The organism is Tychonema sp. LEGE 07196 (assembly GCF_963890365.1).
Lineage (GTDB): Bacteria > Cyanobacteriota > Cyanobacteriia > Cyanobacteriales > Microcoleaceae > Microcoleus.
In genome coordinates this window covers 1-57,671 of the sequence record NZ_CAWPRX010000142.1, presented here as the reverse complement: position 1 = coordinate 57,671, position 57,671 = coordinate 1, and the positions used below count along the sequence as shown (strand labels likewise).

The 57,671-nt window shown below is 45.6% G+C and carries 50 protein-coding genes (1 of these 50 running past the window's edge); 27 read left to right on the top strand and 23 right to left on the bottom strand.

From position 1 onward, the window contains the following. A protein-coding gene (locus tag AACV78_RS16250) for a CHAT domain-containing protein (protein ID WP_194012308.1) crosses the window boundary here: on the bottom strand, positions 1 to 83 show its start. It extends 3,532 nt beyond the left edge of the window; 83 of the gene's 3,615 nt are visible here — the first part of the coding sequence; it begins with the start codon at positions 81 to 83; the stop codon falls past the left edge of the window. Positions 84 to 569: 486 nt separating this feature from the next. Next, positions 570 to 1,841, bottom strand: a complete 1,272-nt coding sequence (locus tag AACV78_RS16245; protein WP_194012306.1) for an acetylornithine/succinylornithine family transaminase — start codon at positions 1,839 to 1,841, stop codon at positions 570 to 572. A 220-nt stretch (positions 1,842 to 2,061) separates the two neighbouring features. Here AACV78_RS16245 and AACV78_RS16240 point away from each other — a divergent pair, with 220 nt between their 5' ends. Beyond that, positions 2,062 to 3,330 carry a RuBisCO small subunit-like domain-containing protein gene (locus AACV78_RS16240; RefSeq protein ID WP_194012307.1) on the top strand — a complete coding sequence of 423 codons (1,269 nt, stop codon included), beginning with the start codon at positions 2,062 to 2,064 and terminating at the stop codon, positions 3,328 to 3,330. 415 nt (positions 3,331 to 3,745) lie between these two features. Here the strand turns inward: AACV78_RS16240 and AACV78_RS16235 are convergent, their stop codons facing one another. From AACV78_RS16235 to AACV78_RS16220, 4 genes are all read right to left on the bottom strand, one after another. Continuing rightward, positions 3,746 to 4,333, bottom strand: a complete 588-nt coding sequence (locus AACV78_RS16235; RefSeq protein ID WP_194013035.1) for a hypothetical protein — start codon at positions 4,331 to 4,333, stop codon at positions 3,746 to 3,748. 226 nt (positions 4,334 to 4,559) lie between these two features. After that, a complete protein-coding gene (locus tag AACV78_RS16230) occupies positions 4,560 to 4,862 on the bottom strand; it encodes a zinc ribbon domain-containing protein (RefSeq protein WP_339383678.1) in 303 nt (100 codons plus the stop codon). 9 nt (positions 4,863 to 4,871) lie between these two features. Then, on the bottom strand, positions 4,872 to 5,741 hold the full coding sequence (locus AACV78_RS16225) for an RNA-guided endonuclease InsQ/TnpB family protein (RefSeq protein WP_339383677.1): 870 nt from the start codon (positions 5,739 to 5,741) through the stop codon (positions 4,872 to 4,874). A gap of 137 nt (positions 5,742 to 5,878) precedes the next feature. Continuing rightward, the gene (locus tag AACV78_RS16220) at positions 5,879 to 6,268 is read right to left on the bottom strand and encodes a DUF1830 domain-containing protein (RefSeq protein WP_194013036.1); all 390 of its coding nucleotides are present in this window, start codon (positions 6,266 to 6,268) and stop codon (positions 5,879 to 5,881) included. A 464-nt stretch (positions 6,269 to 6,732) separates the two neighbouring features. On the opposite strand from AACV78_RS16220, the gene AACV78_RS16215 reads away from it, so the two are divergent. Both AACV78_RS16215 and AACV78_RS16210 read left to right on the top strand, forming a co-directional pair. Then, positions 6,733 to 8,304, top strand: a complete 1,572-nt coding sequence (locus AACV78_RS16215) for a photosystem II high light acclimation radical SAM protein (protein ID WP_194013037.1) — start codon at positions 6,733 to 6,735, stop codon at positions 8,302 to 8,304. Positions 8,305 to 8,929: 625 nt separating this feature from the next. Further along, positions 8,930 to 9,379: a hypothetical protein gene (locus tag AACV78_RS16210; RefSeq protein ID WP_194013139.1), complete on the top strand. Its 450-nt coding sequence runs from the start codon at positions 8,930 to 8,932 to the stop codon at positions 9,377 to 9,379. A gap of 129 nt (positions 9,380 to 9,508) precedes the next feature. Here AACV78_RS16210 and AACV78_RS16205 read toward each other — a convergent pair whose 3' ends face one another. The 3 genes from AACV78_RS16205 to ntcA all read right to left on the bottom strand — a co-directional run bounded on the left by AACV78_RS16205 (position 9,509) and on the right by ntcA (position 13,391). Further along, positions 9,509 to 9,904 (bottom strand): pre-16S rRNA-processing nuclease YqgF, encoded by a 396-nt coding sequence (locus AACV78_RS16205; protein ID WP_194013138.1) that lies wholly within the window; start codon positions 9,902 to 9,904, stop codon positions 9,509 to 9,511. A 1,034-nt stretch (positions 9,905 to 10,938) separates the two neighbouring features. Beyond that, positions 10,939 to 12,648, bottom strand: coding sequence for a DUF3084 domain-containing protein (locus AACV78_RS16200; RefSeq protein WP_194010495.1), 1,710 nt, complete (start codon positions 12,646 to 12,648; stop codon positions 10,939 to 10,941). A gap of 77 nt (positions 12,649 to 12,725) precedes the next feature. After that, entirely contained in the window at positions 12,726 to 13,391 is a 666-nt protein-coding gene (gene ntcA / locus AACV78_RS16195) for a global nitrogen regulator NtcA (protein ID WP_194010494.1), read from the bottom strand. Between the two features lie 318 nt (positions 13,392 to 13,709). Here ntcA and fabI point away from each other — a divergent pair, with 318 nt between their 5' ends. Continuing rightward, positions 13,710 to 14,486, top strand: coding sequence for an enoyl-ACP reductase FabI (gene fabI / locus AACV78_RS16190; protein ID WP_194010493.1), 777 nt, complete (start codon positions 13,710 to 13,712; stop codon positions 14,484 to 14,486). A 368-nt stretch (positions 14,487 to 14,854) separates the two neighbouring features. Next, on the top strand, positions 14,855 to 15,493 hold the full coding sequence (gene hisB, locus AACV78_RS16185; RefSeq protein WP_194010497.1) for an imidazoleglycerol-phosphate dehydratase HisB: 639 nt from the start codon (positions 14,855 to 14,857) through the stop codon (positions 15,491 to 15,493). A gap of 45 nt (positions 15,494 to 15,538) precedes the next feature. Here the strand turns inward: hisB and AACV78_RS16180 are convergent, their stop codons facing one another. The 3 genes from AACV78_RS16180 to AACV78_RS16170 all read right to left on the bottom strand — a co-directional run bounded on the left by AACV78_RS16180 (position 15,539) and on the right by AACV78_RS16170 (position 20,901). Next, positions 15,539 to 16,489, bottom strand: coding sequence for a PmeII family type II restriction endonuclease (locus tag AACV78_RS16180; protein WP_194010492.1), 951 nt, complete (start codon positions 16,487 to 16,489; stop codon positions 15,539 to 15,541). A gap of 204 nt (positions 16,490 to 16,693) precedes the next feature. Next, a complete protein-coding gene (locus AACV78_RS16175) occupies positions 16,694 to 17,533 on the bottom strand; it encodes a TdeIII family type II restriction endonuclease (protein WP_194010491.1) in 840 nt (279 codons plus the stop codon). Positions 17,534 to 17,691: 158 nt separating this feature from the next. Continuing rightward, positions 17,692 to 20,901, bottom strand: coding sequence for a glycoside hydrolase family 15 protein (locus tag AACV78_RS16170; protein ID WP_194010490.1), 3,210 nt, complete (start codon positions 20,899 to 20,901; stop codon positions 17,692 to 17,694). A 114-nt stretch (positions 20,902 to 21,015) separates the two neighbouring features. On the opposite strand from AACV78_RS16170, the gene AACV78_RS16165 reads away from it, so the two are divergent. Both AACV78_RS16165 and AACV78_RS16160 read left to right on the top strand, forming a co-directional pair. Beyond that, positions 21,016 to 21,156: a hypothetical protein gene (locus tag AACV78_RS16165; RefSeq protein WP_194010489.1), complete on the top strand. Its 141-nt coding sequence runs from the start codon at positions 21,016 to 21,018 to the stop codon at positions 21,154 to 21,156. A 201-nt stretch (positions 21,157 to 21,357) separates the two neighbouring features. Then, the gene (locus AACV78_RS16160; protein WP_194010488.1) at positions 21,358 to 22,089 is read left to right on the top strand and encodes a WecB/TagA/CpsF family glycosyltransferase; all 732 of its coding nucleotides are present in this window, start codon (positions 21,358 to 21,360) and stop codon (positions 22,087 to 22,089) included. 389 nt (positions 22,090 to 22,478) lie between these two features. Here AACV78_RS16160 and AACV78_RS16155 read toward each other — a convergent pair whose 3' ends face one another. The 3 genes from AACV78_RS16155 to AACV78_RS16145 form a co-directional block, all read right to left on the bottom strand. Next, the gene (locus AACV78_RS16155; protein WP_194010487.1) at positions 22,479 to 24,806 is read right to left on the bottom strand and encodes a S8 family serine peptidase; all 2,328 of its coding nucleotides are present in this window, start codon (positions 24,804 to 24,806) and stop codon (positions 22,479 to 22,481) included. Between the two features lie 125 nt (positions 24,807 to 24,931). Next, entirely contained in the window at positions 24,932 to 25,330 is a 399-nt protein-coding gene (locus AACV78_RS16150; protein ID WP_194010486.1) for a helix-turn-helix domain-containing protein, read from the bottom strand. Between the two features lie 155 nt (positions 25,331 to 25,485). Further along, entirely contained in the window at positions 25,486 to 25,803 is a 318-nt protein-coding gene (locus AACV78_RS16145) for a type II toxin-antitoxin system HigB family toxin (protein ID WP_194010485.1), read from the bottom strand. A 213-nt stretch (positions 25,804 to 26,016) separates the two neighbouring features. On the opposite strand from AACV78_RS16145, the gene AACV78_RS16140 reads away from it, so the two are divergent. From AACV78_RS16140 to grxD, 3 genes are all read left to right on the top strand, one after another. Next, positions 26,017 to 26,640, top strand: a complete 624-nt coding sequence (locus tag AACV78_RS16140) for a hypothetical protein (protein WP_194010484.1) — start codon at positions 26,017 to 26,019, stop codon at positions 26,638 to 26,640. A 42-nt stretch (positions 26,641 to 26,682) separates the two neighbouring features. Then, on the top strand, positions 26,683 to 26,943 hold the full coding sequence (locus tag AACV78_RS16135) for a BolA family protein (protein WP_194010483.1): 261 nt from the start codon (positions 26,683 to 26,685) through the stop codon (positions 26,941 to 26,943). 199 nt (positions 26,944 to 27,142) lie between these two features. After that, positions 27,143 to 27,463, top strand: a complete 321-nt coding sequence (gene grxD, locus AACV78_RS16130; protein WP_194010482.1) for a Grx4 family monothiol glutaredoxin — start codon at positions 27,143 to 27,145, stop codon at positions 27,461 to 27,463. Positions 27,464 to 27,904: 441 nt separating this feature from the next. On the opposite strand, the gene AACV78_RS16125 is transcribed toward grxD, so the two are convergent. Together AACV78_RS16125 and AACV78_RS16120 are read right to left on the bottom strand one after the other, a co-directional pair. After that, positions 27,905 to 28,159 (bottom strand): DUF6761 family protein, encoded by a 255-nt coding sequence (locus tag AACV78_RS16125; protein ID WP_194010481.1) that lies wholly within the window; start codon positions 28,157 to 28,159, stop codon positions 27,905 to 27,907. Positions 28,160 to 28,303: 144 nt separating this feature from the next. Beyond that, complete coding sequence (locus AACV78_RS16120; RefSeq protein ID WP_228042289.1) at positions 28,304 to 28,528, bottom strand: hypothetical protein; 225 nt, start codon at positions 28,526 to 28,528, stop codon at positions 28,304 to 28,306. Positions 28,529 to 28,755: 227 nt separating this feature from the next. Between AACV78_RS16120 and AACV78_RS16115 the strand changes: the two genes are divergently transcribed. Beyond that, positions 28,756 to 29,505 (top strand): winged helix-turn-helix domain-containing protein, encoded by a 750-nt coding sequence (locus AACV78_RS16115; protein ID WP_194010480.1) that lies wholly within the window; start codon positions 28,756 to 28,758, stop codon positions 29,503 to 29,505. Between the two features lie 8 nt (positions 29,506 to 29,513). On the opposite strand, the gene AACV78_RS16110 is transcribed toward AACV78_RS16115, so the two are convergent. Then, positions 29,514 to 29,864: a 4a-hydroxytetrahydrobiopterin dehydratase gene (locus AACV78_RS16110; RefSeq protein ID WP_194010479.1), complete on the bottom strand. Its 351-nt coding sequence runs from the start codon at positions 29,862 to 29,864 to the stop codon at positions 29,514 to 29,516. A 165-nt stretch (positions 29,865 to 30,029) separates the two neighbouring features. Beyond that, complete coding sequence (locus AACV78_RS16105; RefSeq protein WP_194010478.1) at positions 30,030 to 31,397, bottom strand: aldehyde dehydrogenase; 1,368 nt, start codon at positions 31,395 to 31,397, stop codon at positions 30,030 to 30,032. Positions 31,398 to 31,439: 42 nt separating this feature from the next. Between AACV78_RS16105 and AACV78_RS16100 the strand changes: the two genes are divergently transcribed. The 3 genes from AACV78_RS16100 (at position 31,440) to AACV78_RS16090 (ending at position 33,056) form a co-directional block, all read left to right on the top strand. After that, positions 31,440 to 32,360, top strand: coding sequence for a glycine betaine ABC transporter substrate-binding protein (locus AACV78_RS16100; protein ID WP_194010477.1), 921 nt, complete (start codon positions 31,440 to 31,442; stop codon positions 32,358 to 32,360). Between the two features lie 91 nt (positions 32,361 to 32,451). Next, positions 32,452 to 32,706 carry a hypothetical protein gene (locus tag AACV78_RS16095; protein ID WP_190657718.1) on the top strand — a complete coding sequence of 85 codons (255 nt, stop codon included), beginning with the start codon at positions 32,452 to 32,454 and terminating at the stop codon, positions 32,704 to 32,706. Next, positions 32,700 to 33,056, top strand: coding sequence for a type II toxin-antitoxin system PemK/MazF family toxin (locus AACV78_RS16090; protein WP_194010476.1), 357 nt, complete (start codon positions 32,700 to 32,702; stop codon positions 33,054 to 33,056). The genes AACV78_RS16095 and AACV78_RS16090 overlap by 7 nt, the downstream gene beginning before the upstream one ends. A gap of 98 nt (positions 33,057 to 33,154) precedes the next feature. Here AACV78_RS16090 and AACV78_RS16085 read toward each other — a convergent pair whose 3' ends face one another. Continuing rightward, positions 33,155 to 35,428, bottom strand: a complete 2,274-nt coding sequence (locus AACV78_RS16085; protein WP_194010475.1) for a RelA/SpoT family protein — start codon at positions 35,426 to 35,428, stop codon at positions 33,155 to 33,157. A 346-nt stretch (positions 35,429 to 35,774) separates the two neighbouring features. Between AACV78_RS16085 and AACV78_RS16080 the strand changes: the two genes are divergently transcribed. The 7 genes from AACV78_RS16080 (at position 35,775) to AACV78_RS16050 (ending at position 41,813) form a co-directional block, all read left to right on the top strand. Then, positions 35,775 to 35,975, top strand: a complete 201-nt coding sequence (locus AACV78_RS16080; RefSeq protein WP_194010474.1) for a hypothetical protein — start codon at positions 35,775 to 35,777, stop codon at positions 35,973 to 35,975. 45 nt (positions 35,976 to 36,020) lie between these two features. Next, on the top strand, positions 36,021 to 36,431 hold the full coding sequence (patD, locus tag AACV78_RS16075) for a heterocyst frequency control protein PatD (protein ID WP_194010473.1): 411 nt from the start codon (positions 36,021 to 36,023) through the stop codon (positions 36,429 to 36,431). Positions 36,432 to 36,465: 34 nt separating this feature from the next. Then, positions 36,466 to 37,050, top strand: a complete 585-nt coding sequence (locus tag AACV78_RS16070) for a TFIIB-type zinc ribbon-containing protein (protein WP_194010472.1) — start codon at positions 36,466 to 36,468, stop codon at positions 37,048 to 37,050. A gap of 460 nt (positions 37,051 to 37,510) precedes the next feature. Next, on the top strand, positions 37,511 to 39,211 hold the full coding sequence (locus tag AACV78_RS16065) for a dipeptide ABC transporter ATP-binding protein (protein WP_194010471.1): 1,701 nt from the start codon (positions 37,511 to 37,513) through the stop codon (positions 39,209 to 39,211). 126 nt (positions 39,212 to 39,337) lie between these two features. Further along, the gene (locus tag AACV78_RS16060) at positions 39,338 to 40,411 is read left to right on the top strand and encodes an RNA polymerase sigma factor, RpoD/SigA family (RefSeq protein ID WP_194010470.1); all 1,074 of its coding nucleotides are present in this window, start codon (positions 39,338 to 39,340) and stop codon (positions 40,409 to 40,411) included. Positions 40,412 to 40,847: 436 nt separating this feature from the next. Further along, entirely contained in the window at positions 40,848 to 41,333 is a 486-nt protein-coding gene (locus tag AACV78_RS16055; protein ID WP_194010469.1) for a GNAT family N-acetyltransferase, read from the top strand. Between the two features lie 273 nt (positions 41,334 to 41,606). Next, the gene (locus AACV78_RS16050) at positions 41,607 to 41,813 is read left to right on the top strand and encodes a glycogen debranching protein (protein WP_194010468.1); all 207 of its coding nucleotides are present in this window, start codon (positions 41,607 to 41,609) and stop codon (positions 41,811 to 41,813) included. Positions 41,814 to 42,193: 380 nt separating this feature from the next. On the opposite strand, the gene AACV78_RS16045 is transcribed toward AACV78_RS16050, so the two are convergent. From AACV78_RS16045 to AACV78_RS16035, 3 genes are all read right to left on the bottom strand, one after another. Next, positions 42,194 to 42,862, bottom strand: a complete 669-nt coding sequence (locus AACV78_RS16045; protein WP_194010467.1) for a 2OG-Fe dioxygenase family protein — start codon at positions 42,860 to 42,862, stop codon at positions 42,194 to 42,196. A gap of 205 nt (positions 42,863 to 43,067) precedes the next feature. Then, positions 43,068 to 43,832, bottom strand: coding sequence for an HpcH/HpaI aldolase family protein (locus AACV78_RS16040; protein ID WP_194010466.1), 765 nt, complete (start codon positions 43,830 to 43,832; stop codon positions 43,068 to 43,070). A gap of 92 nt (positions 43,833 to 43,924) precedes the next feature. After that, positions 43,925 to 44,437 (bottom strand): hypothetical protein, encoded by a 513-nt coding sequence (locus AACV78_RS16035; protein ID WP_194010465.1) that lies wholly within the window; start codon positions 44,435 to 44,437, stop codon positions 43,925 to 43,927. Positions 44,438 to 44,583: 146 nt separating this feature from the next. Between AACV78_RS16035 and AACV78_RS16030 the strand changes: the two genes are divergently transcribed. The 6 genes from AACV78_RS16030 (at position 44,584) to AACV78_RS16005 (ending at position 57,518) form a co-directional block, all read left to right on the top strand. Then, on the top strand, positions 44,584 to 44,760 hold the full coding sequence (locus AACV78_RS16030) for a hypothetical protein (RefSeq protein ID WP_194010464.1): 177 nt from the start codon (positions 44,584 to 44,586) through the stop codon (positions 44,758 to 44,760). A 673-nt stretch (positions 44,761 to 45,433) separates the two neighbouring features. Then, positions 45,434 to 47,536 carry an FAD-dependent oxidoreductase gene (locus tag AACV78_RS16025; protein WP_194074312.1) on the top strand — a complete coding sequence of 701 codons (2,103 nt, stop codon included), beginning with the start codon at positions 45,434 to 45,436 and terminating at the stop codon, positions 47,534 to 47,536. A 315-nt stretch (positions 47,537 to 47,851) separates the two neighbouring features. Further along, positions 47,852 to 53,668, top strand: a complete 5,817-nt coding sequence (locus tag AACV78_RS16020) for a HAMP domain-containing protein (protein WP_194011493.1) — start codon at positions 47,852 to 47,854, stop codon at positions 53,666 to 53,668. Positions 53,669 to 53,913: 245 nt separating this feature from the next. Further along, on the top strand, positions 53,914 to 54,741 hold the full coding sequence (locus tag AACV78_RS16015; RefSeq protein WP_194011494.1) for a CheR family methyltransferase: 828 nt from the start codon (positions 53,914 to 53,916) through the stop codon (positions 54,739 to 54,741). Then, on the top strand, positions 54,713 to 55,420 hold the full coding sequence (locus AACV78_RS16010) for a chemotaxis protein CheB (RefSeq protein ID WP_333092276.1): 708 nt from the start codon (positions 54,713 to 54,715) through the stop codon (positions 55,418 to 55,420). The genes AACV78_RS16015 and AACV78_RS16010 overlap by 29 nt, the downstream gene beginning before the upstream one ends. A gap of 7 nt (positions 55,421 to 55,427) precedes the next feature. Continuing rightward, entirely contained in the window at positions 55,428 to 57,518 is a 2,091-nt protein-coding gene (locus AACV78_RS16005) for a hybrid sensor histidine kinase/response regulator (RefSeq protein WP_194011496.1), read from the top strand. Positions 57,519 to 57,671 lie beyond the last annotated feature (153 nt).

The following is a 57,671-nucleotide window of genomic DNA, read 5'->3' as shown; positions in this document are numbered from 1 at the left end:
TTTTCCAGCAGCGCTTGGAGCATATTCACATCAGTTTTGCGACGCTGTTCGTCCATCGTGCATTCCGCCGAACTATTAACCATACGATCGCTGCTTCTGTGCAGCAATTAAATCAGTTCCCGGTTTAAAGTTCAATTCCCAATCGGAGGTAGGAGTCGCCGAGGGGAATTAAAGAAACCTGGTTTTTCCACCATACACATCGCTACAACCTATTCGCCCAAAAAAACAGGTTTTCGGCCAAGTTTTAAACTTGATAAACCCGCCCCCACAGACTTGCAGTGGGGCGGGTTTATTTTTAACCATGATAAATTTTAGACTTAAAAACCTGATTGCTTGGAAGCTATAACAATCCTCAAAGATTTGTGGGACTACTCGTTACCAGTTCGAGCGAAAGCAGGGCAGATCCGGAAGCGAGCATCTGAGTTTTGCATTTATTCGTTTACTCGTTACCTGGCTCTGCGAAAGTAACGCAGATAGGCGAGGCTCTACCTCCTTTTTTCGCAGCCGAGGCACTTCCTATGGACATCGGTTCCCAGCCTCTGTCTGGGAACCAGTTAAACTGAGTCGATTTAGTGTACCGCTTGAGAGTGCAGCGCCGTCTCCACCGCCTGCAAAGCCCGATCGACTTCTGCAGCAGAGACAATCAGAGGCGGCACAAACCTCAACACTTTCGGGCCAGCGGGAACCAACAGCACACCAGCAGTGATCGCCGATTTAACAATATCAGCCGATGTAAGTTCGATGTCAGCCTGCAATTCCAGCCCCACAATCAAACCCCAGCCGCGCACCTCAGCAATCAGATGCGGATATGCCGCCGCCAACTTGTTGAGGCCAGCTTTCAACTGTTCCCCGCGCTGCTGCACGTTTTCCAGAATGTTTTCCCGTTCTAAAGTTTCGCACACGCACAAAGCGACAGCGCAAACAAAAGGATTGCCACCAAAAGTGCTGGCGTGACTTCCCGGTTCAAATACATCGCAGAAAGATTTGCACAGCATAGCGCCGATCGGGATACCGCCGCCCAACCCCTTCGCCGACGTAAAGATATCCGGTTCAATCCCTAGGTTTTCGTAGCCCCAATATTTGCCGCTGCGCCCCATCCCGACTTGCACTTCATCGAGAATCAGCAAAATACCTTTTTCGTCGCAAATTTCGCGAATCCGCTGGAAGTAGGCGATATCTCCGGGGCGAACCCCCCCTTCACCTTGCAGCGCTTCCAGCATAATTGCTGCTACTTGACGTTCGTCTTTGTCGAGTTCTGCGATCGCCAGTTCGATCGCACTAATATCGTTATAATGCACATAGTGAAATCCCGGAACCAACGGACTAAAACCCTTCTGATATTTAGGCTGTCCCGTCGCCGTAATTGTCGCCAAAGTCCGCCCGTGGAAACTAGCAACGGCGGTAATTATCGTCGGATTCGAGATATTTAATTTTTCGTGGCCGTACTTGCGCGCCAGTTTAATAGCCGCTTCATTAGCTTCAGCGCCGGAGTTGCAAAAGAAAGCTCTGTCCGCGCAAGAATGGTCTACAAGCCACTTCGCCAGCTCGCCCTGTACGGGGATGTAATAAAGGTTAGAAACGTGGTGTAAGGTCTGTATTTGCTTTGTTACCGCTGCAATCATCGCCGGATGGGCGTGTCCCAGAGTGCAGGTAGCAATACCCGCCACAAAATCGAGATATTCGCGGCCCTCGGTATCCCAAACGCGACAGCCCTGGCCCCGTTCTAGGGCGATCGCAAAACGCCCGTAAGTAGTCATTACATAGCTGTCGAAGCTTTCAGAACTGAACAAACTCGCTTCGGCTTGGACGCTTGGTTCTTTTAGTAAGGTTTCAGGACTCACGAACGGCTCCTTAACAGATAATATCTAGACCTCGATTGTACGGCAAAAATCCAGCTTCGCGGTGCAGCCTGTTACTTTTGTCATAAAATCATAACAGTAAGTAACCGCGCCCAATTAATTACAAAAAGACTCTTGACGCTGTAAGGCTTTCAGGCTGTATGCAATTGTGATTAATTTTGCCGGATTATTTAACAGCAATCAATCCCTCACAAATCTACTGATGAGTTATTATATTTCTCCTAGCTTTCTCGATCGAGTTGCAGTACACATCACTAAAAACTTTTTAAATTTGCCGGGGATAAGAGTTCCCTTAATTTTGGGAATTCACGGCCGCAAAGGAGAAGGCAAAACTTTTCAAACCGAACTGGTTTTTCGGCGGATGGGCTTTGAACCCGTGATGATATCTGGTGGAGAATTAGAAAGTCCAGATGCGGGAGATCCGGCGCGTTTAATTCGCTTGCGTTACCGGGAAGCTGCGGAGCAAATTCGGGTGCGGGGCCAGATGTGCGCCATTTTTATTAACGATTTGGATGCCGGTGCTGGCAGGTTCGATACTACTACTCAATATACCGTCAATACTCAGATGGTCAATGCCACTCTGATGAATATTGCCGACAATCCAACTAACGTGCAGTTACCGGGAAGTTATGACAGCACGCCGCTGCACCGAGTACCGATTATTGTCACCGGAAATGACTTTTCAACGCTGTACGCCCCGCTGATTCGCGACGGACGGATGGAAAAGTTTTATTGGGAACCCAGCCACGATGATAAAATTGGGATTGTCGGCGGAATTTTTGATTCGGACAAATTGTCAAAGGCCGAAATTGTCACTTTGGTCGATAATTTTCCCGATCAGTCGATCGACTTTTTTAGCGCTTTGCGATCGCGCATTTACGACGAACAAGTCCGCAAATTCATTCACCAAATAGGAATCGAGCGCGTCTCCAAACGTTTGGTAAATACTACAGAAGCACCGCCCGATTTCCACAACCCAGATTTCAGCCTCGCTCGTTTATTAGAAATGGGCGGTTTGATGGTGGGTCAACAAAAGCGGATTCAGGAAATGCGCTTAGTGGATGAATACAACCAATCGCGACTTTTCAACGTTCAAGGAACTGCCAATGTTCCGGCAGCCGCACCAACGCAAAATCAATTGGACGACCCTAATTCCAAATATTATAAAGCTTACGTAGAGCCAACTTCTGCAGTGAGTAACGGTCAAGGGCGGCTGAGTTCCGAGGTGTTGGCACAAGTGCAACAATTGTTAGCACAGGGCAGCAAAATCGGCATGGAATATGCAGACACTCGCCGATTTAAGACTGGTTCTTGGCATAGTTGCACGATCGTTCAAAACGGCAAAGAAAAAGATGTAATTGCATCTTTAGAAACTTGTTTGGCGGAACACGGCGGCGAATACGTGCGGCTGATTGGTATCGATCCAAAAGTCAAGCGGCGGGTAGTTGAAACAATTATTCAACGGCCATAATAGGGCGCACAATACCCATTGCGAAAATTACAATAACGATCGCCTTTGGGTAGTGCCGCACCAGTAATATCAAATCCTGTCTTCATCGGAATAGTAAATTCAGGCGTTGACTGTTGACTGTTGACTGTTGACTGTTAACTGTTGACTGTTGACTGTTGACTGTTAACAGTTATCCCTCGTTACCAGGCTCTGCCTGGTAATGTAGATTCGGAGGCTCTACCTCCTTCTATCTCGCAACTTACAGGAGAGAGGACTTTAGGAAGTGCTTAAGTTATTAAGTTTTCGATCCTAATACCAATTTCATAAAGTATCGCTAGATATTACCCCCCCAACCCCCCCGATGCTTTGGGGGGGCTAAGACTTGATCCATAGCACATCTTTAGAAAAATGGTATAAACAGACAACACAGATAATATTACAAATTGCCTTGGAGCCCGATCGCAGTTACAATCGTCCACGCATCCACCAACAGCAGCAGCAGCGTGCATCCCAGCAAAATCAGATACATCCAAGGCTGCGACAAAGGGCGAACATCCCTAGTATCAATACCGGTTTTTGCTTCCACCAAACCGACTAATTTATTAAATCCAGCCACCCGCATCGGTAGCAGATAACCTTCACCCGCATGACTCAGAAAATAGTAAACCAAACCTCCTTGACCGGTCGATCGAGGTTTGAGAGCCTTCACCTCAGTCCAAGGTAGCGACCAACCCCTGCGAAACACGCGCGGAAACCACTTCGGATAGGTAACTTCAATCCCCTCCTCGCTGAGAATTACCCGTTCGCTGAGCACGCCGTACAGGCCTGCTGCGCCGACAATAATTGCCGCCCAGAGTGCGATCGGAGGAATTGGTGCTTTCGTGACTTCCGACAAAAACGGTAAGGGAATTGTGAGGGCTGCGTATAAGCTCAACAGGGTGATTCTAATCAGGGGAGAAAGTCGGAATACTGCTGGCTCAAATACTGGGGCGGAAGATGGAGAAAGTGCGGATTCTGCTGACATAACTGAAATGAAAGAAGCTATTTAATGCTATTGTTGCACAGTTGTTAATCCCGCGAACCAAACTCAAGAAAATCTCAAAAGCCAGACAATATTCGCTGTTTTGAGTTGCGATTTAAAATTTATTTCAGAAACTTTGATTCTTAAGTGTTGAGTTTTTATTTACCGCTTTGCAGAAGTTGGAATCTTGAGTGCGGAGTTATCAATTAACTGACAATTTTTGACATACTCACCGCCCTAAAAGTGCGGTAATTCTTGACGCTTCACTGACTGATGCTACCGAAATAGTCTTACTCTGTCTCTGCGCCCGTTTATAGTCGTGGCAATGCCCTATCCCGACTTTGTTTATATTTTTTGCAGCGTTTTCATCGCGCTCGTGTTCAGTCCCACAATTCAAACACTGAACCGCTCTGATTTTTAAATCCAGTCTTCCCCACTTAAAGCCGCAATCTGAGCAAATTTGACTGGTAGGCTCCCAGCGACTAATTACTCTAAAGTCTCGACCAAACTTCTCAGACTTTGCCTCGCACAAAGTTCGGAATTATCTCCATCCCTGAAGACTAATAGCTCTAGCAATTTTGCGGTTTTTGACCATTCCAGACACATTTAAGTCTTCCAAAACGATAGTTTGGTTTTCACTAACAATTTTGGTTGACAGCTTGTGCAAGAAATCTTTACGGGTGTCTGCAATTTGATTGTGCAGTTTGGCTATCTGAATCCGAGTTCTATTTCTGCGTTTCGACTCTTTAGATTGCCGAGCTAGCTTTTTTTGAAGTTTACGAATTTTTCGATCTAACACTTTATAGTCTGGACTTTTAGCTTTTTCCCCATTACTCATCACAGCAAAAGTTTTAATCCCTAAATCAATTCCGACACTTGGATTTTTAGCATCAATTTGAACGGGCTTAACTTCTACTACAAAGCTTAAAAAATAGCGATTAGCACAGTCCTTTAGTACAGTTACAGAGCTAGGCTCTGATGGTAACTCCCTAGACCAAATAGGGCTAACATTTCCAATTCTTGCCAGATACACGGACTCACCTTTGATAGAGAAACCTGTTTTAGCAAAAGTTGCAGACTGACTGTTAGTCTTTTTTTTGAATTTGGGTTGACCCACTTTCTTGCCTTTTTTCTTCCCTTTTAGGAAATCAAAATAGTTTTTGTAAGCAACCTCTAACTGTTTGAGGGATTGTTGCAACGGCACGGACGAAACATCGTTCAACCATGCCCTTTCTTCTGTCTTTTTAGATATAGTTAGAGACTTGGATAGAGTGTTGTACCCAGGATATTTGCCACATCTACTAACAGCCAAGGCATCGTTCCAAACAACTCTTACACAACCAAACAACTGAGCCAAACTATGGCGTTGTCTATCGGTTGGATAGAATCTGTATTGGAACCTTGCTTTCATTTTTTTTAGCTGTTTTACTACTTTAGTATGCCATACTATTTTAACACAGTCAGGAAAATTCAGAAGGAATTAAAGCCGTCCTAGAACGACGGGGTTTTAAACCCATTTCTTTGATAACTCAAAACTCACAACTTCCCTTAATCGACGGCGGTTAGCGCGGGTACTGTCAAAGGTTCTGAAATTTCTCTGGCCTTTGGGCGGCCGGGGGTTGCTGCGCGATCGCCCTGAACTTCCCCTCGCGATCTGCTAGGATTGACGTTTGAATAGGGACCTTCGTTAATCTGCAAGCGATCGCAAGGAATGGTGTCCGATAAAATTGCACTCGCCATCATCCCGGTGTGAATTTCCAATGCTGCGGCGGACATCGCTTCAAACACCAAACGCTGTCCGGGAAAAACCACTCGTTCAAAATACCAGTTAGGAATGTTGGAGATGCGAGCAATCTGAATCAGACTGGTGGCGTTGACGTAGCAGCACAGAATCTTGCTGTCGGTGTCTGAGGGTAGTGGGTCAAGAATTTGAGCCATAACTGCTGAGGGAGCCTTACCTAAAAGTTTTAGTTATCTTCTCAGGCTAACACTAGGCGATCCCGCCTACTGTAAAGCCGACTACCAACTCCAAGGATTTTAGATTTTAGATTGGGGAATGACTTACTGAATCTGGATTGGGAGCTTGCCTACAGTTGCATTTTTTGTCTTAAAGCGTGTCAATAACATACCAGAGACCGATCGCCCTAAAATTTCTATTTACCCAGAAAAATACCTAATTGTTGACTCTCATCGGCAATTTTCCGTCAAAATCCGCTGTATTTGCTTACATATTCGCTTTTTTCGGCTGCTGTCACCGACCGAAACTCGCAAACTCAGCCTTAAACCGCTCGGCCAAATTTTCAAATATTTAATATTAAATTGCCAAAATTAGAGAGATTGTAAAGTTATATTAAAAGAATATAAACATAGATCGAAAAGTCGCAGTTTAGGATATAGCAATCATGGAAAACCGAGTTCTGTACGTTCGCCTCCCTTGTAATCCGATTTTCCCGATCGGAGTAGTGTACCTTTCCGATAGCGTACACAAGATGTTTCCCGATGTCCAACAGCGCATTTTTGACCTAGGCGCAGTACCGCCCCTCGACTACGCTAAAGGTTTGGATGCGATCGTCGATGAGTTTCAACCAACGCTGTTAGTTTTCTCTTGGCGGGACATTCAAATTTACGCCCCCGTCGGCGGTAGGGGCGGGAATCCCTTACAAAATGCCTTCGAGTTTTACTACGCCAAAAATCCGCTGACAAAATTCCGGGGAGCACTGGGAGGACTGCGTTTGGCCGCGTCTTACTACACCGAACTGTGGCGCAATCTGGGACTAATTAAGCGCGGATTGAAGCGGGCCCGGAAATACCGCCCGGAAGCCCGCGCAGTGGTCGGTGGCGGTGCTGTGAGCGTGTTTTACGAGCAGTTGGGACACAGCTTGCCGGCGGGGACTGTGGTTTCGGTGGGCGAAGGCGAAGCTTTGCTGGAGAAGTTGATTAAAGGCGAAGATTTGGCCCAGGAAAGGTGTTATGTAGTAGGAGAAACTGTGCCGCGCGATCGGCTAATTCACGAAAAGCCAGCCAACATCGAGAAAACTGCTTGCAACTATAACTACATCGAGACCATTTGGCCGGAATTTTCCTATTATCTACAGGATATGGACTTCTACCTCGGAGTCCAAACCAAGCGCGGCTGTCCTCACAATTGCTGTTACTGCATTTATACGGTGATTGAAGGTAAACAAGTGCGGATCAATCCGGCGGATGAGGTGGTGGCGGAGATGCAGCAATTGTACGATCGAGGTATCCGCAATTTCTGGTTTACCGACGCTCAATTTATCCCGGCGCGCAAATTCATCGATGATGCGATCGAATTATTGCAAAAAATCATCCTCTCCGGTATGACAGACATCCACTGGGCTGCTTACATCCGTGCGGACAATCTCACACCCGAATTGTGCGATTTGATGGTAAAAACGGGCATGAACTACTTTGAAATCGGCATCACCAGCGGTTCCCAGGAACTGGTTAGGAAAATGCGAATGGGCTACAACTTGCGAGTAGTTTTGGAAAATTGCCGCGATTTAAAAGCAGCCGGTTACAACGATGTAGTTTCTGTCAATTACTCATTTAACGTCATAGACGAAACCTTTGAAACCATCCGACAAACAATTGCCTATCACCGAGAATTAGAGCGGATTTTTGGAGTCGATAAAGTAGAACCAGCGATTTTCTTTATCGGATTGCAGCCCCACACAATTTTAGAAGAATACGCCTTTAAAAAGGATATTCTCAAACCTGGTTACGATCCCATGAGTTTGATGCCTTGGAATGCCCGCAAGTTGCTGTGGAATCCCGAACCTTTGGGCTCATTTTTCGGGCAAGTTTGTTTAGAAGCTTGGCAGCGAAATTCCAATGATTTCGGCCGTGAAGTAATGGCAATTCTGGAGGAAAAACTCGGCTGTGCGGAGTTGGAAGAAGCTTTGACTGCGCCAGTGGAAGTCAAAGACAAACAGTTAGCAGCAGTTAACTAACTACCAGGTTCGCAGTCAGGAAAACCGTCCTTAAAAAAAGGGGAAATGGGAGGAAAGATGTATCTTCTGTTTCCCTTTTTATTATTCAATAAATAGGTAAGTATCGAAAACTTAATAACTTAAACACCTCCTACAGTCTTCTCTCCTGTAAGTTGTTAGAAAGAAGGAGGCAGAGCCTCCGCACCTGCATTACCAGGCTCTGCCTGGTAACGAGCAAGTCTTAGCCCCCCCTTAATAAGGGGGGGTTGGGGGGGGTAATATCTAGCGCTACTTTATGAAATTAGTGTAACAGAGTCAGTTCGCGATCGCATGGAGGCGAGAAACCCGGTTTCTACGAAAATAAAAGGTTTAGTAACGAGAAATATATAAAGAAACCGGGTTTCTGAGATTTGCGCGCACAAGTCATAAGATCGTAAAACTGTCATAAATGCCAGCGCTTGTTTCCCTTCGATCGCATTGACATACTTTATGTATTTTCACCGATCTAGGGTTCGCAGTGTACACCTTACTTAAACCTAGGGTATACCGTGTTTTCTGCAAACTCCACCTCTAACATTAAATATTATTAATATCAAACAAGTATCGCTTAAGATGTAATTATATAGTTAAAACTAGGAGTGACAAGATGTTTTATCAAGATAGAGTTAAGGGCATTAAAGAAGTAGGTCTAGTTATAGCTAGCCTTAGCGCGATTCCCTTCGGGATAGCTTCGCTTCACGGCATTTTGACTCCCCCAGCAGAAGCAACAGCACTAAATCAACCCGCATCTTCCAGTTTACCGCATTCTCGATCGTTCCAAATTGCTCAAGTTGAGGGATGTCCCAAGGCCGAAATGGTGGAATCTTTCGCAACAGCCAACTTTTCGGTATACATTTGCAAAACCCAGGAAGGCGCTATTTTTTACCGAGGGCTCAGCAAAATAAATGGTAGCCAAATTAATGTGATGCAAGTAACAACAAGTGACGACGGAACTTATGAAGCGACTAACGGCAATATTATCTATTCGATCAATCCCGAGCGCCTGCAAGTGCGGCAGAATGGTAAGCTAATCTTGACCGAAGCTGTCATCAAGTAACACGGACTGTTATTCAACGATCGGATAAATTTAGGGTGTATTTGATTCACTTAAAAAAATCAAGACACGCAAAAACATATTGATTCCTTAATAATCAAAGAGAATCAGTGGTAACAGTTATACAATTGACTAATTTTTGTTCAAATATCTCTCAATTAGGACGATCGCCACTATATCATCTACAGGCCGCGGCGGAGTCCGCATTCCCTGCGGAATCAAGCGAGAAAGTCCCGTAGGAGGGTACATTTCCCAGTAACGATCCTTCGCTTCTAAACTGCTGAATCTCTCGTCAACCCGAACAATTTCAATCTCCGCCGACAAACTCTGCGTCAGTTTTTGTTTCCAACTCTTAGAAGTCGTTTGATCTCCCATGACTAATAACTCAACGGGAAACTGTTCGCACAAAGATTGAATAGTAGAGATGGCTGATTCTGACGGTACTACTTGATGGTAGCAGACGTTTCTATCTCTACCCATGACGGCGATGCCGCACTTGTCTTTACCCGGATCGAAACCTAAAATCATATTTATTAGTTCTGTATTAATAAGTTGGTAGTTGCGCTGTTGCAGTCGAGGAAACCCAATCGCCAACCTATATCTAATCTGACACTTGCATTTTTGAATGTCTCAAAATCTTTTTGGGCGATCGCACTTATTTTGCTTGACTTTTTTGCAGGATTGACATATTATATCATCATGGGAATCCGTGCGGCCATATAATGTCTAAAATCAAAAGCCGGGTTTTGCCACAAGATTTACTTCCCCGTTTTGATTTATCGAAAAAACCCGGTTTCTTTCACCCCCGCGCACAAATCAGAAACCGGGTTTTTGCCACAATATTTCCTTCCCCGTTTTGATTTATCGAAAAAACCCGGTTTCTTTCACCCCCGCGCACAAATCAGAAACCGGGTTTTTGCCACAATATTTGCTTCCCCGTTTTAATTTATCGAAAAAACCCGGTTTCTTTGACTCCCCGCGCACAAATCAGAAACCGGGTTTTTGCCACAATATTTGCTTCCCCGTTTTGATTTATCGAAAAAACCCGGTTTCTTTCACCCCCGCGCACAAATCAGAAACCGGGTTTTTGCCGCAATATTTGCTTCTCCGTTTTAATTTATCGAAAAAACCCGGTTTCTTTCACCCCCGCGCACAAATCAGAAACCGGGTTTTTGCCACAATATTTCCTTCCCCGTTTTAATTTATCGAAAAAACCCGGTTTCTTTGACTCCCCGCGCACAAATCAGAAACCGGGTTTTTGCCGCAATATTTGCTTCCCCGTTTTAATTTATCGAAAAAACCCGGTTTCTTTGACTCCCCGCGCACAAATCCGTTTCTGATATTAATTGCTTTATTTGCTCTCTTAACGAGGCGGTGTGTCGCTGTGAAATTGTTGGTGGTGCTTCGAGATGTTTGGTGGCGACGCACCCTAGGAGTGCTATATATATGGCGGCACGGATTCCCATGATTTAATGATATGTCAAGGGCGCGAAAATGTCAAGCAAAATTGTAATTTTATTGCCCAAAATTTTTGCTCAAATTCGATAGATCGATCGCACTTATTACTTAACTTTCACATCTGGGGCGGCCGGTGGTTGTTGTCCGGTGCGGAAAACAACGGCTCCGTTTTCCAAAGCAACTAAATCTATTTTAAGCGGGCCGGCGATGTAGGTGACATCTGTGGCGATCGCCCGAACCTCCAGCGATTTCTCGTACTGCTGCAATCGATCGATAAAACCACCTAAAGTTTCAATTCGATTGTCCGCAACTTGCACTCTGCCGCCGACAACTCCGATCAAGCGAGCGCGAAATTGACAAGCTTCGATCAATTGCAGCAACTGCACCCGCACCTGTTCGTTTGTCAAAGTCACCGGATCGACAGCAACCGCTGCAATCACATCTCCGGCGCGGAATACAACTCGATTGATTTCGGCTTCGGCAAATACCTTAATTACCTTTTCTTGTCGCAGGTAATTAGCGCCGGCGACTATTCGCACCACGTAGTCTTTACCGTCTTTAATCTGACTGATTAATTGATCGATTTCTGCTGTAGTAATTTGAATAATCTGTTTGCGAACCTTAGCATTTTCCGGCTGCATCAGTTCGACGGTGGTTTTATTTGCTTCTTGCAACAGTCGATCGATCGCCCGACTCGCCTTATCCGGTTCCAAGATGCGAACAACGCCAGCAGCTAAAATTTGACCGCGCCTGATCGCAACTGTACCCTCGCGGATGGCCTGAAAATCCCGTTCCAAAACTTGCACTTGCTGCTGCAATAAAGTTTGTTGCTGTTCGAGTTTAGTTTGTTGCTGTGCGAGGGTTTCTAAAAGAGCTTCCCTCTCGGCAATTACTTTGTCCCTCTCCACAATTATGCGATCGCGATCGGCGAGATTTTGCACCCGCTGGGCAATTTCCTTGTCCCGCTGGGAAATTAGTTCGTTGCGATTGACAATTTCTGCATCTCGCTTGGCAACTTCTTCCTGCCGCTGGGCAATTTCTGCGTCTCGCTTGGCAATTTCTCGATCGCGCTGGGCAATTTGAACTTTCACCTGCTCTCGCTGCTCAATTAACTGTTGGCGTTCCCCTTGCAGTTGGGCGATTTCCGATCTCAAAGCTGTTTTTTGATCGGAAACTGTTTTCAATTGGTTCTCAGTGCGATCGAGCTGAGCTCTTGTGGTCGATCGGGCAGTTTCAACCAGTTTCAACTGTGCTTCGGTGCGAGATTTAGCAGCTTCCACGCTAGCAAGCTGTTCTTCCGTGTCCGATTTAGCTGCTTCTACCTGACTTAACTGCTCTTGGGTTTTAGACTTCGCTGCTTGCACGCTGTTGAGCTGGGCCCGCAGCGAGTTTAATTTTTTTTCTGTCCGGGCTTGCTCGGCATTAGCAGTTTGGAGCGATTGATTAATTTGCTCTAAATTGGCTTTAGCTTGCGCTTGAGCGGTTTTGGCTCCATTTAATTCAGTTTCAACTCGATTTTTTTCTTGAGTGGTTTCTTTGAGTTCTCTGCGGGCTTGGTTGAGCCTTTTTTGAATCTCGTCTATTTGAAAAACCCCGGTTCGCAGAGGCTTGCTGGTAGCAAACAAAATGGCCAAAGTAATTGCTGACAGAATGCTGCCGGCCATCACTGTCACCACAACAGCAGTGTCGCGGGGGCGAAGTTTGAACAAACTCAACCTTGCCTTGCCGACTTTCGTCCCAAGACGATCGCTGACAGTCGCGATCGTACCCCCCAACACTAAAATTACAAATACCAAGATGTATCCAGCAGTCATTCCGATTTTAAATTTAGGATGGTGGATTTTGGATTGAATCTAAAATCCAAAATCCAAAATCCTATACTTTCTCGGCATCAAGTGAATTGCTGGCTTAAGGCCACCGGGTTGTGGACAGTGATCTTTTTCTTGTGGATCGAGATCATAGTTTCTTGTCTGAGATCCCCCAGCAAACGAGTCACAGTTACCCGCGTCGAGCCGATCGCTTCGGCGATCGCCTGGTGGGACAGCTTCAAATCAATCGTAATCCCATCCGTACCGGGCACGCCAAAATCCCGGCACAGAATCAGCAAAAAGCTGACGAGTCTCGAACCCATATCTCGGTGTGCGAGGGTTTCGATCATCATCTCCGTTTGCAAAATCCGAGAAGAAAGTCCCCGCAGCAAAACCATAGGCAATTCTGCGTCTTCCTTGAGAGCTTTCTCGACTTGTTCGATCGGCAGCGAGATCAATTCTACCGGCGTAAACGCTACCGCGTGGTAAAATCTGTCCGAGCGGTGTCCCGTAATCAGAGACAGCACGCCGAACACGCTGTTTTCCCGCAGGAGCGCCACAGTAATTTCTTCGCCTGCTTCATAAACCCTAGAGAGCTTCACAGCACCTCTAAGCAGAACGTAGACGCGCTCAGCCGGGTCTCCAGGGAAAAAAATTGTCTTGCCCCGTTCAAAGTTTTCCACAATGGGTGGAAACGCCCCGCCGCTGATTTGGCGGAACACGGCTGCTAGCGGTCTATCATGTGTCACGACTAGATCCTTTGTAGTAATCAATAGTTTGTAACTTGCCGATTAAGCTTATTGAGTAAATATACTGACCAACCTCCAATGTCCAGGGATTCTGTTACAGCCATCTAATGTTAAGTTAAACACACGCTGTATGATATTAAATCTAGCCATTCTCTTAACTTTTTCAATTCCGCCCATTTAGATCCACAACCAAATTAATCTCAATTGTGTCTCAATTGTCTGTCAATCAGTTAAATCTGAATCAGTTGTGTCTAAACTGGCGGAGTTGTCGGATATAGCCCACGAGAACGGTGCAAGTTGCTTCGAGAAGAAATACAGATGATAGATTTGACCGGAAAAAATGCTCTTGTTACGGGCATTGCCAACAATCGCTCGATCGCCTGGGGCATAGCTCAGCAGCTCCACAAAGCAGGGGCCAACCTCGGCATCACTTTTTTGAAGGATGAAAAAGGCAAGCACGAGCGCAAAGTCGCCGAACTTGTCGAACCGCTCAATCCCAGCCTGTATTTGCCCTGCAATGTCCAAAACGAGATCGAAATCGAGTCTACTTTTCAAACCATCGCCGACAAGTGGGGCAAGTTAGATATCCTGGTTCATTGTTTGGCCTTTGCCGGCAAGGACGAACTTTCAGGAGATTTCACCAACACCTCCCGCCAAGGCTTCTCCAATGCTTTGGATATTAGCGCTTACTCGCTGGTGCGGCTTTGTGCTGCGGCTAAACCGCTGATGGCGGAGGGCGGCAGCATTATCACGCTGAGTTATTTGGGCGGCGTGCGGGTAGTTCCTAATTATAATGTGATGGGCATTGCTAAGGCAGCTCTGGAGATGAATGTTCGCTATCTGGCGGCGGAACTCGGCCCGTTAAATATTCGGGTAAATGCGATTTCTTCGGGCCCGATTCGCACTCTGGCTTCGTCAGCAGTCGGCGGCATTCTGGACATGATCCACCACGTTGAGGAAGTGGCCCCGCTGCGGCGGACTGTGACTCAGCAGGAAGTGGGAAATGCTGCGGCTTTTCTGTGCAGCAATCTCTCTAGCGGGATTACGGGTCAAGTTTTATATGTCGATGCTGGTTACGAAATCATGGGAATGTAGCTAAAAGTTGACAGTTGACAGTTGACAGTTGACAGTTGACAGTTGACAGTTGACAGTTAACAGTTGTCAGTTAACAGTTAACAGTTGACAGTTGACAGTTAACAGTTGTCAGTTAACAGTTAACAGTTGTCAGTTAACAGTTGTCAGTTAACAGTTAACAGTTGACAGTTGACAGTTAACAGTTGTCAGTTAACAGTTAACAGTTGTCAGTTAACAGTTGTCAGTTAACAGTTAACAGTTGTCAGTTAACAGTTGACAGCAAGATTTGCCAACAGTCAACTGTCAATAACTGTCCGTTGTCCGCTACAAAAGTGCTAATCCCAAATTACTAATTATCAACAATAACTATGAATGACAAATTGGGAATTATGGAAATAATCGATCGCCCTCCAGTACCTCCTGCAAATTCGGTTCAACCAGCTAGGGCCGCGTTGGTGAAACGCACGACACTGGAAACGGATGTCACCGCCAGCCTCAATCTCGACGGTGTGGGAACTTGCAAAGCGTCTACGGGGATTCCGTTTTTAGACCATATGTTGCATCAAATTGCTTCTCACGGATTGATCGATTTGGACGTACAGGCGATCGGGGATTTGGAGATTGACGACCACCACACGAACGAAGATGTGGGAATTACGTTAGGCCAAGCGCTGGCAAAAGCTGTCGGGGATCGATCGGGCATTTCTCGCTTCGGCCACTTCATCGCCCCGTTAGATGAAGCATTAATTGAAGTAGTCTTAGACTTTTCGGGACGGCCTCACCTAAGTTACAGCTTAGAAATTCCCAACCAGCGGATCGGCACCTACGACACCGAGTTAGTCAGAGAGTTTTTTTCAGCGGTAGTGAACCACACTCAAATGACACTGCACATTCGACAGTTGCAGGGCGGCAATTCTCATCACATTGTAGAAGCCGCGTTCAAAGCCTTTGCGCGAGCTCTGCGGATGGCGGTGGAAATCGACCCCCGGCGCGCCAGTGGGATTCCGAGTTCTAAAGGAGTTTTGTAGTTTGGGGTTTGCAGTAGCGCTTCTGGGCTACTGCAAACTTGTAAATCAAAATATATCTGCTATGTAGTTAAAAACACCTTGACTTCCCTCGCCGTACTTGCCGATAAATCGATCGATTAGTCGATCGCTACACCTTTCTATAGCATCAGCAATAGAACTTTGTGCTAAAACTTGACTGGCAGATTGACGCAAAACTTCAAACAAATTTACAGTAAAATCAGTATCTTCACTGACAAAATCCCACAGTTCTCGACCGATCAAAGTGCTCATTTCAGAATTCGGCAGAAGTTGCTTCAGCAGACCAAAAGTTACAGTCTTATTAGTTCTCTTGCCGTAAGCTATACCAATATAAGCGCGATCGCCTGCATTAATTTTTTCCTGAATTTTGTCAGCCCAATATACTATCTGGTCTTTATCCATATCATTCGGGCCGCTTTTGACCTGTATCCAACAGCGATCGCCATCACTGGTAGTTTTAATTGCATCCCATCCTGACTTACCGGGCGGACTTTCTGCACTTTCAGAGCAAGATATCAATAGTTTTTCAATAAAAAACCCCATAGAAGTAACAATAAACCTAGTAGCCGCCATATAAACATTAAGTCTGACAACTTCTGCTGGAGTATCAAGATTTAACGCCCTAATTAAAAATGGATTGGGATGAATTTTTTCTAAAGTTAGATTGTCAACCATAGCTAACTGTCGCCTTGTGAAGTCCCGACAGATACTAGCTATAAAATTTTCGGCTATAGTAAGTTGCAGCGAAAGCTTATCTGAAGATGTCAATGCTAAAATGCGTTCAATCTCATCGGAAGTAAATCTGAGCAGTCTTTTGCCAGAGATGCTGCTGATGCCGTTTCTGAGTATTTCTGCTTGTAAGTTTAAAAATTCTTCTAACTCCGCAAAGTGACTGGCGAAAGAGCGAGACTTGCTGGCAGGGAGTCCTACTTCTTTTTCTAAAACAAATGCTAATAATTCATGAAGTTGCTCTGACACTTTTATTTCTCCTAAACCAATACTTCGGACAGTTTTTGATTGCCAACCGTAGAATAAGGGTTTTAAGGCAATTCGGCAAGTTCGCTACCAACGGAAAATCGATGGTTTCAGCCTAGGAACTCAAAACAGTCTGGACTATTGCTCAACTAGGCTTTACATATTACTTAAATGAAAAGAGAAGCTTGAGAAGAAATTTGTGCTTTACTAAAATCCAAAAGCAAGAGCATCAAGCATATACTTACCCTTCTCCCGTCCGACTTCTTGATATATATCCAAAAGTTCTTCATAGGCAGTCTCTCCTCCTATGATATTCCAAAACTCCTGTCCCATAATTATAGCTTGATCGAAAGGCGTGTACTTCCTTGCCACTGACCATTTATAATCAGAACGATTTGGGCCGTAAGGATTGTAAGCCATAGCATAGTAAGATTGAGCATCAGGGCGATACTCTCCACACAGTAAATGAAACCTCAGCAGTCGTTGAATTACCTCCAAGCATTGTCCTTTGTTGGGTTTTGACCCTTTAATTTCAAAGAAAAATTTTCTCCCGTCACGGGCAAGCACGTACAAATCTGCTTTGACCGATCGCCTAACTAAATGATTGTTTTTTTGAGCATCAAGAACAGCTTGGATCATTTCGTCAAAACTAGGTTTATTGGCATTTTTGTCTGCTGACTGCTCAAATAGCGCTATCTGACGCTCAATTTCATTGATAGCCTCAATGCTAACTTCGCCAGTAATTTCATAGCTTCTGTTTGCTTCTTGGTGATGTTCCAAAGCAATGAGTTTTGCACATTCTTCATAGGTTGTACCCAAACCGCTACTAAAACCTCTTTCAAATTCGTTAATTCGCAGCAACTCTGACGGCATAATAGCAGCCTGAAACGGTTTCAATTGACCTTTAGAGGACTTGCATGATAAATATGCTGCTGGAATATCAAGTTTTGGTATTAGCCGTCCTCTGTATTCATTGACAAGATTTTCGATAAAAACTTCTAAGTATGCTTTGATAATTGCGCGGGTAATTGAACTAATAGCTGGCATTATTTTACTGAAAATATTTGGTTGACTGTATTTGTGAACGAAAATTTGTTTTGATGAACGACAAAACCAAAAAAACCTGGTTTTTACTCGATCTGCGGGTAACAAGAAAGATTTTTGTAAAAAACCCGGTTTCTGACTACCTCTGCGTCCAAGACTATCTATCCAAACTTCGTCAAGAAACGGAAAGCATCCAGTACGTGACTCGCGCAAACGTAGGGCGAAGTATTGTAAAAACCTTGCCACGCCGCCGCCTTATCTTCATCGTACTTATCTGCTCTTTCCGAGTGTCTTCCCAGCCAATTCAGCCGCACCGCGTGACCCACTAATACATCTAAAACAATGTATTCTTCTACTTTCAATTCTGGGTTGCGCTGCGCGATCGCCGCCAACTCCATCAGCGCCTCAATATTGACTTGTCGGTATTCCGGCGCTACAATTTTGTTTAGCAAATGCTCGATTTGCAGCGCAAAATTCTTTTCGCCTGGGGTCATTTCCGCTAAAATAATATCGCTATCTAAGCGATTTCGACGCTCTAATTTATCGCCAATAATCAAGCCTTTGCAGTGCCGCAACAATCCCCAAACACTCGGATAAAAATCCTTCGGTACGCGGTTGACTGCACCCTCCATTTGCCGCTTGCGCCGCCATCCACCCGCAGGCATTTTTGGTTCCTCAAACACGGGCGCGACTACCCATTCAATATCTTTTTCCGGCTGTTTGACACGCAGTGATTCTTGCTGTTTGAGGATTTGATTCATTTCCTCATATTCTGCCAATACTTGGCGCAGGCGATTTTTAATTTCAAAGGGACTTAGCTGCATTAAATATTCGTAAGCTTCATTTTGCGTAACTCGCAATTCACGGGCTAATTCGCTAGTTAACAGCAAAATAAAGTAACTCACTCTCAAAGTCAGCAACCCTTTAAATAACTGCGGTTCGGCTTTAATTAGCAAGCCTAAGTAAATCAGAATTTCTTGAGTGAGAACTCTATCGCGAACGTCTTCTCCACAGAATTCGCGAATTTTGTCCATGATTTCCGTGTAAGAACCAGGCCGCGAAATCAGCGAATCTTCGCTGTAGGCTTTCCCCACAGCAATCTGTTTTTGCTTCACCAAAATGTCTGTTACCGCATCCGACAAGCTAATATCAACTTTGTCCAGCAATCCAGCAGCGTGACGGACAACGGCCCATTGAATTTTTGATTGCGAACTTTCTCCAGCTTTCGTATAAACTTCGTTGAGTAAATCCACAACTTCAACAGTTGCTTCCGCGCCGCCAAATCCTGTATCAAAGTTTAATCCTTTGAGGCGAATCAGCGTGTGCAGCAACTCAATTTGTTCGTACAAATTCTCTGAGTTTCGCAGGCTAGTGAGCAATAATTGAGGATTAGTTTCGCACTCTAATTTAAATTCTTGAGTGTGACCCAAAGGCCAAGTATTTTCGGGATTGTAACTCAGATAGGTGGGGGTTTCTACTGCACCTGTCACTGGAGATTCAGTAAATTCAAAATATTGAATAAAATCAATTCTCTCTGTGCCAGCAGTCAGCATTAACTGGTTAAGATTTCCGAGTTTGACCGGCGTATTTCCTGAGTTTCCGTCGCGGAGTTGCTTCATCAATTCCAGCAGTGCTTCGCGGCCGGTTTCGAGCATCGCGTGAGTCAGCATCAGCGTTACCGTGGGTCGTCCCAACTGATACCAGTGGCGGTGAATGTGAGCTATTTCGCTTTGAATTTTAGATACTAGAAAATGGTAGTCTAGAGTTAGGTAAAATTCTTCTCTGTCCAAGAATGAGGGAAGAAATACGATCGCCTCTCCGCGAATTTTGAACACCCGGGAAGTCGTCAAACTCCGCAAACGGCGCACGGGGCGGCCTGTTAAGCCTAGTGAATCGTTGCGTCCAATCTCCGCGTAAATAGCGGATAATTCTTTGGCTTGGCGGACTTGAATTGGTTCTACCTGTTTTGGAGTTTGCGCTGCAATACCGTTGGTGGCTAATTCTGCTTGCAAATCTTTGTCTTCAGCTAACAGGGCAATTTGCACTAAAGGTTCTCTGTGCCCGCCCACTGACAGGTGTCTTCCCAAGGGGTCAATATCGCCAACTGCGATTAATCCTTCGTTGAGTAATTGACCGAGAAAATACAAACTTTGCGCCCAAACTAGGGGAATATTTTCATTTGGTAGGCGCTGCTGGCTGCGGGGATTTAATTTTTCTGCTTCTATATTTTGGGCGGGGATGTAGTACAATTCTGGTAGAAGTGGCAAACCAGCGCGATCGACTGTTAGAGATTCCAGACGCTGCTGGTACTCTTCGACTTGGGCTTGATTTCCCTCAAATATCCCGTCCAAGAACAAATAAGTGAAAAATAGCGGCCACTCGCATTCTATATGCTCGAACTGCTTTAATTCTGTCGGTTCGTAATGCAGGCGATCGACATCTTCCAAAACTGTTTGGTGTCCGTCCCGCAGAAACCGCTTGCAGCCGTAATTGCCTTGCAATTTGTCGATTATTTTATTTCTAGTTCGTTCTACTAATTCTTTATCTTCCACAGCAAAAGCCGGAAAACTAATCGCGCTCAATAAAGCTGCATCTACTTCTTTTGAACTAGATTCGCGAGGTAAAAGCGATTCCAAAGTTACGCGACTTCTGGCAATTTCATCCGGCAAAACGTGAATCACTGATGTTTGAGAACCGTTAACTCCGAACAAATCCAATCCATTGATTGCTTCCAGCGCTGCTTTTGCCATGCCAACCGAACTAGCATTTAATTCTGCATTGCCGCGATTAACTTTATTGCCTCTTTCCCAAATTCCGTAATCGGGAGTGCGGTAAGCTCTACCAATGTAGTAGACTAAATTTTGCACAAAATTGACTTCATCGATTGTAAAAATTATATGCAATCCCGAAGCCGTCATTTGAGCAAGAATTAACAAAAATATAGATGTAGCATCTAACTGTAAATGTCCCCATTGGTCATCGCCAACAACAATACTACCAGTTTGAGTATTGTATTTAGCGTGCAGGGCATCTAGCGGCAACTGAGTATTTTTAAAACGTTCGACTTTGCTCGATTGCTGCATCATTGCAAACAGCAAGCCGCGCATCAATTTGACTGTGCTGTGTTCGAGTTCAAAGGTTCTACCGCGATCGCCGTCAATTTTGCGGTAAGCTAAACCCAAACCCCAAACTGCGAGAATGCTGTACACGTTATCCCGCACCCAAGCATCGGTGTAGTCGCCGTGAGCGTTAACGGCGGTACTCGCCGGAAGCAAGCCGGTAATTGGGTTCTGGCGCTTGAGGATGACGTTTTTGATTTGCTGGTAGTAATGATCTAACTTCGTTTGTCGCTCTTTTGTTGCGATCGCCATTTCGTTTTCCTTGGTTTTCCTGATGCGAGTTCAATTGCGGTGAATAGACTTTTAAATATATCAGAGATTCTATCACTGCTCCGATTCTGCAAACAACAAAACAAGGTGATTGTCATGTCCAGCCGCAACAACAACAATAATAACCGCGTTCCTTTTGTAAAAATTGTCTACTCTACAGTGAAGGTTAATGGTAAAATTGAACTCGTGCCGATGGAATGGTACGCTGACGGCTCTGTCAAGAAAATTGAACGTTAATGAGCGATCGCACTTAGCAGCCTAACTCTAATGGACTGGCGCGTCGCGTACAAAAAAACGGTTCCTGGGCCACGGAATGATGACTTACCAAAATCTTTGTGGCACAAACCGGATTTTTTTCGTTCAAAAGTAGTCTAGCATCGATCGCCAAACTAAGCTAATTTAAATAACTAGGTGTGTAGAAATCTCACAGAAAGAAATATGGATCGATCGCGCCCGCAATTTTCAGTGCTGGGACTACCAGTTCACATATTAGACGATTACGCAGGTTGGCTGATGCAGCGCCTGCATCAAGGGTTAGGAAGTCACGTCGTGACGCTAAATGCTGAAATGGCAATGCAAGCCGAGAAAAATCAGGCATTAGGCGATGTAATTCGCTCTGCAGAACTCGTGATTCCAGACGGTTCGGGAGTAGTGCTGTACTTGCGAATGCGGGGCAAACCGGCAAAGCGCTATCCGGGAATTGAACTAGCAGAATCGCTGCTGCAACAGGCGGGAAAATTGCCCGATTCCGAACCGATATTTTTCTTTGGAGGTGCCCCCGGAGTGACAGCGAAGGCGGCAGAAACTTGGCAGCAAAAAGTTAACGGCTTGTCAATTGCTTCTCAACACGGCTATCTGACGGCAGACGAAGAAAAAGACTTCCGTGAAAGCCTGAAAAAAATGCAGCCAAAACTGATTTTTGTCGGCTTGGGAGTGCCTCGCCAAGAGTTTTGGATTGCGGAAAACCGACACCTTTGTCCGCACTCTATTTGGGTAGGAGTTGGCGGCAGTTTCGATATTTGGGCGGGAACCAAAGACCGCGCGCCGGCTTGGTTTTGCGACAATCATTTAGAATGGTTGTACCGGCTTTATCAAGAACCTTGGCGCTGGCGTAGGATGTTGGCTTTGCCACAATTTGCATTGAAAGCTTTGGGGGATTTGCGAGGGTGAAAGTTTAATTAATAGAGTAACCGCAGATTAAAGGCAGATAGACGCAGATATTTTCTTGAACGAAAAAATTGGTTTGTAGTGCGGACTTTAGTCCGAAAAAGAGAGTTGTAGGGTGTGTCGCCCTCAGAAAATTCTAGCTAAATATCGACCATCTTAAAGCGACGCACCTTACAAACAAAGTTCGTGCAAACTAACTCAATAAAAAACGGTAAAATTTTGTAAAAATAGTATTAATATCATTTATAAAAACTCGTGATACAAAACAATTGTTGGGTTATTTTTTCTATCCCATGTGTAAGGTGCGTCGCTGTGAAATAGTCGATTGAATTGAGAAATTTTTCATGGCGACGCACCCTACGAATACTACGAACCTGTTTTACTGTTTTTGGCTAGACAATGTACGGAGAATCGATCGCCTTTGCGCGATTAATTGCCACCAACGTCTGGTAAATCAAAGCCGAAATCTCGGCGCGGGTAATGTCCCGCTGCGGTGACAGCCGATCGCGCGCCGGATAGTTTACTACAATCTTCAAAGCAGTTGCTGTGGCTGCGGCGCTTAAAGCAAAATTAGGAATTTGCGATCGATCGCTGTAAACTTTCAAAACATCGGGATTGCCGCCCTTAAGTTCCAAACCGTTAACCAAAGATACGATCGCCTCAGTCTTAGTCAAATTCTGATTCGGGCCAAACTTCAACCCCGGAAACCCAGACAAAAACCCCGCCCGATTCGCCCGTTCGATCGCACTTCTCGCCCAAAAACTAGCAGAAACATCAATAAAATTTGTCGCCAACCGCTTTGGAATAGGACTAAACGCACTCACCAAAAGCGCCGCATATTGAGCGCGATTTAAACAGTCATCAGGTTTAAAAGAACCGTCAGGAAAACCGCTAATTATATTCCCCGCAGCCAAAGCCTCAATAAAGTTCTCCGCCCAATGTCCAGAAATATCGCTAAACCTCGCACCGCCAATATTCGGATTGCCGCCGCCCTTTCTCACCGCAGCTTGCACCGCTTTTAAAGCATTCACTTTTCCGTAACCGAACCAATCGCTGCGGCGGCTGTTAGGATCGTAATTTCCCATCCGATTTCCCAACTGCGGATCGGGCTGGGAATCGACAATTTTGTCAGCAGTTTGTTCGAGAATTCCCCGCACTTCCCGCGCCGTCAAACGGGGGTTGGCAGAAAGCACTAAAGCTGCCACTCCAGCGACTACTGGAGTGGCGCTGGAAGTGCCGCCAAAGGTATTCGTGTAGTCCCCCTGATCGTAGCCGGCAACACCGACTCGATCGGCAGTAAACACCCCCAAACCGGGCAAATACTGCGTCACTTCCGGCGCAGTCGCAATAAATCCGGTTTCTGGCAGCCAAGTTCCCGGCGGCGCGTTGTTGCTGGGGGCGCACACCGAAATGCTATTGCCCCAATTGCTGTAGGCTGCTTTTTTGTTGAGGGAAGTGGAAGCAGACACCGCAATCACATCGGGGTGCACGGCAAATCCTGCCAGCCAATTAGTTCGATCGCCCAAAATGTTATTCGGCCAGCCTTTCTCATCTACAGTACCGTTGACAGGGCGGTTGGCATTGCCCGCAGCGAACAGAATCACGCAGCCTCTGCCGCCCCGCCCTTTGGTGGCGGCTTTGGTGATGACGGCACTCTGGCGCAGGGAAAGGGGATAGTAAACTGCCCCTGGGCCCCAACTGCAAGAGATGATGGCTGCGCCTTTTTCCACTGCCCAATTGAATATTTTTTCGATCGACTCGTCATCGAGAAAACCGCTAGTACGGATGGGCATCAGGGCGCATCCGGGGGCGACTCCGACAATGCCTTTGCCGTTTTCTTCTGCTGCGGCGACACCGGCGCAACTTGTGCCGTGGTTGTCCGATTCGGCAACGGGCATCGGGGAAGTGTCGCCGTCTTTGAAATCGATGGGTGAGACGATTTTGCCTTGGCCTTGAAAATCGGGATGTGTCAAGTCTACTGAATCATCGGCGATCGCAATTACGATCGATCGCGCGCCGCGAGTCATATCCCAAGCCGCTTCTGCATAAATTTGAGCGTCGCCGACAAGTTCGTTGCCGCCTCGGTTGTTGAGATACCACTGTTGGGGATAAAACGGATCGCGGGGTTTATAATGCTGCTGAGTTTCTACTAAAATATTGGGTTCAGCGATCAGAACTTCGGGATATCTTGTCAGGCGGTTGGCAATTTTGACCGGGTTTTCTGTTGCTTGTTTGTTGACTTCACAGACAAAGGTGTTGGGAATTCCTGAGACTGGCCGGACGATTGTTAAATTTGCTGCAAGGGCGATCGACTTTCGCGATAGTTCGTCTACTTGTTCGCCAAATTGAATAGTAATTTGGTCTGTCAAATAAAAGAATGTACTCGGATTGTTCGCCGGACAATAAACATGGCTGGCAAAAGCTACAGCATCGCTAGCCCGGGCTGCTTGCATTGCTGCATCTAGGTTTTCTGGCCCGACGAGATACTCTTCGAGATTACTTTGCCCGATGCGGCGGTTGAGTTTTGCCTTAGTTGTGGCAACCCAATTGTTTGAGGCTGATGCTATTAATGATGGGCGGACTGTAAAGCGATTGGGAACTTTTGACAGCAGCAATTCATCGCCGCCCCGCTGCAAAATCACTGCCAGACTTTCTTCGGGAACTCCAATACCTTGATAGTTTTGGAGAGTGTCGGAGGTTGGTTTGCTTGGTTGTACCATCAGAAATGTTCCTGTTTAATTTTGATGCAGAATAACGGGTGTTTGAAACCGCCTAGTCTCTTCAACCTGCGGAGGCAGGTTTTGTCTTTGTAGAAGCGGTTTCAACCGCCGTCTTATCTCTTATCTCAAATAAACACGCTAGGATTAACATTAAAGAATTCTCCCAGCGCCTTAGCTTGCGCCTTGCTAATCGCCCGTTTTCCATTAACTACCTCAGAGACTACTCCTTTGGAACCAATCACACCCACTAAATCGGCTTGTTTGAGTTCGCGAACTTCCATGAGATGCAATAGAACATCCTGGGGAGTCGCTTCTGGAATTGGGTAATATTTTGATTCGTATTCTTCGATCAACAGCCCCCAGAGACTCAGTAAAGTTTCTTCTTCTAGTGTTAATTCTTCCTTAGACATCAGAGAGCCTAATTCTGCAAGCGCAAGATCGTAATCTTCTTCGTTCAGGATTGGCTTAGGCTGTGATTTCGCCAGCAGTTGACCGTAAGCTGTTTTTTCAATTGTGATGCTCATTTCTCATTCCTTTGCTTGCTTACTTAGACAGGGTTCTCAAATAGAAGGTGGGTGTTTGTTTCTATGTATCATGCTTTTAACCATTAAAGTGATTTTTTAAATTTATTGAAGACATCAGATAGTCTGTAATAATTGCCGATGTATTTACTGGATGATCAACCTATTTTTTGCTTGACTTCATTTTCATCATTCCAGTTAATTTTGCTATATTCGGCATGGGTTAAAAATTTCTTAAAAAGTACATATCCGGTGCTATAGTTAATTTGTACAATTAATCTATACTGATTGCCTTTAATATTAAATATCGTATATCCACAGACTCGATCGACCGATTTAGAATACCCCTGTCGGATATCTTCTGGCGATTTCCAATCGTTGTCTTCCATGACCTTGCACCAGGCTGCGATCGCACTTGAGACCTCACCGTAGGGTTCGATCGCACTCAGAAGATTTCTTATGGACTTTAGTTTCATTCGGGTACCGTTTTTACACGACACCTCCATGTTCTCACAACGAGAACTTGCTGTCAAGTCTCTACTCTCATTTTTCCAAAAGAGCCTTTTGCCCGATCGCCCTCTTTGACATTTACACAAAATTGGTGTATACTTAGCCGGTTGCGATCGCCAATGGTAAGATCGGCTCAAGCTAAATATCTTTTTAAAGTGCGCTGGGCGCAAAGTAATTTCATGGTATATTCTGGAACTGTTTGCTGGCTTCGCTTCACTGCCCGGATGACGATCGGGGCGATCGCACTTTTGACCCTGTTGCAACCGCTCCAAGCCCAAGCACAACAACCTTCTCGGCCAGATAACCAACAGCAAGTCGATCCCGCCGACGACCCCACAGACCCCAACAACCTCCGCCCTCTGACCCAAGACAGCAGCCTGCTGAGCGTTGCCGGAGGTCAGCGCTTGATGACAGAAGCCAGCGGTGCTATTTCCAGTCAAAATTATACTGTCGCCGCTCAAAAGCTCCAAGAATCCCGCCAAATTTTCAATCAACTATCCAACTTCTACCAACAACTCAGCAGCAGTTTTGCTGGAATTGATGTCCGCTTGGCCGACAGCAACCGCACCAAAGCTGTGGAAACAGCCCAAATGCGCGACGAAGCTACCTACCGGCTGGCTTTGGTACACCGGGCGCAAAACAAGCCGGAACTGGCTGTCCCCCTACTGATTCAGATTATTCGATCGCAGCAGCCAACTCGCGACTTGGGCAAAAAAGCTTACCAGCAGCTACTAGAATTGGGTTTTGTGGATGCGCCCTATCCGCGGCCTGCTGCAAATCAACCGCGATCGTCTAACAAATAGTTCCACTAAAATACTCAATATAGCCCTTTATCACAAATACCAATGGTTACACCGTCTCAAGTAGCAGAAATGATTAAGGCAGAATTGCCCGACGCTAAGATACAAGTGGACGATTTGACCGGCGGCGGCGACCACTACCAGGCGAGAGTAGTCTCTGCCGCCTTTGAAGGCAAAAGTCGAGTAAAGCAGCACCAACTGGTTTACGGCGCTCTCAAACAGGCAATGGCTAGTGAAGCTATCCACGCTTTGGCCTTGGAAACCTTAACTCCTGCAGAATGGGCAGCGAAAAGTCCAGTGGCTTAATTGTTGAGCTGCTCTCTGAAAATCACAAGTTTGTGCTTGTGTCAAGAGTTGCTAGAGAAACAATTGGAAACCAAAGAAACCAGTTTTGTTAACCGGAATCTATGGTTTTAACGAGAAATTTTCTCCAAAAACCAGGTTTCTGCGCCCTGAGAAAAAACTGTCAACGTTTAAAAAAATTCAAACAATATTAGGAGCTACCATGACTACAGCACAGGAAAGAATTGACGGCTTGGTTAAGCAAAACAAAATCATGGTGTTTATGAAGGGCAATAAATTAATGCCCCAGTGCGGTTTTTCTAATACCGTGGTGCAAATTCTAAATACTTTGGGAGTGCCTTACGAAACTGTAGATGTGTTAGCAGACCAAGAAATTCGTCAAGGCGTTAAAGAGTATTCCAACTGGCCGACAATTCCCCAAGTTTATATCAACGGCGAGTTTCTTGGCGGCTCGGATATTATGATCGAGATGTATCAAAAGGGCGAATTGCAAGAAATTGTAGAAGTTGCTTTGGCTTCTTAACTCCAAGGAAGGGAATGTTTTGAGATTGCTTGGAACCCGAACAGCGCACGCAAGTGCAGGAGTTTTAAATTTTGAGTTAAAGACTTAAATAATTCTTAGTTCGGAACTCAAAACTTTCCTAAACTTCTAACTCATGTCATGTCCGGTCGATCGCTCTAAAATTAGTTCGTAGTGCGGACTTTAGTCCGCAAATTGGAGTGGGCTAAAGTCCGCACTACGAAGGAAGCGAACCGTTTTTGTGATTTAATTGACCGGACACGGCCTCACCCTACTCAATATCTACTTTGCAGCAACAGCTTGCAACTTCCTGATTTTCATACCATGTCCGATTAATTACCTGCTGTTTGTAGCAAGGACTTTAATCCTGATTGATTAAACTGCTCAAGAGAGAGCTAAAATCCTCAATACAAACCTAGCGAGTTGATTAAACCGAATTTGGGATTAATAGTAGTCTGCTTCAGTTTGTGTCTGTGTCTGTGGCATTTCAAAATTTGACGGATCGTGAATGTAACGCGCTGCTTCTTCCTCTAATCTGTGAATCAGATAGGGTTCCAGGCTGTTACAATGTCGCAGGGCTGCGAGGTAGCCATCTAAGTAAAGGCGCAACTCATCGAAACGATAACCTCTATTCCACATTTCGACGAGGGCGTCGGTGAGTTTTTGGTAGTGCCGGATTGTTTGGGTATCTTGTAGCATGGTGTGAGTTAGAAATCCTTTGTGGTGTATAATGACGGCGGGATTTAGGAATGGCCTCGATGGCTGGGCTTGTTGCTCAGAACAGAGGCAATTGCTAAATAAAAGTTTTTACCCTGCTCAACAGGCTACCCTCCATAAAAAATTTCACTCGCTGCAATGCAGTGGCTGGACTTTTTTGCGCGCACCTAAATAATTCGCTGCGCGTTTAGTAGAGTCGGGATGTTGGTGAATTTGACGATCGTACTGGGTGAGTGTTCCGGCTACCGAGCGAACGGTTGGAGGAATTTTAGTTTCTGTTGCGCGATTTGTCAACCTCCTAGCACTAGGGGCCCTGTCGCGGGGTTCGGTAAAAGCAGGTGGTTGGGGCATAGGGTCGATCGGCTGTAGGCTGTCTTATTTTTATTGTAAACTCACCGCCAGAATGATTTAACCTTTCTGCGGGCTGACGATCCCAACTTGACAAAATCTTTAAAATTCATACTATCGGTTTGTTCCCCTCTATAAATAGAGCTAAGGCTTGAGTAGCGATGGTTACAAAACCTTGACAAAAGCTCTGTTAACCTGGTAGCCATTAGTGATAAGGGAAGCTCGCCGCTGTGGGATCTGTAAGTATTTCGATTGTTGAAGGAAATCCGCACCTGCGATCGCTCTTGGGCTGGCATTTACAGCAAGTCGGTCACTGGGTGCACCAGTCGGCGGATATCAGTCACGCTAGGGAAATATTTTTCAGCCGTCAGCCAACCCTAGTCATTCTGGATGCCCAATTGCCCGATGGGGACGGTTTAGAATTTTGTCGCTGGCTGGGGAAGCAGCAGCAATCGCTGATTTTGATGCTGTCGGCGCGGAATACGGAAGCGGATATTGTGGAAGGTTTGAAGTCGGGGGCTGACGATTACCTGACTAAACCGTTTGGGATGCAAGAGTTTATGGCCAGAGTGGAGGCTCTGATGCGCCGCAACCGCACGATGATACCGCCGGCGATGCTGGAATGCGGGCTGCTAAAAATTGATTTGGTGCAGCGCCGAGTCAGATTGTACGAGGAAAACATCGAGCTGACTCCTCAAGAATTCAGCCTGCTGTACGTGCTGGCTCAAGCTGGCGGAGTGCCGCTGTCGCGATCGGATTTGTTGCGCCGGGCCTGGCCTGATGCTATTGACAACCCCCGGACGATCGACACTCACGTACTCTCTTTGCGTAAAAAAATCGAAATCGACCCGCGACAACCGAGCCTAATTCAAACTGTGCGAAATGTCGGCTACCGGCTAAATCTGGAGTTTTTGAAGACAAATCAATCGCATTCACCAGCGCCCGGAGCGATGATTTCTGAGACTATTGTCAGCCGATAAATCTGATTTTAGGTTAGGAATTGATTGGCGATCGCATCTGTTTTCGCCGCCATGATAAAATCATTGCGGTGCAATCCAGAAATCGCGTGAGTCCACCAAGTAACGGTAACTTTCCCCCACTCGGTTAACAGCGCCGGGTGATGTCCTTCAGTTTCTGCGGCTTCGGCGATGCTGTTTGTAAAGGCAATCGCACTTTTGAAATCCGGGAATTTGTAGGTGCGTTCTAACTGGGGAACGCCATTTTTTTCGATAAAATTCCAGTCGGGAATTTGATGTTTGAGTTGGACAATTTCGTAAGCTGTGACGCGGGGAGAGTTTCGGCGGCAGGCTGCACAGCTTTCTTTTGCTAAAGATTCCATAAATTGCTGTTTAGCGAAAATATGCTAAAAGATAGTGTCAGTGTATTAAGTTGGATAGCCAGACAATACTATTATAATCTGGGCGGAATTAGACCGCTATCTTATTTGTATTGTAGATATTGATGAAATTACACCCAGATTATATTAAAACAATTATCCGAGCGCTCAACCGATCGCCTTTTTAATCAAATCCAACTTACCCTTATAGGGAGCATACCGCCATTTCAAATCCAGCCAAAAAGACTTTTGCAGCACGCTTTTGTAATGCGAAAAAGTATCAAAACTTGCTTTCCCGTGATAACTTCCAATCCCGCTGTCGCCAACTCCCCCAAAAGGCAAAGTTGTCACTCCCACTTGCATTACCGTGTCGTTGATACAAAGTCCACCTGATGAAGTTTCGCGCAAAACTCGCTGTTGTTTCTCTTTATCCTTCGAGAACAAATACAAAGCTAACGGTTTGGGGCGGGCGTTGATTTGGGCGATCGCCTCCCCGAAATCATCATACTCCAAAACGGGCAAAATTGGCCCAAAAATCTCATCTTGCATCACCGGCGAATCCCAAGAAACCTTGTCAATTACCGTAGGCGAAATATATCTATCTTCGGCGTTACTTTGGCCGCCCGCGACAATTTCCCCATCTTTAATAAACTCTACCAAACGTTTTAAATGATGCTGATTGATAATTCGCGAATAGTCCGGGCTTTGCTGAGGATCTTCGCCGTAAAATTCGTGAAGTGCTGTTTTAATTGCTGACATCAAATCCGGTTTAATTTTTTTGTCAACTAACAGGTAATCTGGAGCGATACAAGTTTGACCGGCATTGATGAATTTGCCCCATGCAATGCGTTTTGCGGTGTATTCAATCTGAATATCTGAGTCTACAATGCAAGGACTTTTGCCGCCCAATTCTAATGTTACAGGTGTCAAGTGTTTGGCCGCAGCTTCCATGACTATTTTACCTATTTTTGTACCTCCGGTAAAGAAGATGTGATCGAATTTTTCTGCTAGCAATTGTGTGCTGATTTCCACGCCTCCTTCGACGGCTGCTACGTAGGCGGGATCGAAGGTTTTTGAAATCATATCCGCGACAACTTCGGAGGTGTGCGAGGCGATTTCTGAAGGTTTGAGGATGGCGCAGTTGCCGGCGGCGATCGCCCCGACTAAAGGTGATATCATGAGCTGAAACGGGTAATTCCAAGGCCCGACGATCAAAACTACGCCTAAAGGTTCTGGGTAAATGCGGGCTGATGCGGGGAATTGGTCGATCGAAGTTGGCACTTTTTTCGGTTTTACCCAAGATTTCAGGTTTTTGATGGCATAATTAACTTCGGCGATCGATGCAATTTCAAAATAAGCCTCAAACTCCGGTCGATTCAAGTCTGCCTTGACAGCAGCGACTATTCGTGATTGATTGAGTTCGATCGCACTTTTGAGATGTTTGAGTTGTTCGATCCGAAAATCCACATCTTTAGTTTTTCCAGTCGCAAAAAATTGTCGCTGCTGGCGGATAATATCGCTGACACTCAATAGCATATTTTCTCCTGTATCTATATATATAAATGTTACAATAAAAAAATGAAAATATCAAAAAGCCATTTTTTATCTTCCTGTTTATCATTACTTTGCTTGTTTGCAGTCACAAGCTGCAATTCTAGTTCTCAAAAACAAATTGTAATTTGCTCGAAAGACTTTACAGAACAAGTCATCCTAGCAGAAATTTTAGCTATTCACATCGAAACCAAAACAGATATCAAAGTAGAACGCAAACTCAACCTCGGAGGCTCGCTTTGCCATCAATCCCTAGCAACGGGTAAAATCGACTTGTACGTCGAATATACTGGTACGGCTTTTACCAACATTCTCAAACAAAAGCCAATTTCTGACTCCCAAAAAGTCCTCGATTACCTCAAACAAGAATATCCCAAACAGTTTCAAGCAGAATTGACTGAACCGCTGGGATTTAATAACAGTTTTGCGATTATTATGCGGGGAGACGATGCCAAAAAACTCAACTTGCAAACTCTCTCGCAATTAGGAAAAGCTGCACCAAAATTGCGCGCGGGTTTCGGCCCGGAATTCAAAGAGAGAGAAGATGGATTTCCCGGATTAGCTAAAACTTACGGGATTAAATTTGCCGAAGAACCGAAGGAGTTGCTGTTAGGATTGCTTTATCAAGCGCTGCAACAAAAAGAAGTAGATGTGATTGCCGGTAATACGACGGATGGTTTGATTCAAAGTTTGGCTTTAGTAGTCCTGAAAGATGACAAAAACTATTTTCCACCCTACGAAGCTGTTCCGATTGTGCGATCGCAAATTTTGGAAAAATACCCAGAATTGCGTCCAGTGCTAGCAGAGTTGGGCGGCAAAATCTCGGAGGAAGATATGCGGAAACTCAACTATCAAGTTGATGGAAAACAGGAGGATGCCGCCCAAGTGGCGCGGCAGTTTTTGCAGCAAAAGTTGGGCGAATCAAAGCCTGCGACTCCCGCGAAATAAAGGGTTTCATTCTTCTGTCTGTTTGCTGGAGAGTATTGTGATTAGGTATACTATGAGTTAGACTCATATAAATAAATGAAGGTATAAAGCTATGACAACTGTCAAAACTGCTATCTCATTGCCCGCATCTCTATTTGAACAAGCCGAAACATTAGCTGGCGAAATGCAAATTTCGCAGAGTTTTTTGATCGAAATAGCGCTTGAAGAATTTATCCGCCGCCGCGAAAATCAACAACTGTTAGAAAAAATTAATGCTGCTTGCGAAGCACCTCTTTCTGAAGAAGAACAAGTTTTGCTTCGCAAGATGAGTCGATCTCATCGCAGGCTGGTGGAAGGGGAATGGTAATAAATCAAGGTGATATTTTTTGGATTGAACTTGATGAGCCTTCAGGTTCAGAACCCGGTTATGTCCATCCCCATGTAATCATTCAAAACAATTTATTCAATCGTTCCCGCATTAATACGGTTGTTGTTTGTGTGCTTACTTCAAATCTCAGACGGGCGAATTCACCAGGAAATGTCCTGTTAGAAGCAGGAGAAGCTGATTTACCAGAAAAGAGTGTTGTTAACGTATCGCAGATTTTGACTATCAGTAAATCTCAGTTAGGTGAGAAAATTGGCACACTCTCTGCCGAGCGAATTCGTCAAATTCTTGATGGAATTAGACTGGTATTTGAACCTCATGAACCTGAGTAACACTTTTCTTAGCCTTTGAAAATTCATGAGGTTCAACCTCTCCTCAGCTAGCGATCGGGTGCGAACAGCGCACCCTACAATACAGTTAGACTCTCCTTTTAAGTTCCTTCGCTCAGCCGCCGCAAATTCAAAATATCGCTCATTTTTTTAATTTGCATACAAGTCCGCTCGAACTGTTCTTTATCCTGGATGTCCATGCACAAGTCAATTAATGCGGGGAATCCGGGATAGGTTTTGACTTGGGCGCTGCGGACGTTGACTTTGTTGTCTTTTAAATGCGATAAAACATCGTTGAGAACTCCGACTCGATCTAGGGCTTCTACTTGAATATTTACCGGATAAGTATTGGGGCGAGATTCGTTGCGGTTGCTGGAATTCCAACTCACGGGAACTAATTTATCTCCAGGTACGTTTTCAACATTGGAACAACCTTGGCGGTGAATGGAAATGCCGCGAGTGCGAGTCACTACTCCAATAATTGATTCGCCGGGAATGGGACAACAACAGCCTGCTATATGGTAGAGCAATCCTTCTACACCTGCGATCGGCGATTTGCTCGGAGACGAACTCGGTACGGGTTTCGGTGCTGTCGATACAGGTATTAGCAGGGGGATTTCCTGGGTTCCTCCGGGAGCAGATTCTATTTTTTGCTGCACTTTGACTAAATCTCGCAGGCGATTTACTACGAGGTTTAGGGTGACTTCGCCGTAGCCCAAACCGGCGATTAAGTCTTCGACGCTGTGGTAGTTGCAGCGCTGAGCTACTGATTGCATGGGTTCGGATTTCAGCAAGGATTCTAAGCCGTTTTTGCCTAATTCTTTTTCTAGCAATTCCCGCCCGCGAGCGAGGTTTTCATCTCGGTGCGATCGCTTCAACCATTGCCGAATTCGGTTTTTTGCTCCGTTTGTTTTGACAAAATTCAGCCAGTCGGAGCTGGGATGGCCGTTTTTTTGGTTCAATATTTCTACTATGTCGCCGTTCTTTAATACCTTGTCTAGTGTCACCATCCGCCCGTTGACTCTCGCGCCGGTGCAGTGGTTTCCTATTTCTGTGTGAATGCGGTAAGCAAAATCTACGGGTGTTGAGCCGGTGTTGAGTGAAATCACGTCTCCGTTGGGAGTAAAAACGTAGATATCTTCGTCGAATAAGTTGTCTTTAATACTTTGTAAATATTCGCGATCGTCTTTGAGGTCGCTTTGCCATTCTAGGAGTTGTCGCAGCCAAGTAAATTTTTCGTCGTCGCCGGTGACTGCGGTGCTAGAACCGCCGGTTTCTTTGTATTTCCAGTGGGCGGCAATGCCGTATTCTGCAATGTGGTGCATTGCTACTGTGCGAATTTGTACTTCGATGGGGCGGCCGCTGGTGCCGATGACTCCGGTGTGCAAGGATTGGTAGCGGTTGGCTTTTGGTAAACCGATATAATCTTTAAATCGACCGGGGATCGGGCGGAATGAATCGTGGACGATCGCCAATGCGCGATAACAGTCATCGTTGCTTTCTACTATGATCCTCACCGCAGCAATATCGTAAACTTGGTTAAAGCCTTTTTGCCGGCGCTGCATTTTCCCGTAAATCCCGTACAAATGTTTGGGACGGCCGCTAACTTCATAGCATTTAATGCCTAATTTGTCAAGCTTTTCTCGCAAACTATCTGTGACTTCTGCGAGTTGAGTTTCTCGATCGCCCCGCTTGACTGCCACCAAGTCTTGAATTTCGCGGTAAGCTTCCGGTTCGAGGTATTTAAACGCTAAATCTTCCAATTCCCACTTAAAGCGCCCGATACCCAAACGGTTCGCCAGGGGAGCAAAAATATCTCGGGTTTCTAGGGCAATACTGCGCTGCTTTTCTTCGGACAAATGCTCCAAAGTCCTCATGTTGTGCAGTCTGTCTGCTAGTTTGACTACAATCACGCGAATATCTTTAGCCATTGCTAGAAACATTCGGCGGAAATTTTCAGCAAGGCGCTCTGTTTTGCTGGAAAAATTAAATTTAGAAAGTTTGGTGACACCTTCGACTAATTGTCGCACTTCTGCGCCGAACCGCTGTTCTATTTCTTCGAGAGTAATATCTGTATCTTCAACAATATCGTGGAGAAAACCGGCGGCAATCATGACGTTGTTGCCGCCCATATATCGGAGTATCCCAGCTACAGCTACGGGATGGCAAATGTAAGGTTCTCCCGATTTGCGGTACTGTCCTTCGTGCAAGTCGCGGGCAAATTCAAAGGCCCGACAAATTAAACTGTTGTCAGTCGAGCAATTGGCGTTAGGGGCCGCATCAGTCTGCGATTGACCATTCAGGCATTCTTGCAGCCAATCGGGAACGACGGCAGGATCGATCGAAGGAGAGGCAGTGAGAGTGTTTGCGTTCATCGGGTACACCTTTAAAAATTAGAAATACAAATGGTTAAAAGCCAGGGTTCGGTTGAATTTCCGAAATTATGTGTGTAGCAATACTAAACTAATTGAATGCCACAATTGGCAATTCTCAAAAATAATCGATTTTTGTCTTAACTATATCGATTTAATTTTGAGTTTCCCTCCCCTCGCAGGTAGGAAAATATATTGACTCCACTGTCGCGGATGCGATCGGTCGATCGGGTAAAATAAGAATATTTTGGCGGCAGCAGTTGAGGTCAGTCTATTGGGGCATTCAAGATTTGAGATTTGAGATTGACTTTACAGATGCAATCTGGGATCTCGAACAAAAGTCTACAATTTGAGGATCGACCATGACGCGGGAGTCGGGGGCGCAGTACCTGTTGTTGGAGGTAGCGGGCGATCGGCATTCACAGGCAACGCTAAACTAAAAGCACGAGCTAGACCGATCGAGTCACGCCACCAGCGTGATGAAATTTTCTCAACAAACAGGGAATTGCTGCAAAAATGCACGGCTTCCCTTAATATGAGCAAAGCTTAAGCAACAATCTACTTTGATTATAAAGAAAAATTTGTTTACAAAATCATGATATTGTCCGAAGACCGCCGCCAGTGCTACCAAGAATTACAGCAAGCACTCGAACAGCTACAAAGAACTGCTGCACAGGAAAATCTCGATCGGGCTGCGCTGGCTGCAGAATACACAAAAGTGCAACAATTTTTCGGAAACCAGATTATGAAAGCTAACAGCAGTGAGTTATACGCCTCAGAAACGCCTCCAGAGCAGTCCTATTTGACGGAAATTCACAAGCAACTGCGGTTATTGAGGACAGATGTCACGTTTTTGCAGGCTGCGAAGCAGCCAGCGACAGCACAGGCGAGGCAAACTGCGGCTGCTGAGCGACTAAACACGCTAATTGGCTACTGCGGCGCGCTGCTGCAAAAAAATTCTGGTTCTGAGCGGGCCCGCCCGGATGCAGAATTAATAACTGAATAAACAGGGAATTGAGAAGGCAAGGAGAAATCAAGTGGTGGAATGTCCAAAATGTAAACATCCCAACTTAGAAGGCGGCACCCTAGCCGGCCGAATGTCGGTGCAGTGGTGTCCCAACTGTTACGGTATCTGGATTCCAGGCAGAGAATACGAAGCTTGGCAGAAAGAGCAGAGCCAGTGGTACAACAAATCCCAGAAGCCAGAGGCGACAGGCACTCTCGGCATAGAATTCACGCCGTCTCCCTACGACAGCAAAGCAGCCCTGTGTCCCGAAGACGGTCATTATTTGTCGCGGGCAAAAGTTCCCTTCAGCAGAGTGCCCTTTTACATAGAGCGCTGTATGCTGTGCGGGGGAATTTGGTGCGATAACGGCGAGTGGGATATTCTCGAAAGTCTGGGATTCCACACCGAGATTGACAAGATGTTTTCTCCCAATTGGCAAGCCAAGGCCCGCGTCCAAGAACTCGCATCTCGGGAACGTCAAGTGCTCACAGATAAGCTAGGCCCGGATATTGCCGGATATGTGTTGGAACTGGCGGAAGTTTTAGCAGACCATCCGCACGTTGATTGTGCGGCTACTTATATACTGCGGAGAGCTGAGTTGAAGCGAAGGGAAATTTAGTCTGTTGACTGTTGGCAGTTGGCAGTTGGCAGTTGGCAGTAGTCAGTAGTCAGTAGTCAGTAGTCATTAGTTATTAGTTATTAGTTATTAGTTATTAGTTATTAGTTAGCCATTAGATACTGACTAATGGCTAACTAATAACTAATGACTGCTGATAAATAATAACTAATATCATGTTTGCTCAATTATCATTAAAAAATGTTTGTAGTAAGTATAGATTTCTCCCGTCACCCGACAGATGATTCTGTGTTTTCACTACAAAGGATTAACGATTAAAAATTATATGACTGGACATGATAGACCCAGTAAAAAACAGCTAATTACAACGACCAACAACTAATAACAATAGCCAACAACCAGTAACAAATAACGAATAACGAATAACGAATAACGAATAACTAATGACCAATAACCACCAATAACCAATAACCAATAACTAATAACTAAGGACTAATGACTAATGACTAATGACTATTCTTTGTTTTCCATTGAAAATCTGCGAGTAGCTTATCCTCAGCGGCGGGGCCAATCCGGTTGGGCGGTTGACGGCGTTTCTCTGAGGCTGGAAGCAGGGGAAAAACTGGGATTGGTTGGGGAGTCTGGGTGCGGTAAGTCAACTTTGGGAAGGGCGGCGATGCGGTTGCTACCGGATTCGACGCAGATTGAGGGGCGGGTTGATTTTGCTGGAGAGTCGGTGTTTGAGATGGATGCTTCGCGGCTGAGACGGTTTCGGGGCGAAGCTGTGGCGTTGATTTTTCAAGATCCGATGACTCGTCTCGATCCTTTGATGACTGTCGGGGAACACTGTATCGAGACTTTGCAGGCCCACAGACCGAATTTGGATCGCAAGCAGGCTAAGCAACGGGCGATCGAGATTTTGGAAGCTGTGAAAATTCCCGCCTCTCGCTGGTCGCAATTTCCCCACGAATTTAGTGGCGGAATGCGGCAAAGAGTAGCGATTGCTTTGGCTCTTTTGCTCGATCCGAAGTTAATTGTGGCGGACGAACCGACGACGAGTTTGGATGTAACTGTCGCCGCTCAGATTATGCAGGAATTAACCAGACTTTGCGCGGAACGGGGAACGGCTATTTTGTTGATTTCTCACGATTTGGCGATGGTGGCTGAGTATTGCGATCGCATTGCGGTGATGTACGGCGGCAAAGTGGTGGAAACTGGGCCGGTGCTGGATGTTTTTGAACGCCCGCAACATGAATATACTCGATCGCTCCTGAAAGCAGCTTTGCACATTCAGAAGGAAGAAGGAAGAGGGGAGAAGGAAGAAGGAAGAGGGAAGAAGGAAGAAGGAAAAGGGGAGAAGGAAAATTATCGGCTTAAGTCCGAGTCAAATTTACCTCTTTTGACTGTGACGAATTTGCAGCAGCACTACAGTTTAGAAAGCAATTTATTAGAGCAGTTGTTTTCCCGGAAACAGCAGGTAATTAAAGCCGTAGATAATGTTAGTTTAGAGCTAGAACGGGGAGAAACCTTGGGGCTGGTAGGGGAGTCAGGCTGCGGCAAAAGTACGTTGTCGCGCACGATTTTGCGCTTGATTCCTCCGACTGGTGGCAAGGTTGAATTTCAAGGAATAGATATCACGGCTCTGAGTAACGATGCTGTCAGGAAGCACCGCCGCCAAATGCAAATGATATTTCAAGACCCCCACGCTTGTTTGAATCCGATGATGACTGTCGGGCAAAGTATTGCTGACCCTTTGTTGATTCACAAATTAGCTAAGGGAGAGGAAGCTAAAAAACAAGTAATCCAAATGTTAGAGCGGGTGGGTTTGACTCCTGGGGAGGATTTCTTTCGCCGCTATCCGGGGGAACTCTCAGGCGGACAACAGCAGCGGGTTTCGATCGCCCGCGCTTTGATTACTCGGCCGCAACTGATTATTTGCGACGAACCAGTGAGTATGCTGGATGCTAGCGTGCAGACTCAAGTATTAGAGCTGATGTTGGAGTTGAAACAGGAATTTAATTTGACTTATCTGTTTATTACCCATGATTTGTGGGTGGCGAGATTTTTTTGCGATCGCATTGCGGTAATGAATGCCGGAAAAATTGTGGAAATCGGCAAGACTAGGGAGATTTTTACTAATCCGCAGCACCCTTATACTCAGCAGTTATTGCAAGCAGCTCCTTTATTGGCTCGGACTCAATAAACCAATCTAAAATTGGGGAAATTTGATATCAGCCACCAGCTTCTAGATGGATTTCGGAAATTTCTGATTAAATTGGTTAAAGTGAAGGGATACTTTTCAAATCATCCCACGGACACCAAGCACTATATGGCAGAATCTGACCTAGGCAGTTTTGCGGTGGCTCCCGAAGCCTCACTCGCAATCGCAGAGGATGAGGACACCGAGATCGATCGTCCGACGGTAACTCGATCGTCAGCATACAACAACTGGTCTGCCGACGATCCCGTGGGAGCTTTGTTCAAAGAAATGTCTCGCTATCCTCTACTGACTGCCACCGAAGAGGTGGAGTTAGCTCGTCGCGTTCAAGAATTGGTAGCCCTTCTGGAAGTAGAAGAGCGTTTAAAACAGGAATTGGAAAGAGAGCCAACAAAAGCTGAACTCGCTGCAGCTTTGGGGGTGAGCGAAAGTCAACTGCAACAACTTCGCCACCAGTGTCAGTCGGCGAAACGGAAAATGATCAGCTCGAATTTGCGGTTGGTGGTTTCGATTGCGAAACGCTATCTCAACCGAGGCGTGCCTTTTCTAGATTTAATTCAAGAAGGAGCTTTAGGTTTGAATCGAGCCGCCGAAAAGTTCGATCCTGAGAAGGGTTACAAATTTTCTACCTATGCCTATTGGTGGATTCGCCAAGGAATTACTCGGACAATTGCCAATCAAGGGCGGACAATTCGCTTGCCGGTTCACATTGTCGAACAGTTAAATAAACTCAAAAGAGTTTATCGAGATTTAAGGCGTTCTCTTCAACGAAATCCTACGGAAACTGAAGTTGCTAGAGAAATGGAAGTTACTGCTGAACAGCTTCGTTACCTCCAGCAAGTACGCCGGCAATCTTTGTCTCTCAACCACCGCATTGGTACGGAAGAAAGTTCGGAACTTTTGGATGTTCTGGAAGATAGCGCGACGCAATCTCCAGAAGCTCAGATGAATGAGATGATGATGCGCCAAGATATTTTGGAGGTGTTGGACAGTATTTTGACTGAACGGGAAAAAGAGATTGTGGCGATGCGTTACGGTTTGATAACCGGCGAACCTTATACTTTAGAAGAAGTCAGCAGTTTGTTCAATTTGTCCCGCGAACGAGTCCGTCAAATTCAAAATAAGGCAATGCGAAAGTTGCGCCGCCCTCAAGTGACGGAACGATTGAAGGGCTGGTTGAAATGAGCTAAAAAATATTGAATTGGCCTTTTTTAAAGTGTTAAATATCGAATGTATGGTTAACTGGTTAACCAGTTAACGGGCAGGAGCCTGGTAATATCGTTTCCGAGAGCATCGGAATTATATATTTTAATCATTGATAGTGCGAGCGGGGAGGCTGATAGTGCGATCGGGGACGCTCGCACGCTCATAATTCCGATGCTACCGGATTTGATATAACGACTAGAAAAACAGTTAGTAGTGTGGACTTTCGTCCGCTCTTGGGTGGCAGACGAAAGTCCACACTACTAACCAATTTTAAAGCGGTCAATTGACCGGACATGATATGACCAATGACTATTGACTACTGACTACTGACTACTGACTAATGACTACTGACTACTGACTACTGACTTCTGCTATATTTTTAATTGTTGATTGTCGCTTACTACTTAATTGATTTATGTCTGATGAGGTGATTTTGCGTCCAGCTACCCGCGCAGATGTGCCGGTGCTGTTTGATTTGATTAAGGCTTTAGCTGAATACGAAAAATTATCTCATGCCGTTACTGGTAATGCGGTTGATTTGGAAAATCATTTGTTTGGCGCGAGACCTTTTGCAGAAGCGATTCTCGCAGAGTCGGAAAATCGTGTTGTGGGCTGGGCGCTGTTTTTTTATAATTATTCTACTTTTTTGACTCAGCCGGGGATTTATTTGGAAGATTTGTTTGTGCTTCCTGAGTTTCGAGGGCGGGGTATTGGCAAGTCTTTGATTGTTTATCTGGCGCGGTTGACAGTCGAAAGAAACTGCGGGCGTCTGGAGTGGAGTGTGTTGGATTGGAATGAATTGGCGATCGGATTTTACAAGGGTATTGGTGCTGATGTGATGCCGGATTGGCGGATTTGCCGGGTTGCTGGCGAGTCTTTGGCGAGTTTGGCCTCGAAGTAATTCGATCGGCGGGCGATCGTCCTCCGACTCTCAGAAACCGGGTTTTTGGGGGGCTTGGCGGCCTGCAACCTCTGTATTTTCGCGAAAAACCCGGTTTCGACGCACCGTCAATTATCAGAAACCGGGTTTTTGTGAGCTCTGCGGTTGAGAAGGAAATTTCGCGAAAAACCCGGTTTCGCGGCCCCCCTGTTTTGTTAGGTAAATTCCAGTCAATAATTGCCCAAAATATAGGAAAATTTAAGTAAAAGTAGATTTATATTGAGAGAGCAGATCGTGGTTATTTGGGTAAACGAGCAAATCGATCCATCGGGCATTCTTTATTCTTGCATTGCTTGTTGCGATGAGACTCAAGCAAAGGAATGTCACGAATCTTTTGAGCAAAATTTGACGGCAGATCAAAAGCAGCAGGGCTGGGTTGCTACCTTGCGGACTGTTAGTTCTTGGGATGAGGTGCCTGTTAATGCTTTGAAATTGAATTGATCGACGCAAGTTAGTCGATTTTAGATACTTCGGCTTCGCGAGCGTACGAGTTTTAGATTTTAGATTTACTTGCAGCTTCGTGAATCAACGGAGCCCGAAGTGGAGTCTAAAATTTGGGAATTGAGCCTGACGTGAGTATCGGAAACTTGTACCCGTTTTTCGCCTTGGTCATCAGCAGATTGAGTTTGCTGTATTTCGTGTCGCAACGGCCGGAAAATACAGCATATAAGTTCGGAAAATGCAAGATAAGTCGATCGCACATTTGTGAGTTGCTAGATGCAGGTTTGTAGTAAGGACTTTAGTCCTGATGGACTAAACACCATAGAGAGGACTCGCATTCCGAACGATCGAACGAAAGACACCCAATTTCCCAACTCTCCTCAATCGATCAGCAAACTCGGAGAAGTCAGCACAAAGACATCCCTGGTTCCCACCCCTTCCAATTCCGGTTTAATCGGCGTAGTAAAGTGGAAAAACTGGTGGTCGTCAACCAACAACAACTCTCCCGGCTGCAGAACTTTATTAACAACAGGCTTCTCTTTTTTAGCCAAATACAAATGCGTTTCGCCGCCCACAACATTAGTGCGATCGACCGAGAAAATCCCGATAAAATCAGTACCGTCTTGGTGAATGCCTTCCGGTGCGGGGTTGCCAAAATTGTGCGGCGAACAAGTCGTCCTGATTTGATGCACTCCGATTTCAGCTTCCGGGTGAATTTTGCAGGAGTCGAAAAAAGCAAAAATCAGTTGTTTGAAGTTATCGAGGGCAATTAGCCGATCGTCCAATTCGGCAAATTCCCGCCTGATATCGCCCACCAACGGATTGTATTCTTTACTTTGAAACAAATAGCCGTGAGGTAACTTAACTAACTCATTTCCGTTCACGACAAACCGCGACAATCTCCTCGAACGATACTTACCTTTAATATAAGGATCTACAGGCATATCGTCAAAAAAATCCTTGAATCCTTCCAGCTTGATCGAGTTTACTCTTTTAAAAGTAAACATGAAAGCATAGTCCAATTGAATGGATTCTAATACCGTTTTCATAGATTATCCTCCATGAATCCTTGCTCCCCTGCGAAATCTTGCCCTAGGGAGGTGTATGTTTATACTCTAGCTTAGGTTTTTTGTAAGTGTCATTAAAAACAATACAAAAATTGCAAAGATATCGTAAAGATTGCCAATGATATTAGCTCGACGCGCCAACCAATTAATTCCCGCAATCTAAAATCTAAAATCTAAAATCTAAAATCTAAAATCGATCGACCGCTTTCACCAGCGACTGACAGGCCCGGAGGAAGACGGCCACATCCACCCCAAGTGCAACGTACTGAACGCCAGCATCAATCCACTGCTGGGCGATTTCAGGGTTTTCGGCAAAAGTACCCGCCGCTTTACCTGCACTGCGGATGGTTTGTACTGCTTCCTGCATCATGTCGATGACTCGGGGATCGCGCACTTGGCCGGGAATGCCGATCGACTGCGACAGATCGTAAGGCCCCAGAAAAATCACATCAACCTGCGGCACAGTCACAATTTCTGCCAGATTCTCGATACCGCCTTTACCTTCAACATGAATCACAACCAAAGATTCATCGTTGAGTTTGTCAGTAATATTTGTACCTGCCGCCGTGTAAAGTCCCGCCCGCGTAGCAAAGGAAAGGCCGCGCGAACCCAGAGGACTGTATTTAGCGCTTTTTACAGCCGTTTCCGCATCGAGTTTGCTCTCAATTTGAGGTACTTGAACCCCTGCACTGCCGATGTCGAGAGCTCGTTGAATTTGCGGCCCGTCGTTTTTGCGGACGCGAACAATCGGTGCAATGCCGGTGCAGTCGGCGGCGCGGCACAAATCTTCAGCAGCAAGCTGGTGCAACGGGCCGTGTTCCATGTCAATGACGGCGAAATCAAGTCCAGCATGACCGCAGATTTCTATGAATGCGGGATAGGCGCAGTTCATGAATAAACCCAGAACAGTTTCGCCTTGTTTGATTTTTTGTTTGAGTTGGTTGTGACGCATAAATTTGATGGTTTTTTACCGCAGATGAACGCGGATTGACGCGGATTATTTGACCTTTTATATATCGTCAAAACAAGTAGCAATAAGTTGATTTATGTTAAAAGAATTGAGAGAAGTTTTTTGGCTGCTTTTGCTTCTATTTTAAAGGGAATTAAGCACAAAAGCCAGACCAAAAAAAACATTCCTAGTATTGGCAAAAATATGGCTCCCACCGATGGTTCTACAAACCAAGCAAATAAAGAAAACGTTCCAATACTGCCCGTAGTCCACAGCCAAAGAATCATCAATCCTAGCACGATTTTATGCAATACCATCCTGATTTTGATGGAACAACCGAACGGTTGAGAATCGATATTTCCTTTGATAATTGGCAAAAATAAATTGCGGCCGATCGCAATGCGATTGATTTGGAAGGTATTGCCCGAAATTGTGCCTTCATAAGGTTTGGCGGGTGGCGGGGCGAAGGGTAGAATGATTCTAAAAAGTTTGGGAGGAGTGACAACTTCGTCCAACCTTTGCAAAACTTCAGAAAAAGTTAAACTTGTCGTAATTGTTAAACTCTCAAAAAAAATCAACGCTCTAAAAAATTTGACTATTTTGAGCACAAGCTCGCTCCTGATTTTAGATAGTGGTAGATGGTATTAATTCCGATTATATAAAACAATTTTCCCGTGACCGCACCCCAAAATACCAGTATACTGCAAAATAAACATTTAAATGCTATGAATATTTTTCGCTGATGTCAAGATTAATGCCCCAACCAGCGATGAAACTGCGACGGTATCTATTGTCGCTCAAAGGTCGATCGCCCGTCAGCTTCACCCTCAGCCTAATTACCTCAATCTCAGCTATTATCCCAACATTAGCCGCGCCGACTCGCCATCGAGACAATCAACTAACCGGCAGTGAAAAAGGCTTGCTAGCGTAGTGTACAGCGCACTTCACCGAAATTATTGATTTGCCGATCAAATTTCCTCTCAGGTAACTTCCGCACTCGATCGACCTGCATTGCATTCATTCCCAAAATATCTTAAACTTATCTGCGTTTATCGTCGGTTGAATCGGCCTGACATCTGCGGTTTCTGCATCAATAAATGATTTAGACGATTCAAGTCAGATGAAAGATCGAGTCAGTTTCACCTTGCGCGAGTTTTTGTTAGAGTTAGTTTGGATTGCAGAATAGTGTTACAACAAAATCTAATCTTTGCTCAAATTTTATTTATCCAAATACAATCGAAACTAAGTTTACTTGAGAAGAATATGATGTCTTTTGGGGCTTCTATGCCCTTCGGAAATTTGGTATTTTTTCAATGATTTTGTCTGATTTAGGCAAATTTTCATCAAAAGTTAGATGGCTCGAAATTATACCAATCTAAAATGTAGCAAATACTTATAAGATTTAATAATTTTGCTCTTTGACTTAATCCTGATATTCAAAACGTGTTTTGTTGTTAAAATTTGTCTAAAATAAAACAACTGCCCCGATCGCACCGGGAAATACCAGTATTATAGAACTTCATTCACTTTTTGGTCGTTGGCTGTAAGTGTATTGACTCGTGTCAAAATTTAACCTACAATTTCTGATGAAACTTCCGAAGTATATGTTTTCGCTCAAAGGTCGATCGCTCGTCACCTTCACCCTCAGCCTAATTACCTCACTCTCAGTTATTACCCCAACATTCGCCGCACCGACTCGCAATCCCGACAAAGAGGAAACTTGCGACATTCTCGTAGCAGGCGGCGGGCTCGCAGGTGCCGCTACCGCCTACGAAGGTTTGCTGGCAGGGCGCACCGTTTGCATCACGGAAATTACTGACTGGGTAGGCGGTCAAATTTCCTCCCAAGGAACTTCCGCACTCGATGAAAGAGAAACTCAGCGATCGCTCTTATTTTACCCCCGCGGCTACCTAGAATTGCGGCGGCGAATCAAAGAACATTACGGGAGACTAAATCCCGGCGGCTGTTGGGTTAGCTATTCCTGTTTCATGCCCTACGACGGCCACAAAATTTTATTTGGCATCTTGCAAGATGCTGCAAAAAAAGGCAATGGTAAGCTGAAATGGTTTCCCAATACCGTAATTAAAGAACTAGCAATTACTCCGGCTGTGGCGGAAAATGCAGTTGGCGGACAACAAATTAAAAGTGCGATCGCCATTCAACACAAACCGGCCCCAAACACCCCGCCAATCAACACCGAAACCCTGTCTAAAACCATCGAAGATGCCTATCGCTACGAAAATTCGGCGCGATTTAACAAAACTATTATTCAGTTTATTCCCAAATCATCTCAGACCCCCCCCAACCCCAGAAGCGGGCGAAATTCCACAAGTTCCCCCCCTTTACAAGGGGGGGCTAGGGGGGGTGCGGATTGGTTCGTTGTAGATGCTACCGAAACAGGCGAATTAATCGGACTTGCCGATGTTCCCTACCGCCTCGGAATTGACCCGCGTTCCCCTCTCGAACCTTCCTCCGCCAGCCCCGAAGGCGACCCTTACTGCACACAAGGTTTTACCTACACCTTTGCGATGGAAGCAACAAAGGAACCGCAGCAGCATCAAATGCCGTCTTTCTATCAACAATACGCTCCTTACTACAGTTACGAACTGGCGAGATTGGCCAGCTTTCCGCTAGTTTTCAGCTACCGCCAAATTAAAACCATGAGACCGGATGAGCCGCGCCCTTCCGATCCCAAGAAATTCCCGATTTATCCTGGGGATATTTCCATGCAAAACTGGACTTGGGGGAATGACTACCGTCCCGGTTCTGCTGAGGATAATTTAATTTATTCTCGCGCGCAATTGGAGGCTAACGGTCAACTGCAACCGGGCGGTTGGATGGGCGGCTTGCGAACGGAAACTCTGCGCCGCGGCGAAGAAAATGCTAAAGGATTTTTCTACTGGTTGGTAGCAGGAACTACTGACTCGCAATTAGGTAATGGAGCGAAAAAGCCTTATCCCAACAATCGTTTTTTGAGCGGTTTGGATTCGCCGATGGGGACGGTTCACGGACTTTCTAAATATCCTTATATGCGGGAAGGCAGGCGGATTGTTGGGCGGCCGACTTTGACTCAGCCTCAAGGTTTTACGGTGTGGGAAGTTGATATGTCTCGGACTGATTTTAGGACGGATTTTTACCGCGAGAATTTGTCGGAAGAAGAGTATCGAAATTTGTGGTTGGCTGTCGGCGGTTTGAACGCGCCGGCTTTGGCTGTGGGAAGTCAGACTGTTGAGGAGACAAAATCGCGATCGCGCGCCCGGATTTATCCTGATAGTGTGGGTATCGGTCATTACGCGATCGACTTTCACCCCTGCATGACCAACAGCCCGCCAGAAGCACCGGGAAACACCGAACGCGAAGGCACTCGCAAAGGCCAAGGACAAGCTTATCCCTTCCAAATACCGCTGCGGGCAATGATTCCTCAAAAAATTGATAATATGTTAGTGGCGGGTAAAAGTATTGCTACCAGCCACACGGCGGCCGCAGCTTATCGAGTACATTCTTTTGAATGGTCTGCTGGGGCTGCTGCGGGAGTTACCGCTGCTTTTTCCCTAGAAAATCGGATTTTACCCTATGAATTGGTGGACGAATTACCTGCCCGCGAGCCGAATTTGGAAGCTTTGCAGTTGCGGTTGCAGCAAGATAAAAACCCGATCGCCTTTCCGGGTACTTCGATCTTCAATAGTTCGTGGCAAAATTGGAAATAATCGCCAGCGGTTATTTGTAGTATCCACAACCAGGCTAAAACCCTTTGTATCTTTCGTTTGTATCGAAGTTTCGCTCCCCCTAAAAAAAAGGGGGACTTTGAGTGTGCCGGTTCCCCCCTTTTTTAGGCTGGGGGGGAAGTTTGGGCCTACAGTAAAACAACATACAAATAACAACTAACTAACAACAAATAACCAGAATGTGTCATCCATCTTTCGAGAGAAGCGATCGGCCACTACTTTAGCCCCATAATATTAATAAATATCAAAACTTAAAACTATTCCCCCTCCCATTCCAACTCCCCAAAGGTAACACTCATGTCAACTGCCCAACTAACAAAACCCAATCCAAATAATGTTTATGCCAAACAGCTACTCAGAACCTTAGTAGCAGTCAAAAAAGGAGACTTCTCAGCTCGGATGCCCATAGACCAGACAGGTATAGCCGGGAAAATTGCTGACGAACTTAACGACATTATCGAGCTCAATCAGAGAATGGCCGCCGAACTCGATCGCATCAGCGCAGTTGTCGGCAAAGAAGGCAAAATTTCCCAGCGGGCAACCATCGGCAGCGCTGAGGGTTCCTGGGCAGCTAGCGTAAATTCTGTCAACACCCTAATTACAGATTTAGTACAACCAACCTCAGAAACCGCCAGAGTAATTCGGGCCGTAGCAAAAGGAGATTTATCGCAAACCATCCCCCTAGAAATAGAAGAAAGACCACTCAAAGGGGAATTCCTTCAAACAGCCAAAATTGTCAACACAATGGTAGACCAGTTGAGTTCCTTTGCCTCGGAAGTAACCAGAGTTGCTAGGGAAGTAGGAACCGAAGGCAAATTAGGCGTACAAGCAGAAGTGGAAGGAGTAGCAGGAACCTGGAAAGATTTAACAGATTCAGTTAACTCAATGGCCGGCAATTTAACAGCACAAGTCCGCAACATTGCCGAAGTGACAACCGCTGTAGCCAATGGCGATTTATCTAAGAAAATTACCGTCGATGTTAAAGGAGAAATTCTCGAACTAAAAAACACGATTAACGTGATGGTGGATCAGTTGAGTTCCTTCTCATCAGAAGTAACCAGAGTTGCGAGAGAAGTAGGAAGCGAAGGGAAATTAGGCGTACAAGCAGAAGTGCAGGGAGTTGCAGGAACCTGGAAAGATTTAACAGATTCTGTTAACTCAATGGCCGGGAATTTAACAGCCCAAGTCCGCAACATTGCCGAAGTGACAACCGCTGTAGCCAATGGCGACTTATCCAAGAAAATTACCGTCGATGTCAAAGGCGAAATCTTTGAACTGAAAAACACCATTAACGTCATGGTGGATCAGTTGAATTCCTTCGCCTCAGAAGTAACCAGAGTTGCCAGAGAAGTAGGAAGCGAAGGCAAACTCGGCGGTCAAGCAGAAGTTAAAGGAGTTGCGGGAACTTGGAAGGATTTAACTGATAGCGTTAACTTCATGGCCGGCAGTTTGACATCACAAGTCCGCAACATTGCTGAAGTGACAACCGCTGTGGCAAAGGGCGATTTATCTAAAAAAATTACAGTCGATGTCAAAGGCGAAATTCTGGAGTTAAAAAACACCGTCAACACGATGGTTGACCAGTTGAATTCCTTCGTGTCAGAAGTAACCAGAGTTGCTAGGGAAGTAGGAAACGAAGGCAAATTAGGCGTGCAAGCAGAAGTGCAGGGAGTAGCAGGAACCTGGAAAGATTTAACAGATTCAGTCAACTCGATGGCCGGCAATTTAACAGCCCAAGTCCGCAACATTGCCGAAGTAACAACTGCTGTTGCTAACGGTGACTTATCTAAGAAAATTACTGTACAAGTTAAAGGCGAAATTTTAGAACTGAAAAACACCATTAACGTGATGGTGGATCAACTTAATTCCTTCGCATCTGAGGTGACGCGGGTGGCGAGGGAAGTGGGTTCGGAAGGTAAACTCGGCGGTCAAGCGGATGTCCGAGGCGTAGCAGGAACCTGGAAGGATTTAACGGATTCTGTTAACTTTATGGCCGGTAGTTTGACGGCGCAGGTGCGGAATATTGCTGCGGTGACGACTGCTGTGGCAAATGGCGATTTATCGAAAAAAATTACTGTTGATGTTAAAGGTGAAATTCTGGAGTTAAAAAACACTGTCAATACGATGGTAGACCAGTTAAATTCCTTCGCGTCGGAAGTAACTAGGGTTGCAAGGGAAGTGGGGACAGAAGGCAAATTAGGGGTGCAAGCCGAAGTTAAAGGAGTAGCAGGAACCTGGAAGGATTTAACGGATTCTGTTAACTCGATGGCGGGTAATTTAACGGCGCAGGTGCGGAATATTGCGGAAGTGACAACCGCTGTGGCAAATGGCGATTTATCTAAGAAAATTACTGTCGATGTCAAAGGGGAAATTCTCGAACTGAAAAACACGATTAACATCATGGTGGATCAGTTGAGTTCCTTTTCGTCAGAAGTAACTAGAGTGGCGAGGGAAGTGGGAACCGAAGGTAAATTAGGAGTGCAAGCTTACGTGCGGGGTGTAGGGGGAACTTGGAAAGATTTAACTGATTCTGTTAACTTGATGGCGGGGAATTTGACGGCGCAGGTGCGGAATATTGCGGAAGTGACGAAGGCGGTGGCTAATGGCGATTTGTCTAAGAAAATTACCGTCGATGTTAAAGGCGAAATTCTGGAGTTGAAAGATACTATTAATGTGATGGTGGATCAGCTTAATTCCTTCGCTTCTGAGGTGACGCGGGTGGCGCGGGAGGTGGGAACTGAGGGTAAATTGGGCGGTCAAGCTGAGGTGAAAGGAGTTGCGGGGACTTGGAAAGATTTAACCGACAATGTAAACTCGATGGCGGAGAATTTGACGGCGCAAGTGCGGGGTATTGCTAAAGTTGTGACGGCGGTGGCGAATGGCGATTTGAAGCGTAAATTAATTCTGGAAGCTAAGGGTGAAATTGCGACTCTGGCTGATACGATTAATGAGATGATCGATACGCTGGCGACGTTTGCCGATCAAGTTACTACAGTGGCGCGGGAAGTGGGAATTGAAGGAAAATTGGGCGGTCAGGCGAAGGTTCCGGGTGCGGCGGGGACGTGGCGAGATTTGACGGATAATGTGAATGAATTGGCGGCGAATTTGACTACTCAGTTGCGGGCGATCGCCGAAGTGGCAATTGCTGTTACCAGAGGCGATTTAACGAGGTCAATTTCCGTCGCTACTGAAGGAGAAGTTGCCATTGTTAAAGATAATCTCAACCAGATGATCGCCAATCTCCGGGAGACAACGCATAAAAATACTGAGCAAGATTGGCTGAAAACAAACTTGGCTAAGTTCACTCGAATGCTACAAGGTCAGCGGGATTTAGAAACTGTTTCTAAACTAATTTTATCAGAACTGACACCGCTGGTTTCTGCTCAGCACGGCGTATTCTTTTTGATGGAATCTGTAGAACACGATCCGTTCCTAAAACTGTTAAGTACCTACGCCTACCGGGAACGCAAGCATCTAGGAAATAGATTCAATTTAGGCGAAGGTTTGGTGGGACAGTGCGCCTTGGAAAAAGAACGAATCCTGTTGACGGAAGTACCGGACAATTACGTTAAAATTAGCTCGGGACTGGGAGAAGCTGCGCCGCTGAACGTGGTGGTTTTGCCCGTTTTGTTTGAGGGACAAGTGACGGCGGTAATCGAGTTGGCTTCGTTCCGCCGCTTCAGCGAAATACATTTGACATTTCTCGACCAACTTACAGAAAGTATCGCGATTGTTTTAAATACAATTGCGGCGAGTATGCGGACGGAAGAGTTATTAAAACAGTCGCAGTCTTTGACAGAAGAGTTGCAAACTCAACAAAAGGAATTAACGGAAACTAACAAGCGTCTCGAACAACAGGCGCAGTCGCTCCGCGCATCTGAGGAATTGTTGAAAAATCAGCAGGAAGAGTTGCAACAAACGAATGAAGAATTAGAAGAACAAGCTGAATTGCTGGCGCTGCAAAATAAGGAAGTTGAGCGGAAAAACCGAGATATTGAACAGGCGAGAGCGTTGCTGGAAGAAAGAGCCGAACAGTTGGCTCTAACTTCTAAGTACAAGTCGGAGTTTTTGGCAAATATGTCTCACGAGTTGCGAACTCCGCTGAATTCGCTGTTGATTCTGGCTCGATTGCTTTCTGACAATCCTGATGGCAATTTGACTGTTAAACAAGTTGAATACACGCGCACTATTTACTCGGCGGGAACGGATTTGTTAGGGCTGATTAATGATATCTTGGATCTCGCTAAGATTGAATCGGGCACGATGTCAGTGGAAATTGAGCAAGTGTTGTTTGCTGACTTGCGAGATCATTTGGAGCGAACTTTCCGCCAAATCGCTCAGGATAAGAAGTTGAATTTTTTAATAGAGCTTGAGGCTGGGTTGCCAAAAGGTCTTTATACTGATGCTAAACGGCTGCAGCAAGTTTTGAAAAATCTTCTTTCTAATGCTTTTAAGTTTACTGAACGGGGTGAGGTGAAATTGTGTGTCGAAGTGGCGCGGGAAGGGTGGAGTTTAGAGATTGAAACTTTAACGAGTTCTGCTACTGTTTTGGCTTTGTCTGTTAGCGATACGGGGATTGGGATTTCTGCTGAAAAACACAGGGTTATTTTTGAGGCTTTTCAACAAGCTGATGGTAGCACTAGCCGTAAATATGGGGGTACGGGTTTGGGTTTGTCAATTAGTAGAGAAATTGCTAATCTGTTAGGGGGAGAAATTAAATTGACAAGTCGCCCCGGTGAGGGTAGCAGGTTCACGCTTTATCTGCCGCAAACTTACCAAGAGTCGCAAATAATGAATGATGGCGACGCGGGAATGGGCAGGCAAGCGGCGCAATTGTCGCCTGCTACTTCTGTGGCGCTTCCTTCGCCGAATTTCAACTTGTCGCCCGCGCCTTATCCGTCGCCTTCAATATCTGATGACCGAGAAAATATTGAGAGTGGCGATCGCATTCTTTTGATTGTCGAGGATGATGTCAATTTTGCTCGAATTCTGGTGGATATGGCGCAGGAACAGGGTTTTAAAGCTTTGGTTGCTTTGCGGAGCGATATCGGTTTGGCGATGGCGCGAGAGTTCAAGCCAACTGCGATTATGCTGGATCTAAATTTGCCTGTGATGGATGGCTGGACGGTGCTCGATCGCCTGAAGCACGACGCGAGTACGCGCCACATTCCGGTTCATATTGTATCAGTTGAAGAAGGGCGGCAGCGCAGTTTGCAGTTAGGGGCGATCGCCTATTTACAAAAGCCTGTCAGTCATGAGGCATTGAGCAAAGCTTTGACTGATATTAAGGGTTTTGTGGAGAGGCCGGTGAAAAATTTGCTCGTGGTGGAAGACAACGAAACGCAACGTCTTAGCATTGTGGATTTAATCGGCAATCACGATGTTTCAACGACGGCTGTGGGTAGCGGTGCAGAGGCGCTAGAAATTTTGAATTCGGGGCATTTTGACTGCATCGTGCTCGATTTGGGACTGCCAGATATGACTGGTTTTGAACTGATCGAGCAGATCAAGCAAGAGCCTAGTTTAAAAAATTTGCCGATTATTATTTATACGGGCAAAGAGTTGACGAGAGCCGAAGAAACTCAACTCAAGCGGATGGCGGAAACAATAATTGTTAAAGATGTGCGATCGCCGGAGCGTTTGTTGGATGAAACTGCTTTGTTCTTGCACCGAGTCCAAGCAAATTTGCCGGAACCGAAGCGCCAAATGCTAGAGCAATTGTATCAAACTGATTCGACGCTCGCGGGCAAAAAAGTCTTGATTGTTGACGACGACGTGCGGAATATCTTCGCCCTCACGAGTATGCTGGAGCGCCATTTAATGCAAATTGTGTTTGCTGAAAACGGCAGAGAGGGCATTGCTCAATTGCAAAATACGCCTGACATAAATATTGTGTTGATGGACGTGATGATGCCGGAGATGGACGGTTACGAAACAATGCAAGCAATTCGCAATATACCTCAATTCGCTTCGCTGCCGATGATTGCTCTTACTGCCAAAGCTATGAAGGGCGATCGGGAAAAATGTATCGAAGCTGGAGCGTCTGACTACATCACGAAGCCTGTTGATACAGAACAATTGCTCTCGCTGCTGCGCGTTTGGCTTTATAGATGAAATAAGTTGGTTGTTGGTTGTTAGTTGTTAGTTGTTAGTTGGTAGGGGCGGTGGATGGTGCGGGCCCGCCCTCTTAGTTGTTGGTTGTTAGTTGTTAGTTGGCCCGAAAGCAGTTGTTAACAGTTAACAGTCAACAGTCAACAGTCAACAATCAACAGTTAACAATCAACAGTTAACAGTCAACAATCAACAATCAACAGTCAACAATCAACAGTTAACAGTCAACAGTCAACAAACAATTACTAATGTCCGAAACCCATGAACTTGAAACAATCGAAATTCAACTCCTACTAGAGGGAATATTTCGCTATTACGGATTTGATTTTCGTAATTATGCTCTTGCCTCTATCAAGCGTCGCATTTGGAACACTATTCGCTCGGAACGGCTCACCACAGTCTCTGGACTTCAGGAAAAGATACTCCATAATCCTGCCTGTCTAGAGCGTTTCTTGGTGGATGTTTCTGTTAATGTAACTACGATGTTTCGCGATCCTAAATTTTACATTAGTTTCCGAAAAAAAGTAGTGCCGATGCTGCGTACTTATCCTTTTATTCGCATTTGGCACGCTGGATGTTCAACGGGAGAAGAAGTCTATTCTATGGCAATTTTGCTGCAAGAAGAAGGGCTTTATGACCGCTGTCGAATTTACGCTACCGACATGAACGAATTAGTGTTAAAAACAGCCAAGGCTGGTATATTTCCTTTGAAACAAATGCAAGAATATACCCAGCTCTACCACCAAGCAGGGGGCAAGAAAGCGTTTTCTGAGTATTATACTGCTGCCTATGAAAATGCTATTTTTGGGTCTTCACTTAAAGATAACATGGTCTTTGCTCACCACAACTTAGCAACAGATACTTCTTTTAATGAATTTAATGTAATTGTGTGCCGCAATGTGCTGATTTATTTCAATTCACAACTTCAAGAGCGGGTACACAAGCTTTTTTATGAGAGTTTGGGAATGTTTGGAGTTTTAGGATTAGGACATCAGGAGTCTCTCACTTTTACGCCTTATGAAAAAAACTATGAAGCAGTTGAAAGAAGTGACAAAATCTACCGCAAAATTAAATAAAAATATTTTTGAGATAGTGGTTGTTGGCACGTCTTTGGGAGGGCTAGATGCTCTGACTGTCCTGCTGGGAGATTTGCCACAAAGTTTTCCTTTACCTGTGGTTATTGTCCAACACCGCCACAAGACTTCTCCCAACAGGCTTACTGATTTTTTACAACAGCAAAGCTCTCTCCAAATCACGGAGGCCGAGGACAAAGAGCCGATCGCACCTGGCCGGGTTTACTTGGCTCCCGCTGACTATCACTTGCTCATAGAATTGCCTTGGGTGGAGAAATTTAGCCTTGATGAAAACGACGGTACAGCATGGAAGAGCGCGGCGGTGGAGCCGATAGACAATTCAAAATCCCCAATCCTCAGTCGCGTTTCTACTACATTTGCACTATCAACTGATCCTCCTGTCTGCCACGCGCGGCCCTCTATCGATGTGCTGTTTGAGTCTGCTGCTGATGCCTTTGGGGAGCGCGCTATTGGCATAATTTTAACAGGAGCTAGTTCTGATGGTACTGCTGGGCTGGCAAAAATTAAAGCTGAAGGAGGATTGACATTTGTGGAGGAACCGGCTTCTGCTTTTTGCCGGACAATGCCTGCATCTGCGATCGCAAATGTTGAAGTAGACTGGATTTTACCCCTTTCTCAAATCGCTCCCTGTTTGGTCAACTTGCTAACAATTAAAAATTAAAAAATTTATGAATGTGCAGCCCGAAGATCGAGTAAATGTCCTGATAGTTGACGATCGCTCAGAAAATTTGGTGGCTCTGGAAGCTATTTTGAAGAACCAGTCTTATAATTTAGTCAAGGCAAATTCCGGCGCAGAAGCTCTGAGATGTCTGCTTCATCAAGATTTTGCGGTAATTTTGCTTGACGTGCAGATGCCGGGAATGGATGGATTTGAGACAGCAACAATGATTCGCTCTAGAGATCGATCGCGATCGACTCCGATTATTTTTATCACAGCATTCAGCAGTAATGACACCCACGTATTTAAAGGTTATTCTCTGGGTGCGGTGGATTACCTCTTCAAACCGTTGGAACCGGAAATATTGACATCGAAGGTGGCGGTATTTGTGGAATTGTTCCAAAAAACTGCTGAGGTGAAGCGACAAGCAACAGAGTTAGCTGCTGTTAATAATGAACTAAGTAAAAGTGAAGAGCGATTTCGTACTTTGTGTGCTTGTTCGCCCCTGGGAATTTACTTAGCTGACGTTGAAGGTCGCTGTACTTACCTGAATCCCCGCTGTGAAGAGATTTCCGGGTTAATTTTAGATGAAAGTTTGGTGTCAGTTTGGCAGCGTTCGGTTCATCCTGAAGACCGCGATCGCGTAGTAGCAGATTGGTCGGGTTGGATTAAAGAAGGTCAGGAATATTCGAGTGAGTTTCGATTAGCTGATAACGAAGATGTGCGTTGGATTAACGTACAGTCTTCGCCAATGTTTTCGGATTTGGGAATACTGCTCGGTCACGTTGGAACTGTTAGAGATGTCACAGACCGCAAGCAAGCAGAGGAAGAACGCGGCCGACTGCTCCGCGAACAAGTAGCGCGGCAAGAAGCTGAGAGAGCTAACCAGATGAAGGATGAATTTTTGGCTATTCTCTCCCACGAACTCCGTACTCCTTTAAATGCGATTCTCGGCTGGTCTAGGCTGCTTAGGGCAAAAAAGTTTGACCAAGCAACGGTTGATAAAGCTCTAGAGACTATTGAGCGCAATGCTAAATCTCAAGCGCAACTCGTTGAAGATATTTTAGATGTTTCGCGAATTCTGCGCGGAAAATTAAATTTTAATTTGTATCCGATTCAGTTAAAAAATGTGATTGAAATGGCAATTGATTCTCTGAAACCGCTGGCAGAGACAAAATCAATTGTGATAGTATTTCAAGCTGACTCAAAGGTTGGTAAAGTTATAGGCGATAGCGATCGCTTGCAGCAAGTAGTCTGGAATTTGCTTTCTAATGCGATTAAATTTACTCCTGAAGGGGGTAAAGTAGATGTGCGGTTGGAGTTAGTGGGCGATGAGGCGCAAATTCAGGTAATGGATAGCGGAATTGGTATTAATCCTGATTTTCTGCCTTATGTTTTCGATCGCTTCCGACAAGCTGATAGCAGCACAACTAGGTCTTATGGGGGTTTGGGGCTGGGATTGGCGATCGTCAGTCACTTGGTGGAACAGCACGGCGGTAACGTTAGGGCAGAGAATAATGCGGGCGAGGGTGCGAAATTCACGGTTTTTCTGCCAGTTGTTGAGGGAAACGGGGAAGGTGCTGTTGATGATTGCTTTGAACTCGATGAGGTGTCAGAGGCTCTGCCAACTTTGGCTAATTTGCAATTGCTGGTGGTGGATGATGACGATGACACGCGGGACTTTTTGATTGCTGTACTCGAAGAGGAAGGAGCTGTGGTGCGATCGGCGGCATCGGTGGCCGAGGCTCTAGCTGCACTGGAGAGTTTTTGGCCGGATGTGCTGCTGAGCGACATTGGAATGCCGCAAGCAGACGGCTATGAGTTAATCGCGCGGGTGAAAGAAATGGAAGTGCTGCGCGAGCGAAAAATGCCTGCGATCGCCCTGACTGCTTACGTGAGAGAGTCCGATCGCCGACAAGCGCTGGAAGCTGGTTTCCAGATGCACTTATCTAAACCTGTTGAGGTAACTAAGTTAATTGCAGGAATTGCCAACCTCGCAGGAATCCTCAGAAATCCGGTGGGCCTCAAAGCTGTTGCATCATTCAATTTAAAAGGCCAGAGATCCGAGGCTCAAAGGGACTCGGCGGTTGAAACCGCCTGAGAGTAAAACTATCGCCGATCGACAGCGACGGGGTATCTAAGCCGGATTTGGTAAGTTGTACTGCATTTAAATTGTATTGGGCGATCGGGCGGCACATCAAAAAGCCTCAAATCCTCAAATCCTCTCCCCCTCTCCCCCTTTCTCCCGATCCCT

Coding starts and splice junctions, on each gene's coding strand:
- AACV78_RS16025 (WP_194074312.1), top strand. CDS start 45,434: ATGTTTTCGCTCAAAGGTCGATCGCTCGTCACCTTCACCCTCAGCCTA.
- AACV78_RS16160 (WP_194010488.1), top strand. CDS start 21,358: ATGGATCGATCGCGCCCGCAATTTTCAGTGCTGGGACTACCAGTTCAC.
- AACV78_RS16105 (WP_194010478.1), bottom strand. CDS start 31,397: ATGCTATTGAGTGTCAGCGATATTATCCGCCAGCAGCGACAATTTTTT.
- patD (WP_194010473.1), top strand. CDS start 36,021: ATGATATTGTCCGAAGACCGCCGCCAGTGCTACCAAGAATTACAGCAA.
- AACV78_RS16110 (WP_194010479.1), bottom strand. CDS start 29,864: ATGGAATCTTTAGCAAAAGAAAGCTGTGCAGCCTGCCGCCGAAACTCT.
- AACV78_RS16240 (WP_194012307.1), top strand. CDS start 2,062: ATGAGTTATTATATTTCTCCTAGCTTTCTCGATCGAGTTGCAGTACAC.
- AACV78_RS16135 (WP_194010483.1), top strand. CDS start 26,683: ATGGTTACACCGTCTCAAGTAGCAGAAATGATTAAGGCAGAATTGCCC.
- AACV78_RS16100 (WP_194010477.1), top strand. CDS start 31,440: ATGAAAATATCAAAAAGCCATTTTTTATCTTCCTGTTTATCATTACTT.
- AACV78_RS16140 (WP_194010484.1), top strand. CDS start 26,017: ATGGTATATTCTGGAACTGTTTGCTGGCTTCGCTTCACTGCCCGGATG.
- AACV78_RS16175 (WP_194010491.1), bottom strand. CDS start 17,533: ATGCCAGCTATTAGTTCAATTACCCGCGCAATTATCAAAGCATACTTA.
- AACV78_RS16090 (WP_194010476.1), top strand. CDS start 32,700: ATGGTAATAAATCAAGGTGATATTTTTTGGATTGAACTTGATGAGCCT.
- AACV78_RS16120 (WP_228042289.1), bottom strand. CDS start 28,528: ATGCCCCAACCACCTGCTTTTACCGAACCCCGCGACAGGGCCCCTAGT.
- AACV78_RS16030 (WP_194010464.1), top strand. CDS start 44,584: ATGCCCCAACCAGCGATGAAACTGCGACGGTATCTATTGTCGCTCAAA.
- AACV78_RS16210 (WP_194013139.1), top strand. CDS start 8,930: ATGTTTTATCAAGATAGAGTTAAGGGCATTAAAGAAGTAGGTCTAGTT.
- AACV78_RS16200 (WP_194010495.1), bottom strand. CDS start 12,648: ATGACTGCTGGATACATCTTGGTATTTGTAATTTTAGTGTTGGGGGGT.
- AACV78_RS16235 (WP_194013035.1), bottom strand. CDS start 4,333: ATGTCAGCAGAATCCGCACTTTCTCCATCTTCCGCCCCAGTATTTGAG.
- AACV78_RS16155 (WP_194010487.1), bottom strand. CDS start 24,806: ATGGTACAACCAAGCAAACCAACCTCCGACACTCTCCAAAACTATCAA.
- AACV78_RS16055 (WP_194010469.1), top strand. CDS start 40,848: ATGTCTGATGAGGTGATTTTGCGTCCAGCTACCCGCGCAGATGTGCCG.
- AACV78_RS16215 (WP_194013037.1), top strand. CDS start 6,733: ATGGAAAACCGAGTTCTGTACGTTCGCCTCCCTTGTAATCCGATTTTC.
- AACV78_RS16225 (WP_339383677.1), bottom strand. CDS start 5,741: ATGAAAGCAAGGTTCCAATACAGATTCTATCCAACCGATAGACAACGC.
- AACV78_RS16150 (WP_194010486.1), bottom strand. CDS start 25,330: ATGAGCATCACAATTGAAAAAACAGCTTACGGTCAACTGCTGGCGAAA.
- AACV78_RS16165 (WP_194010489.1), top strand. CDS start 21,016: ATGTCCAGCCGCAACAACAACAATAATAACCGCGTTCCTTTTGTAAAA.
- grxD (WP_194010482.1), top strand. CDS start 27,143: ATGACTACAGCACAGGAAAGAATTGACGGCTTGGTTAAGCAAAACAAA.
- AACV78_RS16085 (WP_194010475.1), bottom strand. CDS start 35,428: ATGAACGCAAACACTCTCACTGCCTCTCCTTCGATCGATCCTGCCGTC.
- AACV78_RS16205 (WP_194013138.1), bottom strand. CDS start 9,904: ATGATTTTAGGTTTCGATCCGGGTAAAGACAAGTGCGGCATCGCCGTC.
- AACV78_RS16095 (WP_190657718.1), top strand. CDS start 32,452: ATGACAACTGTCAAAACTGCTATCTCATTGCCCGCATCTCTATTTGAA.
- AACV78_RS16040 (WP_194010466.1), bottom strand. CDS start 43,832: ATGCGTCACAACCAACTCAAACAAAAAATCAAACAAGGCGAAACTGTT.
- fabI (WP_194010493.1), top strand. CDS start 13,710: ATGATAGATTTGACCGGAAAAAATGCTCTTGTTACGGGCATTGCCAAC.
- AACV78_RS16005 (WP_194011496.1), top strand. CDS start 55,428: ATGAATGTGCAGCCCGAAGATCGAGTAAATGTCCTGATAGTTGACGAT.
- AACV78_RS16125 (WP_194010481.1), bottom strand. CDS start 28,159: ATGCTACAAGATACCCAAACAATCCGGCACTACCAAAAACTCACCGAC.
- hisB (WP_194010497.1), top strand. CDS start 14,855: ATGGAAATAATCGATCGCCCTCCAGTACCTCCTGCAAATTCGGTTCAA.
- AACV78_RS16065 (WP_194010471.1), top strand. CDS start 37,511: ATGACTAATGACTATTCTTTGTTTTCCATTGAAAATCTGCGAGTAGCT.
- AACV78_RS16220 (WP_194013036.1), bottom strand. CDS start 6,268: ATGGCTCAAATTCTTGACCCACTACCCTCAGACACCGACAGCAAGATT.
- AACV78_RS16170 (WP_194010490.1), bottom strand. CDS start 20,901: ATGGCGATCGCAACAAAAGAGCGACAAACGAAGTTAGATCATTACTAC.
- AACV78_RS16020 (WP_194011493.1), top strand. CDS start 47,852: ATGTCAACTGCCCAACTAACAAAACCCAATCCAAATAATGTTTATGCC.
- AACV78_RS16145 (WP_194010485.1), bottom strand. CDS start 25,803: ATGAAACTAAAGTCCATAAGAAATCTTCTGAGTGCGATCGAACCCTAC.
- AACV78_RS16045 (WP_194010467.1), bottom strand. CDS start 42,862: ATGAAAACGGTATTAGAATCCATTCAATTGGACTATGCTTTCATGTTT.
- AACV78_RS16015 (WP_194011494.1), top strand. CDS start 53,914: ATGTCCGAAACCCATGAACTTGAAACAATCGAAATTCAACTCCTACTA.
- AACV78_RS16060 (WP_194010470.1), top strand. CDS start 39,338: ATGGCAGAATCTGACCTAGGCAGTTTTGCGGTGGCTCCCGAAGCCTCA.